The organism is Leuconostoc gelidum subsp. gelidum KCTC 3527 (assembly GCF_000166715.1).
Classification (GTDB): domain Bacteria; phylum Bacillota; class Bacilli; order Lactobacillales; family Lactobacillaceae; genus Leuconostoc; species Leuconostoc gelidum.
In genome coordinates this window covers 1-52,764 of record NZ_AEMI01000001.1, presented here as the reverse complement: position 1 = coordinate 52,764, position 52,764 = coordinate 1, and the positions used below count along the sequence as shown (strand labels likewise).

At 36.7% G+C, this 52,764-nt stretch carries 47 protein-coding genes, 1 tRNA gene and 1 riboswitch; of the genes, 34 read left to right on the top strand and 14 right to left on the bottom strand.

Annotated features, from left to right (window positions below):
- Positions 1-62 precede the first annotated feature (62 nt).
- From EUI_RS0100250 to EUI_RS0100240, 3 genes are all read right to left on the bottom strand, one after another.
- Positions 63-923, bottom strand: coding sequence for an aldo/keto reductase (locus tag EUI_RS0100250; protein ID WP_010015262.1), 861 nt, complete (start codon positions 921-923; stop codon positions 63-65).
- A 113-nt stretch (positions 924-1,036) separates the two neighbouring features.
- Positions 1,037-1,918: a metal ABC transporter solute-binding protein, Zn/Mn family gene (locus tag EUI_RS0100245; protein WP_010015260.1), complete on the bottom strand. Its 882-nt coding sequence runs from the start codon at positions 1,916-1,918 to the stop codon at positions 1,037-1,039.
- Positions 1,915-2,355 carry a MarR family winged helix-turn-helix transcriptional regulator gene (locus EUI_RS0100240; RefSeq protein WP_010015258.1) on the bottom strand — a complete coding sequence of 147 codons (441 nt, stop codon included), beginning with the start codon at positions 2,353-2,355 and terminating at the stop codon, positions 1,915-1,917. The genes EUI_RS0100245 and EUI_RS0100240 overlap by 4 nt, the downstream gene beginning before the upstream one ends.
- A 177-nt stretch (positions 2,356-2,532) precedes the next feature.
- Between EUI_RS0100240 and EUI_RS0100235 the strand changes: the two genes are divergently transcribed.
- The 12 genes from EUI_RS0100235 (at position 2,533) to EUI_RS0100180 (ending at position 16,283) form a co-directional block, all read left to right on the top strand.
- Positions 2,533-3,285, top strand: coding sequence for an ABC transporter ATP-binding protein (locus tag EUI_RS0100235; protein ID WP_010015257.1), 753 nt, complete (start codon positions 2,533-2,535; stop codon positions 3,283-3,285).
- 1 nt (position 3,286) lies between these two features.
- Positions 3,287-5,275 carry an FtsX-like permease family protein gene (locus EUI_RS0100230; protein ID WP_010015256.1) on the top strand — a complete coding sequence of 663 codons (1,989 nt, stop codon included), beginning with the start codon at positions 3,287-3,289 and terminating at the stop codon, positions 5,273-5,275.
- A 7-nt stretch (positions 5,276-5,282) separates the two neighbouring features.
- Complete coding sequence (locus EUI_RS0100225; RefSeq protein ID WP_010015255.1) at positions 5,283-5,936, top strand: response regulator transcription factor; 654 nt, start codon at positions 5,283-5,285, stop codon at positions 5,934-5,936.
- Positions 5,923-6,789, top strand: coding sequence for a sensor histidine kinase (locus EUI_RS0100220; protein ID WP_010015254.1), 867 nt, complete (start codon positions 5,923-5,925; stop codon positions 6,787-6,789). The genes EUI_RS0100225 and EUI_RS0100220 overlap by 14 nt, the downstream gene beginning before the upstream one ends.
- 105 nt (positions 6,790-6,894) lie before the next feature.
- The gene (locus EUI_RS0100215; RefSeq protein ID WP_010015253.1) at positions 6,895-7,650 is read left to right on the top strand and encodes a hypothetical protein; all 756 of its coding nucleotides are present in this window, start codon (positions 6,895-6,897) and stop codon (positions 7,648-7,650) included.
- A gap of 15 nt (positions 7,651-7,665) precedes the next feature.
- The gene (locus tag EUI_RS0100210) at positions 7,666-8,259 is read left to right on the top strand and encodes an ATP-binding cassette domain-containing protein (protein ID WP_010015251.1); all 594 of its coding nucleotides are present in this window, start codon (positions 7,666-7,668) and stop codon (positions 8,257-8,259) included.
- Positions 8,260-8,388: 129 nt separating this feature from the next.
- Positions 8,389-10,191 (top strand): glycerophosphoryl diester phosphodiesterase membrane domain-containing protein, encoded by a 1,803-nt coding sequence (locus EUI_RS0100205; RefSeq protein ID WP_010015250.1) that lies wholly within the window; start codon positions 8,389-8,391, stop codon positions 10,189-10,191.
- Positions 10,192-10,411: 220 nt separating this feature from the next.
- On the top strand, positions 10,412-11,407 hold the full coding sequence (locus EUI_RS0100200) for an ABC transporter ATP-binding protein (RefSeq protein ID WP_010015249.1): 996 nt from the start codon (positions 10,412-10,414) through the stop codon (positions 11,405-11,407).
- A gap of 15 nt (positions 11,408-11,422) precedes the next feature.
- Positions 11,423-12,412 carry an ATP-binding cassette domain-containing protein gene (locus tag EUI_RS0100195; protein WP_010015248.1) on the top strand — a complete coding sequence of 330 codons (990 nt, stop codon included), beginning with the start codon at positions 11,423-11,425 and terminating at the stop codon, positions 12,410-12,412.
- Positions 12,413-12,414: 2 nt separating this feature from the next.
- The gene (locus tag EUI_RS0100190) at positions 12,415-13,380 is read left to right on the top strand and encodes an ABC transporter permease (RefSeq protein WP_010015247.1); all 966 of its coding nucleotides are present in this window, start codon (positions 12,415-12,417) and stop codon (positions 13,378-13,380) included.
- A gap of 12 nt (positions 13,381-13,392) precedes the next feature.
- The gene (locus tag EUI_RS0100185; protein WP_010015246.1) at positions 13,393-14,283 is read left to right on the top strand and encodes an ABC transporter permease; all 891 of its coding nucleotides are present in this window, start codon (positions 13,393-13,395) and stop codon (positions 14,281-14,283) included.
- A 134-nt stretch (positions 14,284-14,417) separates the two neighbouring features.
- Positions 14,418-16,283 (top strand): ABC transporter substrate-binding protein, encoded by a 1,866-nt coding sequence (locus EUI_RS0100180; RefSeq protein ID WP_010015243.1) that lies wholly within the window; start codon positions 14,418-14,420, stop codon positions 16,281-16,283.
- A 149-nt stretch (positions 16,284-16,432) separates the two neighbouring features.
- On the opposite strand, the gene zwf is transcribed toward EUI_RS0100180, so the two are convergent.
- Positions 16,433-17,893 carry a glucose-6-phosphate dehydrogenase gene (gene zwf, locus EUI_RS0100175; RefSeq protein WP_010015242.1) on the bottom strand — a complete coding sequence of 487 codons (1,461 nt, stop codon included), beginning with the start codon at positions 17,891-17,893 and terminating at the stop codon, positions 16,433-16,435.
- Positions 17,894-17,997: 104 nt separating this feature from the next.
- Between zwf and EUI_RS0100170 the strand changes: the two genes are divergently transcribed.
- Entirely contained in the window at positions 17,998-18,321 is a 324-nt protein-coding gene (locus EUI_RS0100170; protein WP_010015241.1) for a hypothetical protein, read from the top strand.
- A 39-nt stretch (positions 18,322-18,360) separates the two neighbouring features.
- On the opposite strand, the gene EUI_RS0100165 is transcribed toward EUI_RS0100170, so the two are convergent.
- Genes EUI_RS0100165 through EUI_RS0100155 form a run of 3 tightly spaced genes read right to left on the bottom strand, consistent with a single transcriptional unit; the run spans position 18,361 to position 21,035 of the window.
- A complete protein-coding gene (locus EUI_RS0100165; RefSeq protein WP_010015240.1) occupies positions 18,361-19,248 on the bottom strand; it encodes an alpha/beta hydrolase in 888 nt (295 codons plus the stop codon).
- Positions 19,232-20,038, bottom strand: a complete 807-nt coding sequence (locus EUI_RS0100160) for an alpha/beta hydrolase (RefSeq protein ID WP_010015239.1) — start codon at positions 20,036-20,038, stop codon at positions 19,232-19,234. Before EUI_RS0100160 ends, EUI_RS0100165 begins: the two co-directional genes overlap by 17 nt.
- Positions 20,039-20,075: 37 nt before the next feature.
- Positions 20,076-21,035, bottom strand: a complete 960-nt coding sequence (locus EUI_RS0100155; RefSeq protein ID WP_010015238.1) for an alpha/beta hydrolase — start codon at positions 21,033-21,035, stop codon at positions 20,076-20,078.
- A 243-nt stretch (positions 21,036-21,278) separates the two neighbouring features.
- Between EUI_RS0100155 and EUI_RS0100150 the strand changes: the two genes are divergently transcribed.
- The 13 genes from EUI_RS0100150 (at position 21,279) to EUI_RS0100080 (ending at position 38,351) form a co-directional block, all read left to right on the top strand.
- Positions 21,279-22,643: a glycoside-pentoside-hexuronide (GPH):cation symporter gene (locus EUI_RS0100150; RefSeq protein ID WP_010015236.1), complete on the top strand. Its 1,365-nt coding sequence runs from the start codon at positions 21,279-21,281 to the stop codon at positions 22,641-22,643.
- On the top strand, positions 22,643-23,419 hold the full coding sequence (locus EUI_RS0100145) for an alpha/beta hydrolase (RefSeq protein ID WP_010015235.1): 777 nt from the start codon (positions 22,643-22,645) through the stop codon (positions 23,417-23,419). The genes EUI_RS0100150 and EUI_RS0100145 overlap by 1 nt, the downstream gene beginning before the upstream one ends.
- Positions 23,420-23,437: 18 nt before the next feature.
- Positions 23,438-24,430, top strand: coding sequence for a LacI family DNA-binding transcriptional regulator (locus EUI_RS0100140; protein ID WP_010015234.1), 993 nt, complete (start codon positions 23,438-23,440; stop codon positions 24,428-24,430).
- A 77-nt stretch (positions 24,431-24,507) separates the two neighbouring features.
- Positions 24,508-25,728 (top strand): MFS transporter, encoded by a 1,221-nt coding sequence (locus EUI_RS0100135; RefSeq protein WP_010015233.1) that lies wholly within the window; start codon positions 24,508-24,510, stop codon positions 25,726-25,728.
- Between the two features lie 282 nt (positions 25,729-26,010).
- On the top strand, positions 26,011-27,372 hold the full coding sequence (locus EUI_RS0100130; protein ID WP_010015232.1) for a Na+/H+ antiporter NhaC family protein: 1,362 nt from the start codon (positions 26,011-26,013) through the stop codon (positions 27,370-27,372).
- Between the two features lie 69 nt (positions 27,373-27,441).
- Positions 27,442-27,891 carry a hypothetical protein gene (locus EUI_RS0100125; protein WP_029508478.1) on the top strand — a complete coding sequence of 150 codons (450 nt, stop codon included), beginning with the start codon at positions 27,442-27,444 and terminating at the stop codon, positions 27,889-27,891.
- Positions 27,892-27,969: 78 nt separating this feature from the next.
- A complete protein-coding gene (gene recQ / locus EUI_RS0100120; protein WP_010015229.1) occupies positions 27,970-29,778 on the top strand; it encodes a DNA helicase RecQ in 1,809 nt (602 codons plus the stop codon).
- A gap of 317 nt (positions 29,779-30,095) precedes the next feature.
- A complete protein-coding gene (locus tag EUI_RS0100110; RefSeq protein WP_010015227.1) occupies positions 30,096-31,565 on the top strand; it encodes an MFS transporter in 1,470 nt (489 codons plus the stop codon).
- A gap of 33 nt (positions 31,566-31,598) precedes the next feature.
- On the top strand, positions 31,599-33,287 hold the full coding sequence (locus tag EUI_RS0100105) for a glycoside hydrolase family 43 protein (protein ID WP_010015226.1): 1,689 nt from the start codon (positions 31,599-31,601) through the stop codon (positions 33,285-33,287).
- Between the two features lie 470 nt (positions 33,288-33,757).
- Entirely contained in the window at positions 33,758-34,927 is a 1,170-nt protein-coding gene (locus EUI_RS0100100) for an ROK family protein (RefSeq protein WP_010015225.1), read from the top strand.
- Positions 34,928-35,105: 178 nt separating this feature from the next.
- Positions 35,106-36,452, top strand: coding sequence for a xylose isomerase (gene xylA, locus EUI_RS0100090; RefSeq protein ID WP_010015222.1), 1,347 nt, complete (start codon positions 35,106-35,108; stop codon positions 36,450-36,452).
- A gap of 205 nt (positions 36,453-36,657) precedes the next feature.
- Complete coding sequence (gene xylB, locus EUI_RS0100085; RefSeq protein WP_010015221.1) at positions 36,658-38,169, top strand: xylulokinase; 1,512 nt, start codon at positions 36,658-36,660, stop codon at positions 38,167-38,169.
- A 94-nt stretch (positions 38,170-38,263) separates the two neighbouring features.
- Positions 38,264-38,351: transfer RNA gene (locus tag EUI_RS0100080), tRNA-Ser, on the top strand.
- A 140-nt stretch (positions 38,352-38,491) separates the two neighbouring features.
- Here EUI_RS0100080 and EUI_RS10695 read toward each other — a convergent pair.
- From EUI_RS10695 to EUI_RS0100065, 3 genes are all read right to left on the bottom strand, one after another.
- Positions 38,492-38,680: a tyrosine-type recombinase/integrase gene (locus EUI_RS10695; RefSeq protein ID WP_224154653.1), complete on the bottom strand. Its 189-nt coding sequence runs from the start codon at positions 38,678-38,680 to the stop codon at positions 38,492-38,494.
- A 428-nt stretch (positions 38,681-39,108) separates the two neighbouring features.
- Complete coding sequence (locus EUI_RS0100070) at positions 39,109-39,822, bottom strand: potassium channel family protein (protein WP_010015217.1); 714 nt, start codon at positions 39,820-39,822, stop codon at positions 39,109-39,111.
- A 277-nt stretch (positions 39,823-40,099) separates the two neighbouring features.
- Positions 40,100-41,206, bottom strand: a complete 1,107-nt coding sequence (locus EUI_RS0100065) for an SLC13 family permease (RefSeq protein WP_010015216.1) — start codon at positions 41,204-41,206, stop codon at positions 40,100-40,102.
- A 225-nt stretch (positions 41,207-41,431) separates the two neighbouring features.
- On the opposite strand from EUI_RS0100065, the gene EUI_RS0100060 reads away from it, so the two are divergent.
- The 3 genes from EUI_RS0100060 to EUI_RS0100050 all read left to right on the top strand — a co-directional run bounded on the left by EUI_RS0100060 (position 41,432) and on the right by EUI_RS0100050 (position 44,969).
- On the top strand, positions 41,432-41,845 hold the full coding sequence (locus tag EUI_RS0100060) for an iron chaperone (protein ID WP_029508476.1): 414 nt from the start codon (positions 41,432-41,434) through the stop codon (positions 41,843-41,845).
- Positions 41,846-41,989: 144 nt separating this feature from the next.
- Entirely contained in the window at positions 41,990-42,955 is a 966-nt protein-coding gene (locus EUI_RS0100055) for a cation:proton antiporter (RefSeq protein ID WP_010015214.1), read from the top strand.
- A 388-nt stretch (positions 42,956-43,343) separates the two neighbouring features.
- Positions 43,344-44,969: a leucine-rich repeat protein gene (locus EUI_RS0100050; protein ID WP_010015213.1), complete on the top strand. Its 1,626-nt coding sequence runs from the start codon at positions 43,344-43,346 to the stop codon at positions 44,967-44,969.
- Between the two features lie 94 nt (positions 44,970-45,063).
- Here the strand turns inward: EUI_RS0100050 and EUI_RS0100045 are convergent, their stop codons facing one another.
- Positions 45,064-46,062, bottom strand: coding sequence for a YeiH family protein (locus EUI_RS0100045; protein WP_010015212.1), 999 nt, complete (start codon positions 46,060-46,062; stop codon positions 45,064-45,066).
- 119 nt (positions 46,063-46,181) lie between these two features.
- On the opposite strand from EUI_RS0100045, the gene EUI_RS0100040 reads away from it, so the two are divergent.
- Positions 46,182-47,012, top strand: a complete 831-nt coding sequence (locus tag EUI_RS0100040; protein ID WP_010015209.1) for a LysR family transcriptional regulator — start codon at positions 46,182-46,184, stop codon at positions 47,010-47,012.
- Here the strand turns inward: EUI_RS0100040 and EUI_RS0100035 are convergent.
- Positions 47,007-48,167 (bottom strand): MFS transporter, encoded by a 1,161-nt coding sequence (locus EUI_RS0100035; RefSeq protein WP_010015208.1) that lies wholly within the window; start codon positions 48,165-48,167, stop codon positions 47,007-47,009. The two genes, EUI_RS0100040 and EUI_RS0100035, sit on opposite strands and share 6 nt — an antisense overlap.
- 69 nt (positions 48,168-48,236) lie before the next feature.
- The gene (locus EUI_RS0100030) at positions 48,237-48,977 is read right to left on the bottom strand and encodes an NUDIX domain-containing protein (RefSeq protein WP_010015207.1); all 741 of its coding nucleotides are present in this window, start codon (positions 48,975-48,977) and stop codon (positions 48,237-48,239) included.
- Positions 48,978-49,100: 123 nt separating this feature from the next.
- A riboswitch (THF riboswitch) is annotated at positions 49,101-49,227 on the top strand.
- A gap of 41 nt (positions 49,228-49,268) precedes the next feature.
- Here EUI_RS0100030 and EUI_RS0100025 point away from each other — a divergent pair.
- Both EUI_RS0100025 and EUI_RS0100020 read left to right on the top strand, forming a co-directional pair.
- Complete coding sequence (locus EUI_RS0100025) at positions 49,269-49,847, top strand: folate family ECF transporter S component (protein WP_010015206.1); 579 nt, start codon at positions 49,269-49,271, stop codon at positions 49,845-49,847.
- A gap of 83 nt (positions 49,848-49,930) precedes the next feature.
- Positions 49,931-50,407: a DUF805 domain-containing protein gene (locus EUI_RS0100020; protein ID WP_010015204.1), complete on the top strand. Its 477-nt coding sequence runs from the start codon at positions 49,931-49,933 to the stop codon at positions 50,405-50,407.
- Between the two features lie 40 nt (positions 50,408-50,447).
- Here EUI_RS0100020 and EUI_RS0100015 read toward each other — a convergent pair whose 3' ends face one another.
- On the bottom strand, positions 50,448-51,128 hold the full coding sequence (locus EUI_RS0100015; protein WP_029508475.1) for a membrane protein: 681 nt from the start codon (positions 51,126-51,128) through the stop codon (positions 50,448-50,450).
- A 156-nt stretch (positions 51,129-51,284) separates the two neighbouring features.
- On the opposite strand from EUI_RS0100015, the gene EUI_RS0100010 reads away from it, so the two are divergent.
- Together EUI_RS0100010 and EUI_RS0100005 are read left to right on the top strand one after the other, a co-directional pair.
- Positions 51,285-52,055 carry a (S)-acetoin forming diacetyl reductase gene (locus EUI_RS0100010; protein ID WP_010015201.1) on the top strand — a complete coding sequence of 257 codons (771 nt, stop codon included), beginning with the start codon at positions 51,285-51,287 and terminating at the stop codon, positions 52,053-52,055.
- A gap of 68 nt (positions 52,056-52,123) precedes the next feature.
- The gene (locus tag EUI_RS0100005; RefSeq protein WP_010015198.1) at positions 52,124-52,669 is read left to right on the top strand and encodes a GtrA family protein; all 546 of its coding nucleotides are present in this window, start codon (positions 52,124-52,126) and stop codon (positions 52,667-52,669) included.
- Positions 52,670-52,764: the final 95 nt, after the last annotated feature.

The following is a 52,764-nucleotide window of genomic DNA, read 5'->3' as shown; positions in this document are numbered from 1 at the left end:
AGTTTAACTGACAAATAAAAAAACGTATTTGTTTCACGTAGAAACAATCGTTTTTTTTATGTTTAGAATGATACTTGATCAGCATTAGTATGCAAGCCACCAATTGCTTGTAACTGATCCAGAGATACAATGTCTTCAACTGTTAATACGAAATCGAACACATCTGCATTAGCTTGAATATATGATTCGTGGGTTGATTTGGGTAAAGGCAAAAATCCTTTATCTAATGACCATCGAATTAAAATTTGAGGGATAGATTTGTTGTATTTTTCCGCTAAAGAACTGACCTGTGGCAGGTCGATTAGTTTTCCAGTACCTAATGGTGAGTAAGCCTCATTTAGAATGTTGTGTGCATTATTGTAAGTAACAAGTTCTACTTGTTGATCAGAGGGATTAAGAAAGTTTTGATTCACCATGGGAGCTATGTTTTGCGTCTTAGTTAATTCCTCTAGGTGATGAATTTGGAAATTAGAAACGCCAATGGCTTTAACTTTACCCGATGTATAGGCATCTTCGAAAGCATGCCAGGTTTCAGCATTGGCAGACTGCCAAGCGTGTTCACCTTTAACTTGCACACCTGCTGGATTAGGCCAATGAATTAAATATAAGTCCAAGTAATCAAGGCCTAATTTATCGAGTGATACGTCAAGTGCTTTAGTTACTGTGTCATAGGTTCGTGCATCATTCCAAAGTTTAGATGTCACAAACAAAGATTCCCGTGGTATACCTGAATCTTTGATCGCCCGGCCAACCGATGCTTCATTACCATAAATTGCAGCTGTATCAATGTGTCGATAACCAGCATCGAGCGCCCATTTGACTGCTTGATAAGCAACATCACCATCGGCAGATTGCCAGGTACCAAAACCAAGAACTGGTATTTTAGTATCGTTTGCTAGTGTGTAAGTGTCTGTAAGAGACATAAATATTACCTCCATCATAAATTGCTAATTGATTATCTTGAAAAGTATCAGAAAATCCTGATACTTTTCAAGAGTAGTATAGCATATTTAAAATGATTGATGGTGTGGTAAGATTATTGCGTCTTTTTTTGAATTTGTTTTAACTCTGCTACTTTCCAACTGACATAATGTTCGTTACGTGGAATGGTTTCAGTAACATTAATAACAGGCACATTATTGTCCTTTGCAAGATTAACAAGGGTTGAAACAGTTGAACTTGTCGTTTGCTTATTATTTACCAAAAAGGCAATTTTGTGGTTTGTAATCGCTGCACGCAGGTTTGTTAGTGTCGCCGGTGAAGGATCGTTACCCTCTTCAATGGCTTCAGAAAAATCATTATCCATTACTTTGTATCCTAAAGCTGTTAACATATATTCAAAAACAGGTTCTGTTTGGGCAACAGATTGGTTATTAGCATGTTTTTTAAGTTGGCTAACAAGGTCTGTCACGGGTTTCAAACCGGTGATATATTTTTGAGCATTGGCTTGATATTCTTTTTTATGTGAGGGATCTTGCTTTGATAAATTATCAGCTAAATATTGTGCTGTTTTTATCATTGTTTCTGGATTATTCCAAAGATGGGGATTAACACCAGATTTTTCTTTTAAAACATTTTCACCAATGCGGATGAGTTGTGTATGTTTGGATGTTCGGGCCAATTTGTTAAGCCAAGAATCGTATCCTAAACCATTGGCAAGTGCGATGTCAGCCTCACTGACTTTTTTAGCTACTGCTGTGGTTGGTTCGTAATCTTCAGGTGAGACATTAGGATTGTTAATAATTGCTGTGGCAGTGCCATGGCTGCCAACAACTGTTTTGGCAAGCTCAGCATAGAAATCAGTTGATGCAACAATATTAATTTTGGTTGTATTTTGTTTTGGTGAATTGCCTTTAAATGCAGCAAAACCTACGATGGCAATGATGATAACTGCCATAACGGCGATTATTTTTTTCATGAGTGATTATCCTTTAAATGATTAATTTGTTCAAGAAATGTCATAATTGTTGCTTGTTGTTCGGGTGTGAAATTTGAAACGGTTGCACTAATATCATGATGCAAGTTCTGGTGTGATTGCTCATGCTGCCAAGCAAGTTTGACACCTTTAGGAGTTAAAGTATAATGGACACTACGTTTATCGGTGGCATCTTTGGTTGATATTACGTAGCCATGCGTGATCAAATTCTTAATAGCTTTGGTAATTGCTGGTTTCGTGAGCTTCATTGTGTCAGCAAGCACGGTATTGGTTGCGCTTTGTGAGTGCAATAGCATCAGTAAATGTGCCTGTGTAGCATTAATTTGCTGTACTGTGGTTGTGCGAATGAACTCAGAATTTGCCGCGTACGTGTGAACAAAAGTGTTGAGTTCTTGAATTATGTTGTCGGATTCTGACATGATTGGCCTCGATAGTTTACTGGTTAATTAACCAGTAAACTATAACAAAAATAGGAAGCGGTTGTCAAACTGAATGTTAAAAATTATTCTGACAGTTTTGTCAGGTTATATCACAAGGTGTAAGTGAGCACGGCATCAAAATATTAGATAATGAGTATATGAAATGGAGGAAGTATGATGTTATTAGAAGTTAATCATCTTGAAAAAATATTCAAAACACGGTTTTCAAAGGAAACAACAGCGGCATTGCGCGACATTGATTTTAGTGTTGAGAATGGTGAGTATATTGCTATTATGGGTGAGTCAGGCAGTGGTAAAACAACACTCCTCAATATTTTAGCGACATTAGAACATCCAACTAATGGTACGGTAGCATTGAATGGTAATAACATTACAAATATTAAAGCCAATGATTTAGCCAAATTTCGTCGTGAACATCTGGGATTTGTATTTCAGGACTTTAATTTGTTAGATACATTAAATGTGCGAGATAACATTTATTTGCCACTCGTGTTAAACCGAAAGCCAGTACAAATGATGAAAGAGCGTATTGGTACATTAGCACCGTTGCTTAATATTTCGGAATTATTAAATAAGCAACCTTTTGAATTATCTGGTGGACAAAAACAACGTGTGGCTATTGCGAGAGCTTTAATGACGCAACCTGACTTGATTTTAGGGGATGAACCAACCGCGGCATTAGACTCCAAAAATTCAGATCGCTTGTTAAATTTATTTGAACAGATCAACGATGAAGGACAAACTATTTTAATGGTGACACATTCAAGTGTTGTTGCCAGTCACGCTAAACGTGTGTTGTTTATTAAAGATGGTATGATTTATCACCAATTATATCGTGCTGAGCGTAGTACATCAGATTTTAACAAAGAAATTAACTTAGCCATGGGTAGTGTTTTAGGAGGTAATTGATATGTTTTATCTGAAATTAGCGCAACGTAATATTCGAAAATCATTCAAAAATTTTGCACCATTTTTACTGGCAACAATCATGATGTTTGTTTTAAATTTCATTTTAGCATCGATTGCTTTTTCACCACAGTTAGATAAGTTAGGGATCAAGTCAGTATCTGTCGTTCTAATTATTGGTCAAGTCATACTCATTCCTTTTTCAATTGGTATTGAAATTTATGCTTACCGTTTTTTGTTAAAGAAACGATCACGAGAGTTTGGTTTGTATGATATTTTGGGGCTTGGGAAAGCTCAAATTATAGTTGTTGCATTATTTGAACTGTTATTCTTGTTGCTGGCAACAGTGTTACTTGGTACAATTGCCGGCGTTATTTTATCAAAGTTCTTATTTTTAGTTTTTATCGCTTTAATTGGTGGCAACTATTTCAATTTAACGTTTTCGATGTTGGGTTTTGCTATGCCAACTATAGTTGCTTTAACTGCTTTTGTCTTGTTAGCGGTTATTAGTACCTGGACGATTCATCATCACTCTAGTTTGGCATTATTGCATTCGGAAAATCAGGGTGAACGTGAACCAAAATCGCGAGGATTCTTAGCGTTCTTAGGCGTTTTATTATTAGTTGTTGGTTATTATATGGCAATAACAGTTAAGATAGGACCGTCGCTTGTTACCACATTTGCTGGCGCGGTTTTGTTAGTTATTGTTGGGACTTATCTGTTTTATGTGGCGTTTACCATTTGGTATTTAAAACGCCAAAAGCGTGGTCGGCGCTATTATCAACCAGAAAAATTTATAACAACAAATGCCTTACTGTATCGCATGAAACAAAATGCAATCGGATTGGGAAACATTACGATCTTAGTTACAATGGCCATTGTCACATTAGTGACGACGGTCATGTTACAAACTGGATTAAAGCAAACCGTGATATCAAATATGCCATTTACGACTGAGCTTAGCGCTATGAATACAGGGGATACTCATGTTGGCAATGTGTCGGAGGAACAATTTAAAAGTATTTTGTCCCAGACTGAAAAAAAGTCACAAGTTAATTTAAAAAAAGGCATTCAATATGTTGATTATGGCACGCCAAGAATGATATTATCTAGTGGCAAACATGTGACTATTAATCATTTAACAGATAGTTATAATAAGGCAGGGGTAACCACTGTACAGGTTGTTTCTCGTGATACATTGATTAAGTTAGGCAACAAACTACCAAAATTGGCACCAAATGATGTATTAATTCATAATTATTCTGGTCATTTTAATGCAGAGACAATCAATTGGTTTGGTCAATTATTGTACGTTAAAGGGCAAACAACAAACGTCAAAAACTACCCAACGCAAAGTAGTATCGGGAACAGCATGATGATTGTGGCCCAAAATGATGCACAAGCAGAGCAGTTATATCAGCGTATTAAGTTTGATGCGAATAGTTACACGATTCCACGACGTACCTTAATAACTAATTTAAGCAAGAGAGGCAGCAAGAAGGTTGTTAAGGCATTTAAAGCAGAAGGTAAAAGTAGTGTATCACCAATATCAACATCCGCCGTTGATCGATTTGCGCTACTGCAAGAGGCACAAGTTTATACAGGTGGCTTCTTATTTATTGGTTTCACACTGGGACTCACATTTATAATCGGTGCAGCGTTAATCATTTACTATAAACAAATTGCTGAAGGTGAACAGGATAAGGAAGCGTTCCGTATACTACAGGAAGTCGGTTTATCTAAAAAAGAAGTATCGCAAACAATTAATAGTCAAATACGTTTGTTATTTTTCATGCCAATTGTGGTGGCTATCGTTCACTTTGCAGGTGCTTATATGATGGTTTCTAAAATTATTAATGCCTTTGGTATTACGAATAAAACATTGATGCTATCTGTTAGTGGTGGCGTTATTCTATTGATTGCAGTATTGTACTATATTATTTATAAAATTACTTCGCGTAGTTATGTTAACATCGTGCAACGTCACGTATAATAAAGTTATGCAAAAAATATTTATTGTCGAAGATGATACAAGTATCGTAGACAGCTTAAAAAAAGTATTATCATCAGAATTCAGCGTTGTTTCAACGCTGAATTTTCGTGCTGTCGTTCAAGAAATTACTGAAACGCACGCAGATCTTGTACTGATGGACATTACCTTACCTTACTTCAATGGTTTTTATTGGACAACAGAGTTACGTAAAATTAGCAAAGTGCCAATTATTTTTATTTCAAGCGCTAATGATGAAATGAACCAAGTCATGGCACTGAGTATGGGAGCTGACGATTTTGTTGCTAAACCATTTAATTTGGTGGTCTTGAGAGCAAAAGTGCAAGCATTGTTACGACGTAGCTATAATTTCAGTGCATCTGAATTGACGTTTGACGAATACCAGTTGGTAGATAATCAATTAATAGGTAACGCAGGAAAAGTTGAGCTAACCAGTACAGAAACTAAAATATTACAAATACTATTTGAATATGGCACAACTGTTGTGCCAAAAGATATTTTATTGACTAAATTGTGGGAAAATAACGATTTTATTGACGCGAATACTTTACATGTTAATATGACGCGATTGAGAAAAAAAGTAGGCATAATTAATTTTGATAAAATTCATACAGTGCGAGGTGTTGGGTATGTTTTGGGGTAAGTATTTAAAGCGGCGAGCTGGTTTGTTTTTGACGATTGCTATCGGCTTCACTTTATTTTTATTGACTTTTTCTCTGTGGCAGTTACCGATGATCCCATTGCTTAATGCGAGTTTATTATTTTTATTAATATTTAGTGTTTACACGATAATTGACTATCAAAAATTTTATAAATATCAGCAACAATTAACCAATTTAAAGATAGATAATGTGCAGTTAACAGCAAAATTATCAGCGCAATTACAGCGTGATAAAGATTTTATGGATATCATGCGCGTTTGGACGCATCAAATGAAAGTGCCATTGGCTAGTATGGACTTGGTTGCTCAGACACAATTACCAGAACTTCAAAAACAAACATTTGCGCTCGAAAATTATTTGACCATTTTACTCGAGTATCTCCGTGTTCAAAATACTGCTACCGACTTTCGTTTTGATGTTGTGAATGTGCGCGAATTAGTTAATACGGTTATTAAGAAATATGCGCCCCAATTTATTCATAAAGAATTGCAGGTAACAATTGTTGGTGAAGCGACTATTAAAACAGATCCCAAATGGTTAGCTGTAGCTATTGAACAAATTATTAATAACGCTGTGAAATATACAGAAACAGGTGGCGTGACGATTCAAGTAACAGATCAGCAATTAATGATTGTTGACAGTGGCATAGGAATTTTGGCATCAGATTTACCGCGACTATTTTCACACGGATTTACCGGGTACAATGGTCGTTTGGATAAAAAATCAAGTGGATTAGGGTTGTATTTAACGAAGTTAGTTTTAAATAAATTATCATTTGATATTTCAATAACATCCGAAATAGGGATTGGTACGAAGGTAGTAATTCATTTTTAAATCTTTAATAGGCAGGCTGTAATCATATGATTATTGTGTTATGATTATAAAAATGATGTTTTTATAATCGTTGATTTACAAATTGAATATATTGGGGAGAATGATATGAACGAGATAAAGGCATTATGCAAAGTCTATCTAGTCAACACGTTGAGTAATAAATTTGTTTTTTTATTTAATTTAGTATTACCAACTATCTACTTTTTATATAAAAACATCAGATATTTGTCTCAGCCAAAGGTAGCGTTTTCTCATCAAACCATGATGGTAGTTAGTTATTTTTGGGCTTACATTATTATGGTCACATTATTAAATAACGTGATTGTTGCAATTATTTCACAACGGGAAAATGGTTTTTATAAACAACTATTTTTTATAGTGGGTTCAAAGTGGAAAATATTAACAGCTAATTTTTTGGTACAATTAGTCATTTTAAATGTTGAACTGTTAATTTTTAATTTGGTGGTCATTGGCGTTACCCATAATTTTCATATCAGTTTGTTAATTGCAGGAATGATTGCAACCTTGTCGGTTGCGGTACCGGTTACTTTTATTAGTAGTTTACTATTTCTTTTGAAGGTTAAAATTGAATCGATTAACGTTTTAGTGACGATCTTATTATTTGTTTTATTCCTAACAATTAATTTACCTAAAAGTCATACGATGGGGGATTTATTGAGCTTGCTGAATCCAATAACTTATATTGTTGACACATCATATCAGTTATTATTGTTCTTTTTCAATCATGTAATTCAAGGTGCAGCGACAGTCAGATTAGGAATTGTGACCATAATTTACTTAGTAATTGGTTGGTTTGCTATCTCAAAATTAACTGTCCATTCAATTGCTGATCGTGTTTAGTTGAGGGGTTAGAGGATGCAAATAAAAAAATATTCTTTATGTTATGGTGATCGTATTTTAGCGCAAGATTTTGAAGCAGAATTTTTTAATCATGTGGTTAATGTGCTCACGGGTGCCAATGGTGCGGGTAAAACGACCTTATTAGATTTCATTGCAGGTGTGGGTCCTAAACAGGCCAAAGGACAGAAAATAAATGTGCCCAAGCAGCAAAACATTGCCTATCAGTTACAGCATATTCACTTTTTTACGACGCTGAGCGTCGGCCAAACGATAAATATGTACCGCCAAATTGGTAATTGTACCCTAGAGAAGAGTGGATCAACTTTCCAAACGATTAAACGACAAGCTTTAGACAAGATATGGTCCGTTAAAATGGGACAATTATCTGGTGGTGAAAGGCAGATGGTGCTGACTTACGGACAATGTCTGTTGGAAAAAGAACTGTATATTTTTGATGAACCAACCAGTGGGGTTGATGTTACGAATTCAAAAGTGATTCTAAAAATGATTGCATCTTTGGTTCAAGAGCGTGAAAAAATGGTCATTATGACGTCACATAATATAGAACAACTGACTGATTTGCCGGTTAAAATGATTAACATAGGCTAGACACAACACATCCTATGGTGTGTTGTTGTGATTTATTAAAAAAGCATGTTCTAAATTGTTTATGTGCAACAAAAAATTAGGTGGACTGTCTTTTAATTGTCATATATAATCAAATTTAGGAGAATTTTAATGCAATATATTCGCTTAAAGATTAAAGATTCTGTTGAATTTCTATGGCATAGTAAAAGTTATCTAAAGAGTGTGTTTGCTGTACACGCCTTGTTTATTTTTATATTGTTACCAATATTGGGGGAATCGAGTCAATTTATTTTAAAGATAAGTCAGATTAACTATTTATCGTTAAATAATTTGGGCACAATGATGCGGCAACAACCCCTCGTATTTCTGGCTTTGATTGGTATTTTTATTTTATCCATTTTATTATCGTTTTTTGAATTTGCTTTTTTGTTGATCAGTGTTTATTTTATTCAAACTAAACAACCTGTTAGTGTGCGTCAACTATTAGTGATTACCTTGAGACAACTTCGAAAAGTTGGCATCAGTACTGGCTTGTTTTTCTTGTTTTATCTTGTACTCATATTACCGTTAGGTGGGGTGAGTTATAGTTCGAATCTGCTATCAAAAGTAAAAATCCCGGCATTTCTGATGGATTACATTTTTGATCATCGCTTCATTGTTGTTGGCGCGTTTATTTTAGTATATATTTTACTAACCTATATTGGTGTACGACTAATATTCGTATTACCAAACCTTATATTAAATGATTTGTCGATAGGCGAGGCAATTAAAAGTAGTTTGACGATCACACGTAGAAAATTTGTGACGATACTTCTGAGATTGGCGGTTATTGGGTTTGGGATGCTCCTATTTTCTTCAGTAAGTATTGCTAGTTTAATTGGTATTCAAAAACTAGTGGAACAATATAGTCATTCATATACAGTAGTTAGTGCTGCAGTTATTATGACGCTATTACAAATCATAATCTTGATCAACATAGCAGTAACAACCGTAGGGATGTTTCTTGTTATTATTGATTTCATGTCAAAGAACAATGCTTTGTCCGCTATCAAAAAACCTGATAGTTTGTTTAGTAGCGTGTATCACAAAAATTTTGCAAACCGTTTAAGTGCACCACTTTATATTGTTTTGGGTATTATGAGTGCAGTGATTGTTGGTGGCTATAACTTTAATTATTTGAAATCAGTTGATATTTCTAAGCCAATAAGTGTGTCACATCGAGGTGTTTCTGAGAAAAATGGTGTTCAAAACAGCATTTCTGCAATGAATAGGACGGCACAATATCATCCTGATTACGTGGAGATGGATGTTCAATTAACCAAGGACAATCAATTTGTCGTTTTCCATGATTTTAATTTAAAACAATTAACTGGTGTGAATAATACACCAAAGAATATGAACTTAAGCGCGTTAACCAAACTTAAGGTGCATGAAAATAATCAGGTACAACCCATTGAATCATTCGATGATTACTTAAAAGCTGCAAAAGCAATCCATCAAAAGCTCTTAATTGAGTTGAAAACGCCAAATAAAGATAATACGCAACTAGTTGCAAGATTCATGCGAAAATATCAAAAAGATATTCAAGAAAATGATTATATGATTCAATCATTAAATTTTGAGTTAATAGAAGATGTTAAAAAGATTGCACCAACTGTTAAGGCAGGGTATATTTTACCGTTCAATCTCATCGGTCCGCCAATTTCACATTCCGATTTTTATACGGTCGAATTTAGTACCGTGAACAAGCATTTTATTCAAACAGCACACAATGAAAGAAAAAAAGTATTTGTTTGGACACCAAATGATAAAAAATCAATTTTACGTATGATGTATTTTGGTGCAGACGGTGTTATAACTGACAATATGCCGGCTGTGGGGCGAGCAATGACAGATGCTAACCATATCACATATTCTGATAAGTTACTTTATTATGTTGCAGGTTTAGGATGAAGCCTTATAGATAAGTTGGGCATGAATAGACGATTTTAGTTTCTGAAGCTGCGACTTCTTTAGAATTTACATTATAATATAGTTGTCAAAGGGGTTGATTCCATATTTCAAAGGAATCAACTCCTTTTTTACATCGTGCATATTATTTTTTTTACAATATAATTGGAAATATTAAAAACAAATGATATAATTTTATAATATAAGAAAAGAAGGTTATAAAATGGATGGTAAATTATTAGAAGCTAAGAATGTATCTGTCGATTTTAGAATAGATGGACAATATCAGACAGCGATTCATAAATTAAACATATCAATTAAACATGGTGAAGTGGTAGCTCTAGTTGGAGAGTCTGGTTCTGGTAAATCAACGTTTGCAATGAGCGTGATGGGATTACATAATTCAGATCAAACCCGAGTAACCGGATCTATTAAGTTAAATGATAATGAGTTGATTGGTTTGAGTGAAAGACAGTTTGATGCATATCGTGGTGTGTCTGTGGGCATGATTTTTCAAGATCCGTTGTCCAGTTTAAATCCTTTGATGAAAATTGGAGATCAAATAGCTGAAGCCATCACTGTTCATGATAAACAGTCAAAAAAAGTGAAACAACGTGTACAAAAATTAATTTCAGATGTTGGCATTGTTGATGTCCAGCGTGTTTCCCAACAATATCCACATGAGCTTTCAGGTGGTATGCGGCAACGTGTTATGATTGCAATTGCGTTAGCTAATGAACCAGATTTGATTATTGCTGATGAACCAACAACCGCTTTGGATGCAACAATTCAAGCGCAAATATTAGATCTAATCAAAGAAATTCAACAAAAAAAGAACGCAGGAATCTTATTAATTACACATGATTTAGGGGTTGTTGCTGAAATGGCTGATACGGTTACCGTCATGTATGCGGGACAAATTGTCGAGCAGGCTCGCGTGTCAGATCTTTTCAATCATCCAAAACATCCGTACACGCGGTCATTATTGCGTGCAGATCCATCAGAAGTGAATTCTGGGGACGAATTATATGCTATTCCTGGTACCGTTCCAGCTTTAAAAGATATGGATCATAGTAAAGACTTGTTTTTGAAGCGTGTACCTTGGTTAGACAAAGCTGAAGTCGAGGCAACTGTGGATGAAAAATTACAAAAAGTTAGTGATGGACATTATGTACGTGGCAATGCGTGGCAAAATTTTGAATTTTTGGAAGATCTTTAAGAAGAGGGTGCGGTAATGAGTGAGTTAGTCCGAATAGAAAATTTAAAAGTATATTATCCAATAAGAACAGGTTTTTTTAACCGTGTAACAGACAATATCAAAGCAGTAGACAATATTTCATTCACAATTGAATCAGGCCAAACCTATGGTCTTGTTGGTGAATCTGGTTCTGGTAAAACAACTATTGGGAAATCGCTAGTTGGACTTGAAGACCCTACTAGTGGAAAAATTTTATTCGAAGGTCATGAAGTGACAACGAATAAACAGAAAAAAGCTATAAATTATAACAAAGACGTACAGATGGTTTTCCAAGATAGCCAGTCAAGCTTGAACCCAAGGAAAACAATTGGTGAGATCATTGCTGAACCACTTAAAAATTTTGGCGTGCCCAATGTTATTGGCGCAGGCTATGATGGGGAAAGGTCATTTGATCAAACAAAAATTAATGAACGTGTTTTGGCGCTATTAAAAATTGTTGGGTTACCTGCTCAGACAGTAGCACAATACCCATTTCAGTTTTCGGGAGGGCAGCGACAACGTATAGGCGTTGCTCGTGCATTGGCAACAAATCCTCGGTTAATTGTTGCTGATGAACCTGTATCAGCATTAGATTTATCAGTTCAAGCACAAGTATTGAATTTTATGAAAAAAATCCAACGAGAATATGGCATTAGTTTCTTATTTATTTCTCATGATTTAGGTGTGGTGAAGTACATGACTGATAACATTGCAATTATGCATAATGGTCGTTTTGTCGAAATGGGCACGACAAATGACATTTTTAATGATGCGCAGCATATTTATACCAAACGATTATTATCTGCGATACCAAGTTTAGATGTCAGTAAACGTGACGAAAAGAGAGCTTATCGTAAACGGATTGAATCTGAATTTACACAAAATAAGGATGCTTATTACCAACAAGATGGTCTGAGAGATCGTGCATATGATTTAGAACCGATTACAAAAACTCACTACGTGGCACTTAAGAAAGAGGGAGCATAATTATGTGGCGAACAATTTTAAGGCGTGTGTTAATTATGATTCCACAGTTAATTTTGGTTTCTATTTTAATTTTTATGTTAGCGCAATTAATGCCTGGGGATCCATTTTATGGGAGCTTAAATCCTAATTCTGATCCCGCAACAATTGCAAGAATGCGTCACGCTGCTGGTCTGGATTTGCCATGGTATCAGCAATATGTTAAATGGGTTGGTAATGTAATACATGGGGATTTAGGCACCTCATATGTTGTTAATAAAGGTTGGACGGTGACACGTATTATTGGTCAACGCATATGGCCAACTCTGTCAATGGGAATCATTGCAGCCGTATTAACTTATGTTTTGTCAATTTCGCAAGCGTTATTAGCTGCACGTAACGAAAATAAAATCATTGATCGTATTCTAATTGTATGGAACACGATGACATCGGCTGTCCCATCGTTTGTTTTTTATTTTGTGATGATGGTTTTGTTTGTTTACATTATTCCAATATTTCCAAGTTCTGGGACAGGTATTGACGATACACAAAGTTTTACCACGAATTTTTTTAGTAATTTAAGATATGCCTTTTTGCCAGCTTTAACGATTGCTGTGTTTAGTACTAATAGCATTTTCCAATATTTACGTTCAAATTTATTGGATCAACAAGCGCAAGATTATGTGCGAACAGCGCGTGCTAAGGGTGTCCAAATAAAAGACGTCTTTAGAAAACACATCTTACGAAACGCTTTTTTGCCAATTGCTTCAGGCATTGGATACTCAATAACTGGTATTTTAGGTGGCGCAATTTTTGCTGAAACTGTTTTTGGTTATCCTGGATTAGGTGCATTGTTTGTTCAAGCGTTGAGTGGTCGTGATTATACTGTCATTACAGCGTTAATGCTACTTCAAGGTGTATTAGCATTATTAGGTGGCCTATTGTCGGATATTATCTCAGCGTGGGTTGATCCTCGCGTTCGAGTGAAGTAGGGGGACATGGACATGGAAATTAAGAAACAGCGATTTGGATCGAAATTTATTAAAAATTTTTGGCGTGAACTAGAGAAAGATAATTTAGCCTTATTAGCCACAATACTATTGATTGTGCTTTTTCTGTTTATTATTATTGGTCAAATTTTTGTACCAACTGATATTGGCACGATGAGTAATATTTTAAGTGCTAACTTACCACCATTAACTAATGGTCATATTCTTGGGACTACGAATTCGGGCGCTGACTTTGTTTTGACGTTAATTGCTTCAGCTAGCAATTCACTCATTATCGGCTTTGGCGTAGCAATCCTGATTACAATTATTTCAGTTACTTTTGGAATGATTATCGGATATTTTGGTGGCTGGATTGATTGGATTGCTATGCGGCTGATTGATTTTTGGTTGGTCATGCCGCTACTGATGATTTTGGCTATTATTTTTTCTACGGCAAAGGGCTTGTCAATTTGGAGTTTGATTTTAATTCTAGCGGTACTGAGTTGGCCACCAAATGTACGATTAATTCGTACGTTAACGTTATCTGAGGTCAATAGAGATTATGTTCAGGCAGCTAAAATTTCTGGTACACCTTGGTATAAAATTCTATTTACTGGTATTTTCCCAAATATCTCATCAACAGTTATTTCTGATTTTGCGTTAACCTTGGCAGGTTCAATTGGTATTGAGACTAGTTTGACGTATTTAGGATTTGGATTGAAGCATGGTACAAGTTCATTGGGTACAATGTTAACAGTTTTGAGTGGTAGTTCGGCATCATCAGTTTATACACAATGGTGGTTATGGATTCCGGTAACATTAGTATTAATTATTTTGACTTTTGGTATTGTAGTTCTTGGACAAGTTGCTCGTCGCGCAATAGATCAGAGACAATCTGTGTCTTGAATTTAAAACATTAGATTAAGATTAAAATTTAATGTTGACAAATAATTTTATAATGATATATTTATAATAGTTTATTTTTGAGAACTAGATTGATTGTATGTTTAATTTCATGATATATGAGGAGGCGTTTTTACATGGTTAGTACGGGAAAGAAAATAGGCTTTGGTGTTGGTGGCCTAGTCATAGTCGCTGGAGCTACTTGGGCATTAGTTGCGACAACATCAAATCACACATCAACAGCTAAAGCAGTTGATGTTGGATCGTTTAAAGGAGACTATAAAAACTCAAAATCAGCTATCAAAAATGGTAGTTTAACGGTTAGTTATCCTGGTAATGCATCTGATCCCGTGTCTTTTGCTGGTTATTCGGAATTGGCACAGTGGTCAGCTGCACAAGAGCAACTTGATCCTGCAGGGAAAAACACGCTTTTCTATGTTGATAAAGATGGTAAGCTGACAAACGATGGTCCAGCTAAAGTTACAGTTGATAAAGATGCAAAAACGGTGACAATTAAACTTCGTGATGATTTAAAATGGTCAGATGGTAAAGACGTTACAGCACAAGACGTATTGTTTTCATTGCAGACACTGGCAACAAATAAAGTCGCTTCTGGTAATTTTACACAAGCTTATACAGCTATTAAAGGTTTAAGTGATTATCAAAATGGTAAGGCAAAAGACATTTCTGGTGTGAAGTTGGACGATGGTAAAGCGGGTAAGCAATTAACTGTCTCATATACAACGCTACCAGCCGCAGTCGATTGGGGTGATGGGGTACCTGCTTATGCCTTACCATATCATGATTTGAAAGATGTCAAGTCTAAGGACTTGGCTACTTCTGAAAAAGTGACAAAGAATCCACTATCCTTTGGACCATTCAAAGTGGCATCAGTCTCGTCAGATTCAACAGTTAAATATGTTAAAAATTCTGACTATTGGGGTAAGAAACCTAAACTAAATACGATAACGTATTATGTTAACCAAGATCAAACAAAGCTTGAGAACGACTTATCAAAGCAGAAATTCGATATTGTGACAAAAGCGCCGGCTTCCCTTTGGAAAGATGGGACTAATAATCCTGTATTATCGAAATACAATAATGATAAAGGTTACGCGTCAACAGGATATTATGATAGCGGTTATTGGGAACTTTACTTTAATTTGGGACATCTCAACTCAAAAACTAGTGAAAACGTACAGGATCGCCAAACACCTTTGCAAGATGTTAATGTTCGTAAAGCCGTTGGTTATGCAGAGAATGTTGGAGATGTGGTTAAAAAATATGGGAATGGTTTGAGTGTAACCGCTGATACTCTTGTTTCAAAGAATGAATCTAAAAAGATGTTCTATAATAACAATGTTCAAGGATATCAGCAAAAATCATCTGGTGATATCAAGAAAGCTGGTAGCTTACTTGAAAAATCAGGTTATAAAAAAGATTCAGCTGGGTATTATGCTAAAGATGGTAAGCGCCTAAGTCTAGTTTACTTAGCACGTTCAGGAAACACAACATCTGAAGCCTCAACTAAAGCTTACATCGAAGCATGGAAAAAAGCAGGTATTGAAGTTAAATTGTACCAAGATAAATTGGTAGATCCCTCTACTTGGCAATCAATTGTAGTAGATGGCAATAATAACAATTGGGATATTACTGATGGTGGTTGGTCAGAGGGAACTGTGCCAACATTTGATCAGTTATGGAGCAAGTCTGCACCTTATAACTTCGGTCATGTTGTTTCAAAGGAGTTAACTCAGAATTTATCTGATACACAAACAGCCACATCAGAGGCAAGTCTTGTTAAGAATATCAAGCAATTCCAGAAGTTAGTTGTTGACGAACAGGCTTATACGATTCCAACAACTACTAATATTAAGGTACAATTAGTGAATGGACGCGTTACTGGATGGACAACTAACTTTGCAGCGCAACAAAATGACTTATACGCGCAGTTGGGTGTATCACAAAGTAAACCTGTTACATCAGGTAATCCACGTAAGTAAATAATATGCTCATCGTGCAATTGGCGTATTGATACAATAATAACTATCCTCCCAGATAAAGAAACTTGTATGAGACGGCCATTGCACAAAAAACGCTTAAAGAGTTGTTCAACTCTTTAAGCGTTTTTCTTATTTTATTAATGATGAAATTAACCCTTAAATACCCAAGTATCACCGTTATCGGCTAGCAACTTATCAGATGCTTCTGGTCCCATTGAACCTGACTTATATGTTTCAAGAGGTGCTTTGTCAGCAGTATAAACCGCTGAAATAGCATCAACGAATTTCCAGGCAATAGCTACGCCATTCCAGTCGGCAAAGTTTGATCCATCACCATTCATTGTGTCATGAATCATACGTTCATATGGTTCAGGTGTATTTTGCTTATCTTTATCTGAGATTGTCCAACCAAGATCAATTGTACGTGTGTTGAATGAATCTTCAACAGACTTTGAATTAATCTTAAATTCTATGCCACCCTTAGGATCAATTAGAATTGACAAAACAGACTCTTGCGCTTCTTGTGCTGTACCAAAGTCAAATGTTCCAGCCTTGAAGACAATATCAACACGTGTTTGTTTAGCAGCCAAACGCTTACCTGAACGAACATAGAAAGGGACACCTTCCCAACGAGGTAGGTCAAATTGTAATTCGCCGGCAATAAACGTGTTGTTCTTTGAATCAGCAGGGACATCAAGTTCTTCAAGGTATGGTTTGAAATCAGATGAATCACCGGCACCGTATTGTGCGCGAACGAAGTATTTGTTAACTTCTTCTTCATTATAAATTTTCAAGGCATTGAAAGCAGCATTTTTAGCAGCACGAATGTCCTTGTCATTAAATGAATCAGGCTTCTCCATAGCTAACCAACCAACAATTTGCATGGTGTGGTTTTGAATCATGTCTAGCAATGCACCAGTAGTATCGTAGTAACCAGCGCGTTCTTCAACACCCAAAACTTCGGCTAGTGTCACTTGCACATTTTTAATATAGTCTTTGTTCCAAGCAGCATCAAAGATTGGGTTACCAAAACGTAACGCAGCAATGTTTTGTACCATTTCCTTACCGAGATAGTGATCAATACGGAATAACTGGTCGTCGGAAAAAGCATTTTCCAAATCATTTTGCAATTCTTCGGCTGTGGTATATGATGTACCAAAGGGCTTTTCAATCATCAAACGATTGAAACCTGTTGATGCCAGCAATGCTTCAGACTTCAAGTATTTGGCAATTGTGCCAAAGAAGCGAGGGGCAACTGACATGTAAAAAATACGGTTGCCATCAATATCAAATTTAATAGCAGCTTCTTCAATGGCTTCTTTTAAGATAGCATATGAAGCAGCATCTGTGACATCATGTGCACGGTATGAGAAATGGGCAATAAATGCCTCGGCTTGATCTTGATCTTCTGTAAAGTCCGCAATAGATTCGCGAACTAACTGCTTAAATTCTTCGTCTGTTAGGCCTTGACGTGCCGTGCCAACAATGGCAAAGTGTTCTTGTAGGTAGCCTTTCTTATAAAGGTTGAAAACTGATGGGTAAAGTTTGCGCTTTGCCAAATCACCAGTACCGCCAAAAAATGTTACCAATGTCTTGATTTCTGAAACCATAATGTTCCCCTTAATATTAGAATTGAATTCAACTATTATTATAACGCAAATTGGTTAGAAAGTATGCGTTTTCACAATCATATCAATCGCTTAGCAAGGAAAAAATGTTAATTAACGATTTTACCCCAAAACAACAACAAATTTTACGACAATTAGACATTGGTCAGTATGCTGGTCAAACGCTGATTGCTCACGCGCCAACTAAAAAAGATAGTAAAAATTATTATGTGATTCATGTTGACTTAAAAACCAATCATTGGCGCTATCAACCTGATGAGCCAATTAAACCAGTTGAAGTAGCGGAGTTGCTAAAAGCCGGTGGTTTAAGGACGACAACCGTCCGGCATCAATATGTTTTGAATTCTGCTGTCTTTAGCAAGCCAATAAGGCGCTTGTTTAAAAAAATTTTAGTAGATAAAAACGACTAATAAAGATGAATTGACGTATTATATGGCTTTTTATCGGTATTAGGATAAAATGTCATGTACGAAATCTTCAAACGATTTTTGTCCCATGTCTGTGTTAACAACTGTAAATCCATGATGAGAATTGGGATAACGTTCAATTGTGACACGGACATAGGCTGATACAAGATGTTGTGCAAATAATTCGGCCTCGTCCCGTAAACTGTCGAATTCTGCTGTGTGAATAATTGTTGGTGGGAAGCCAATTAAATCGTTTTTTGATGCCAAAATCGGTGAAATTAAGGGATTATTTTGTGTTTTTTGCGTGTCATCATGTAGATAAAATGCATTCATGAGACGAGATTCATCAATTGCGATACCTTGATCATTAGGATAATGTTTTTCGCTGGGGTCAGTATCTAAATCAAGTACAGGAAAGTCCAATAAAATTTTGTCAGCCAATTTAATTCCTTGTTGTTTAGCCTGTAGTTGTGTGGTAACAGCTAGATTACCGCCAGCACTGTGCCCCATGACAATAAATGGGCTACGGATACCAAGCGCTACAAATGTTGCAAAGTGTTTTTGTAAATAGACATATACGCTAAAAGCGGCGTTAACTGCTGCAGGAAATGGATGCTCTGGCGCTACGGGATAATCGACATCGACAACGGTGTAGTTTGTGGCAAAAACAAGTGACTTAGCGAATGCAAAATCACTAGGCGTCCATGGATACATAAATCCCGAACCACGTAAATTAAGAATAACGCCTTGACTGGGCAAGTATGCAGGTTCATAGATGAATATTTTAACTGATTCTTGACCATCAACATCGATATGTTGCTCAGATTGCTTTAAACCAGAATACTGTGATTTAGGTATTTGTACATCGTAGGATTGGCTGTGTTTGCGAAGCATGAGGGCTTGATGCACTAATTCATCTTTTGTCATCATGTTCACTACTTTCAGTTTGTGTTAACCAAACGAACGCATCTTGCAATTGTTGATCCCAAAAATTCCAGTCATGTATGCCAGGCTTTGAGGTCCAGAAATAGGCGGATCCTAGTTTATCAGATAATTGTTGGCTAAATACCATATTTTGTTCATAAAGCGGATCTTGTTCACCACAAGATGTGTAAATAGATAATGGCCATTTCGTGTTGTCATAGTTTGTAAGGACATCAGATAATGCCAGTGGTTGTGTATTAATATCTTGACCGTCAAATACGAGATCAAAATCAGGCATTGAGAAAATATCACGTTTTTGATAAAAATCGGATAAATCAACGACACCAGACAACGCAACGATGCGACTAAAGTATTGTGGCTGATTTAACCCCCATTTTAGCGCTCCGTAGCCACCCATTGAATTGCCAATAACGATATTATCATTACGGTCTGCACTCAGAGGGAATAGATAGCGCATACGTTGTGGTAGTTCTTGTGTGATAAAGTCCCAGTAGGGTCGACCATAGGTCATGTTATTATAAAAACTGCGATCGACATCTGGCATGATTATCGCATAACCACTTTCGGTGGCATATCGTTCGAGCCCAGTCATACGATACCAATCAGTCGCATCTCCAGATAAACCATGTAATAGCCAAACTGTTTTTAAGGGATTGGCATGTAATTCTTGGTAATTGACAGTTCCGTCGTTTCCTCGTTTTTCAGGAATAATAACGTTAACTTCGGTCATTTTATTTAAAATGTTTGAAAAGTAATGTAAGTTGATAAAAGCCATGATGGTCCTCCAGTTGATAGGTTGTGTAAAAATAGTTCTAGATAGGCAGTGATATTGGGGCTGCTTTTTTAGTGTGATTTTCCAAAAAATTAAGCACAATTTTTTTTGATTCAGGTGACCAGAAAGCATCGGTTCCGTGATTACTACCCTTTATTGTGACAAACTGATTAGAGATACCAACGGCATCAAGGGCGTTTTTAAATGCTACGCTTTGTTGAAACGGCACAATCATGTCCATCGTGCCATGAAAAATTAGAAAAGGTGGCATGTTAGGGTGAAGATGTGTTTTAGGATCGGCTTGGTGCATGATGGTAGAGTCTGCATTGATTGCTTGATGATTGAAATAAGCACCAAGCCAACTTTCAGCAGATCGATGTTCTTGAATAGAAGGTGAAATATCTAAGTCTTGTAACATCGTCGGGCCATAAAAGTCAATGACACCATTAAATTGGCGTTTTTTTGCGGATTCGTTAAAAAAGAAATCTTCGTGCTGCGTAGCGGCTGTCATAATGGCGGTGTAGGCACCCGATGACTCACCCCAAAGAATAATTTCTTCAGGATTGATGTGGTAAGTTTTAGCATGTGCAGTCAGAAAATCGAGTGCAGCATTTACATCACGAATGGTTGAAGGAAAGTTTCCGCCTTTATCGCTGCCTTGATATGCCACAGAAGCAATAACGTATCCTTTTTGAGCAATGTCTGTTAAATGTGGCATATGCAGGCCGATTTCTTGTGTCATGAAAGCAGAGCCTTGTATCCATAGAATCAAAGGGAATTGTCTTTGATCATTAATACCTGTTTCTGGTATATACACAGGTGGGACAAGAATGTCCATTAGCAACTCTGAATGATGTTTATCGTATGCAATATTTGTGAAATACATCGGAATTTTAGGTGTGTCATCACCTTGTAAAATGATACCATGAGGGACGACAGTCTGATCCTCAGGGAAATCATTAACCGAAAATGGGTCTAAATATTTGTCTTGAATATGCAATTTAAATTTCCTCCAAATTATAGTTCTGGCATCATTTGTAATACGCCTTCATAGTAAACACATTTGCACAATATGTCAAGCGGAAACCATATAATTTATGACATTTCAGTTTATTAATCAGCATATTAAAAATTAATATTTTTATTTGTGACGTTCGCTTGACACAATAAAACTAACGGATTATAATAAATTTGGTTAAAAAATGTAAGCGCTTTCGTTGTTTTTATTGAGGAGGATACTCAAATGGAAAATAAGTTAACCATCGCTAATAAAGTTGCGTATGGATTCAGTGACTTTGGTAATAATTTGGTGTTTGTTGCTGCAACAAATTACCTCATGTTTTACTATACAGATGTTGCTGGTCTGAGTCTGGCTGCAACAGGTATTTTGTTCTTGGTCGTACGCATTTTTGATGCGTTTGCTGGACCGATGTTTGGTATTTTGGTGGATAAAACGCAAACGCGTTTTGGAAAAGTACGTCCTTGGTTTTTGTGGATGTCAATTCCTTATGCAATTTCAGCAGTTTTGCTCTTCTCTATTGCGTTCTTTCCAGCCAGTGCACGATTATCACTAGCATATGGAACATACGCTATTTTCACAGTCTGTTTTGCTGGATTGGGAACAGCAATTAATGCAATTTTGCCAAGTTTGTCAGCCGATTCCAATGAACGTGCGTCAGCTAACATGTTTCGTAATGTCTTAGGACAAACAGGTGGTTTAATTTCAGGGTTGGCCATTCTACCATTAGTATCAGTATTTGGTGGTTTGAACAAATCAAAGGGATTCGCAATTTCAATGAGTCTCTTTGCTATTATTTTGGTTTTGTCAGAAATATTTACATTTATTAATGTGCGAGAAAATATTTCACCTGAACAAGAAAAGCCAGTACCGTTGCATCAAAGCATTAGAGCCTTGATACCAAATGGGCCATGGTGGACAATTATTATCACAAATATCATCATTTTTATTGGTGTTGTTGTTAAAAATTCATCAACAGTTTACTTCTTTAAGTATGTGTTGCGTAATGAAGGTATGTCAGCTATCGCAAACTCGGTGAGTTCATTGGCGATGATTGCTGGTGCAATTACTATTCCATTTTTAATTAAAAAATACCCAATGCGGTCGGTTGTGATTGTTAATTTAGGTATTGCTATTATAGGACAAGGTGTTTTGTGGTTATCGGCACAAAATGCCTCAATTGGCGCTGCAATTTTAGGTGTTGCTATTTCGGCCTTTGGACTTGGTGCCGCACAAAGTTTGATGTTTGTTATGACGGCTGAAACGGTGGATTATGGTGAATGGCGTTTTGGTGTTCGCGCTCAAGGTTTATTGACGTCTGTTTCAGCTATTGGGGCAAGTATTGGGGCTGGTTTAGCTGGGGTTATTAATAGTGAAATATTATCACGATTCCACTTCGTGCCCAATGCGACGCAAACAGCTTCGGGTCTTATGGGTATTAATGTTTGTTTTATTTATGGGCCAGCATTGATTGATGCAATCTGTGTCATCAGTATCTTGTTCTACGGCCTAGATAAGATGAGTTCCAGAATGCATAGTGATCTGAAGATAAAACGTCAAGATGAATTTAACGAAGGAGTAAGTAATTAATGATTAGTTATATTAACACAACAATTAATGGTTTAACATTGCGTGGCACAGCACATATCCCAGATAATATTTCAGGAAAAGTACCAGCGGTATTACTTTTTCACGGTTTTGGTGCTGTAAGAGATGAATATTTTTGTTCATTTGTGCAAATTAGTAGATTATTAGCAAAAAAAAATATCGCGGCAATTGCTTTTGATTTCTCTGGACATGGAGAGAGTGATGGCGACTTTATGAACTATACTTTCAGCAATGAAGTGTTTGAAGGCACGCAACTTGTATCATTTGTCAAAACACTAGATTTCGTCGATGAAACGCGCGTGTCTTTGCTGGGGATGAGTTTGGGAAGTGTGGCTGCTAGTATGGTAGCTGGTTTAGTTGGTGATCAGATCGTTGGGCTATGCATGTGGTCTCCGGCAGCGGTGTTTCAAGATGAAATTTTGGAACAACATACACTACAGGGAAAACCAATATCGGAGGTAGCTGAAAAAGGTTACTTTGACTTTAATTCAATGAAATTAGGACCAAAATTCTTTGATGATTTACAAAAAGTTGCTATTTATCCAACTGCCATAAAGTATGGGGGACCGGTTAAAATTATTCATGGTCAAGCCGATACAATTGCGCCGGTGGCTTATGCACAAAAATATGTTGACACATATGAACAATCAGCTGACTTAACCGTTGTTACTGGTGCGGATCATAGCTGGGGTGATGTGCCAACAAGAGAGTTATTATTTAACGCAACACTTGATTTTTTTGATAAACTATATAGATAAGAGTAATTTGAACCGAGGATGGATAAATTGAGCTATACATTAAAAGATGTTGCTGAGCGAGCTGGTGTTTCATTAACAACCGTGTCACGTGTGATTAATAAACGTGGTTATTTTTCTGAAAAAACTAAGTCTCGTATTTATGCAACAATGCAGCAAATGAATTATCATCCAAATTCGGTTGCTCGATCACTTTCGGGCAAAAAAACGAAACTCATTGGTGTCATTTTAACCAATACACACAACCCTTTTAATGCGGAGTTGTTGGAGAAAATTGAATTAGAGTTATTCAATCGCGAATATAAGGTTATTATTGCAAATAGTTCGGATAATCCTCAAAAGGAGCGAGCATATATTAGCTTATTACAATCTAATCAAGTAGACGGACTAATTACTGCATCGCATAATACTATTATTGACGACTATCATGAACTTACTTTACCGGTCGTTTCTTTAGATCGGTATTTTGGACCACGTATTCCAACAATCAGTTCTGATAATTTTTCGGGTGGTCAAACGGCGGCGCAAATTTTAATAGATGGTGGTGCACGTCGATTGTTAGTTTTTTCTGGCGAAATTAATGATACAAATCCAACAATGGATCGAACAAATGGTTTTATTGATATTAGCAAAAAGCACAATATGATACCGATTGTTCAAGTAATGCCTAGTGATGCGACCGTCAATTTTAGAAAAATGTTGATTCGTCAAGAAATATTAAAACAAAAGCCAGATGGTATCATGGCGACGGATGATACAACAGCACTACTTGTATTGGAAGAATTACGCATAATGCACTTGCAGGTTCCTCATGATGTACAAGTAATTGGTTATGATGGCAGTGATTTTGTATTACAAAGTTTTCCAGAATTATCTACAATTGTGCAACCAATTTCAGATTTGGCTAAGACACTTGTTGATACGTTAATTAAAAAAATTGAGCAGCCAGATATATTACAGGAGCGACAATATACATTTCCGATTACTCTTCATCGTGGCGCGTCAACTAATTAGTCTGAATAATAAGCAAAATAATGGTTAATTTTTCAGTGATTTTCATGCTACAATAAATATATTAATTCGGAGGATTTATGCAAACTGATATAATTAATAAACCAGGATTGCTTAATGAAAAGTGGTTACTGATTAGTACACTGCTGTCTAGTACTGGTAACTCAATGATTTGGCCTGTTATGACACTCTATATGACAGGTGTACTTCATCAAAGTTTTACAACAGCTGGTTTTGTTTTGATGATAGGGGCTATCATTAGCATGATTGGTTCCTATATTGGCGGCAAACTATTTGATCGATGGCATCCGTATCAAGCGATGGTGATGACTAGCATCATAACTTTTCTGGCGGTTTTTAGTCTAATTATTTGGCATGATTGGCCCGTTTTTGCCTGTTTCATTTGGGCAGCTAACTTAAGTATGGGTATTGAACAGACGTTGATAAACGCTTTTGCAACAACAGTGTCTGGCAATCATACACGTATTATTTTTAATAATATGTATATTGTTTTAAATATTGGCGTTGTTTTAGGCACGTTAGCTGTTGGTTACTTATTTGATTATGGTTTTGCATTATTAATGATGATTTCGGCGACCATCTATGCGATTTTGTCGGTGATTATTATCACCAAATTCCATGTAGCCAATGAGTCAGCCGACATAAACACCGGGCATCAATTACCCAAAGAAGCTGTTGTTTCAACAGCCTCAATGACATACGAAAAATTCAAATTAACGCCGGTTCTAATTGCTATTGGGGCACTCCTATTTATTACGTATTTGTCTTATATGCTCTGGGAAACAGTGATGGCACCACATATGAAAACATTGGGGATGCCAACGCGTAACTATGCCGACTTGTGGATGATTAATGGAATCACAATTATTGTGTTGCAGAAATTTGTTTCTAATTGGGCCAACAAACATCCGTATCATGTGTCCGTTATTTTAGGCAGTGTCATTTTCGCTTTAAGTTTCTTTTTTTTGATTTTTGTGAATACATTTTGGCAAATTGTGCTAGTTTTTGAACTATTAACGATTGGTGAAATGCTACAAAGTCCACAAGTACCAGCATGGGTTGCTCAAATCACTCCTAAAGAAGTTGCTGGACAAGCGCAAGGTTTTGTATCAATGATGATTAGTTCAGGTCGTGTTGTTGGCCCAATATATTCGGGTGTTATGATGGATCATGGATGGACAACTACGTTATTCTTATCTGTATTTATTGTTATGATAATAATTACTGGCTTGCTAGCATTGACATTGTCGCGACGTGTTGACAAAAATTCAGTGACATAGTAGACTAAAACTACTTGAAATTAGCAATTATTGAGTAGAATAAACATTCGGCGTTAAGAGAAGCAGTGGTTGGTGAAAACTGCACAGGTGTTGATATTCGAAATACAGCTATCGATTTAAGCATGGCAGCACCATGTTATCAAATGTCAAAGTGATGCGCTTTTTAGCGCGTAAGCTGGGTGGTACCACGGATTTTTAAATGTCAATTCGTCCCTGTTGTCAATGTGACAGCGGGGACTTTTTTTATTGTTGCTATATAAAAAAATTGGCAGGAGAAATAGGATGAACAATAAATTAAACACAGGAACTTCAGTATTACTGGTAGTGGCTACTATCATTATTTTGGCAATCGGTGTGATTGGTTTTGGTTTAGCACCAATTGCGCCAATTTTACTCGCAATTGGTATGATTATGATTGTTGCACGTTTTAGTGGTGTTTCTTGGCAAGACAGCCAAAAAGCACTAATTAAAGGCGTTGAATCAGGTTTGACACCTTTATTTTTATTCTTATTAATTGGCGCACTCATTGCATTGTGGCTAGCTACTGGTGTGATTCCAACGATGATTTGGGTTGGCTTTAAAGTGTTAACACCTGTTTTTTTCTTGCCAACAGCATTCGTAACAACGTCAATTATTGGGACTTTAATCGGGAGTGCGTTTACAACGATTTCGACAGTTGGGGTTGCGCTGATGGGCGTTGGAACGTTAATGGGTATCAATCCTGCTTTGGTTGCTGGTATTATTTTATCAGGCGCAATTTTTGGTGATAAAAATTCGCCGTTATCAGACTCAACTAATTTAGCAAGTGCCATTTCTGAAACTGATTTATTTGCACATATTAAAAATCTGATGTGGACTACTGTGCCAGCTTGGATTTTGACATTTATCGTGACAATTTTATTGGGTTTTGGTCATCATGCTGACGCAGCAGCCACACATCAGATTACGGCTTTACTACCGCAGTTGCAACCAACATGGTGGACAATTGTACCACTTGGTCTATTAGTTGTGACAGCATGGTTTAAAATGCCTGCTATTCCAGCACTCATGATTAATGTATTAGTATCAAGTGTCATGTTCTTAACGCAGCACACTATTACAACTTGGGCGAAACTATTAGTTGATGGTTTTCAGACGACAAGTACGAATCCAACACTGATGGCATTACTTAATCGCGGAGGAATGTCTGCGATGATGACAACTATTATGATGGTTATGCTGGCGTTAGCTCTAGGTGGTTTACTCAGTGGTTTAGGTATTTTAAATCGTGTTATGGCACCAATTGTCGGCCACTTACAAACCCAGCGTTCGATTGTTTTGGCAACGTTAGTAACTGGTATTGGTGCTAATTTTTTGGTTGGTGAACAGTATTTAGCAACAATTTTACCAGGTCAGTTGTTTAAAGAAAGTTTCAAAAAATCTAAGTTATCACCATTAGCACTGGGCCGAACGATTGAAGATTCAGGGACAGTAATCAATTATTTGGTACCTTGGGGTGTTGCGGGTGGTTTTGCTGCGCAAACATTAGGCGTGCCAGTCCTTGAGTTTGCACCATTTACGTTATTTGCTTTATTGTCACCGATCATGTCATTTTTGTCAGCAATAACGGGTATTGGGTTGAAACAAGATAACCCTGACGTATAAACTTAGTAGTGATATAATATTTTTAAAATAGATACTGGGTTTTACGTAGACATCTGATATGGAGCAAAAATGTTAATTAGAGATATGGTACGAGCAAAGCCGGTTAGTTGGTTATTGTTTATTATTGGATCAGATATTATGATGACCTATGGTTTATTGCTTTATCACGACGTGTCACATTTTTCTCCCGCGCGTGATTATTTATCGATCGTGAAGTTTGTGTCGTTTGACTTGATTAGTTTTGTATTCATCATGTTATTTTTTGATTGGGTACATGTTAAATTCCTAAGTGAAGGTCCGGAAAACGTGATTGATAAAATATTACGAATTGGGGGGGACACAATGGCGGCCTATTTCGGTTGGTTTACGCTTGGTTTTATTGTTTTACAGATGACAACTAATTTTCAGCGGCAACAATTCTGGCTGTTAGCTATTGTCACAGGCATAGTTGCCATCTTGAATTGGTTACTACGTCGTACGTCACCAATTAAGTTCCAGCTCAATCCCTTAATAAAATAATCGTTACTATTCAGAAATCGATGGTCGAAAGTGTACCATCGATTTTTGAATGTCACGACTCATGATATAATAGAAAGTATGCAGAATTTGACACCTCAAACAATTTTAAAAGAAAAATTTGGCTATGATAATTTTCGTACAGGACAATTAGATGTGATTGAAAAAGTGTTAGCGCATAAGCATGCGTTAGCCATTATGCCAACTGGTGGTGGTAAATCGATTACTTATCAACTACCAGCTATGTTATTTGACGGCATTACGCTAGTGATTTCACCACTTATATCGTTGATGAAAGATCAAGTCGATGGCCTTGATGCGATGGGAATTGATGCAACATTTCTCAACTCAACATTGAGTGGTCAAGTACAAGCACAGCGTATGTCGGATTTACGATCAGGCTATTATAAAATGCTATATGTATCGCCCGAACGTTTAGAGATTTCAAGTTTTTTTGATTTTATACAACAATTACCCATTGAATTGGTGGCTATTGATGAGGCGCATGTCATGTCACAGTGGGGACATGATTTTCGTCCAAGTTATCTTAATATTTTACCTTTGCTGGCTAAAATCCCTGGAAATCCTGCCGTTTTAGGATTAACAGCAACAGCCACTGATCGTGTACGTCAAAACTTACAGCAACTACTTGGTGTGGCAGATGAAGATACTATTTTAACTGGTTTTGCGCGTGATAATTTGGCGCTGAAAATTGCCCACAATGTTGATAAGCGACAGTATGTGCAAGAGTATTTACGTGAGAATAAGGACCAAAGTGGTATTATTTATGCAGCCACACGTAAACAAGTTGATGAATTATATGAATTTTTAAATAAAAAAGGTGTTAAGGCCGGACATTATCATGCAGGTTTGCCTGAACGTGAACGACAAGCGATGCAAGAATCTTTTTTGTTTGACGAAGTCCAAGTTATGGTAGCCACAAATGCTTTTGGAATGGGTATTAACAAACCAAATGTGCGGTTTGTTATTCATTACTCAGTACCGGGAAACATTGAGGCATATTATCAAGAGATTGGTCGAGCTGGCCGTGACGGCTTGCCGGCAGAAGCAGTGTTATTGTATGCACCACAAGATATTCATTTACAAGAATTTTTCGTACAAAAATCAGAAGGTACAGAAGAACATAAGCAAAATGAATATAACAAAATTCGCGAAATGAACGCATTTGCAAATACGCAAAGTTGTTTGCCGCGCTATCTACTAGGTTATTTTGGTGAAATCGTTGATCATGATTGTGGGCATTGTTCGAATTGTTTAGATTCTCGTGAAATGGTTGACGTTACTACTGATTCACAGCGTGTTTTGGCCAATGTTGTGCGTATGAACCAAAGTTTTGGGAAAGCAATGGTTGCTAAAGTTTTGAAGGGTTCACAAGATGCAACTGTGAAGAAGTATGATTATTTGATGAAGTTACCCACATACGGTTTGATGAAAGATCGGACACTTAAGGATTTAAGTAGTTTTATTGATTATTTAACGGCTGATGGCTACCTTAGAATTGAAGGGGGCGAGTTTCCAGTATTAAAAGTTACTGAGATTGGTGCACGGGTTCTAAAAGGACAATTAGTTGTGGAAAAACGTGTCAATCGACGTGTGATTGTGCAACAAAAAGTCACATCAGCAGCTAAAGGACTTAAATTGTCCGAGAGTGATAATAAATTATTTGCTGAATTAAAATCTAAGCGCTTAGAACTAGCGCGCGAAGCAGGGATTCCACCATTCCTAATTTTCTCAGACAAAACATTAATGAATATGGCTATTCTACGCCCCCAAACTGATGAAGAATTTTTAGCAATATCAGGTGTTGGTGAGAAAAAGTTTGATATTTATCATAAAGAGTTCGCTGATGTGATTGTTAAGCAACATTAATTAGTGAGATGTGTTAAAAGATAGCGTAAGCTATCTTTTTTTGCGGTCCACAAATAGTACAACAGTCAATGATTAAAAGACGTATCCATTAAACTTGTATGTGAAAAATGCTGTGATAGCAACTTTTTTCATTTTAATAAATAAAAATATTTTAAAAAAATATAAATGAGTTGGTTGCTCGAACAAACTAACTGTGATATAGTAGTCTTTGTAAAAAGAAATGTTACCGCTTTCAAAAATCTGAAAGACGTTCCAGTGACTGGAAAAGTGGTAGCAGGTAAACCTAATAATCTGTTAAAACCAGAAGGAGAATAATTATGGACGTAAGAGTTCAGAAGAATGATGAGTTTGCTAAGCTCTCAACATGGGATCGTGTGAGTTATGGCTTCGGCGATTTTGCTCAAAACTTAGTATTTGGAACTGTTGGTGGATTTTTGCTATTCTATCTAACAAATATTAATGGGATTTCAGCTGGTGTTGGGGCGACAATATTTCTTGTTGTACGTTGGATTAACGTTATCTGGGACCCATGGGTTGGGACAGTTGTTGATAAAGCTAAAATCACAAAAAATGGCAAGTATCGGCCATTTTTGATTAACTTTGGTATCCCATTAGTAATTTTAGCAGCATTGCTGTTTTTACCAGTAGCTAAAGTACTTGGTGCTGGTACACTTGCAACGACGATTTATGCGACCGTATCCTATATGGCGACAGCCCTAGTGTATTCCTTCGTCAATATTCCTTATGGCTCATTAAATGCTTCATTGACCCGTGACGAAACAGAAATTGGCAAGTTAACGTCAACACGAATGATGCTTGCAAACATTGGTAACTTGTTGGTGTATACACTATTCCCATTATTTGTACAATTAGCCTCTCCAAACGCTAAGTTAACTGACACAGGTTTGTTTGGTTTGAAACTAAAATTGGGTAATTATGCAGCCCCATCAGCTGCTGGTGCGTGGTTTAAAGTTTATGGCGTGTACATGATATTAGGCGCAGTGTTATTGTTTTTGACATATCGTAATACAAAAGAGCGCGTACTTGCTTCAGAAGAGGCAACAGACCAAGTAAAATATACGGATTTGTTTGCTGAATTAAAGCGTAATAAAGCCCTACAAATTCTTGGATTGTTCTTTTTAGTAGGCTTTACACTCATGTTCTTTGGTAATACAGTGTGGCCATACTTTATGCAATATAATTTTGGTGTTGAAGGTGGGAAATCAGCCTTGATGGCATCCATTGGTTTGATTGGTTCAATTCCTGGTATTTTCTTGGTCGTCATTTGGCCAAGATTGCGTGCAACTTTAGGTAAAAAAGGCTTCTTCTACACATTCCTTGGCATTTTTGTTGTTGGCCAATTGTTGCTTTTTGCTTGGTCAAAGAATCCATCAGCTGATTGGCTTGGTTTTACTGGACGCTTTTTCCAACAATGGGGGTTAACTTCGGCTACAGGATTTATGTGGGCATTAGTGCCTGAAGTTGTATCAAATGGTGAGTATATTTCAGGCAAGCGTGTGGCGGGTATTATCAACGCGATTATGGGTCTTTTCTTCAAAATTGGCTTGGCTTTGGGTGGTATCATTCCTGGTTATTTATTACAATTCATGAATTTTAAGTCAGGCGCATTGACACAATCAGCATCTGCACAAACAGGTATTGAGTGGTCAATGATTTGGTTGCCAATGATTATGGCATTCTTAGCAATGTTTGTTATTAGCCGCTATCCTCTGTCTGATGCATATGTTGATAAAATGAATCACACGTTAAAAGAAAAAAATAGCTAATCTTGCATAAATTTAATTGATAGGAGAAAAATAATGCAAATTCAAAACCCTGTATTACCTGGTTTCAATTCAGATCCTTCAATCATCCGTGTTGAGGATACGTATTACATTGCGACATCAACATTTGAATGGTTTCCTGGTGTGCGTATCCATGCGTCAAAAGACTTGGTTCATTGGAATCTTGTTAAAAACGTGTTGGACACCACGACAATGCTTGACATGAAGGGCAACCCATCATCTGGTGGTATCTGGGCGCCTGATTTATCATATGCTGATGGTAAATTCTGGCTAATTTTCACAGATGTTAAAATCACTGATGGTAACTTCAAAGACATGAAGAACTACTTGACGACTGCTGAAACAATCGAAGGCCCTTGGTCAGAACCAATATTTGTGAACGGTGTTGGTTTTGATGCGTCATTGTTCCACGATGAAGACGGCCGCAAGTACCTTGTACAACAAACTTGGGATCATCGTGAATACCATCACCCATTTGATGGCATTACTTTGACAGAATTTGACACCAATACCATGAAGTTGAAGCCTGAAACTGCCCGCACAATTTTTTCAGGTACGGCTGTGAAGTTGGTTGAAGGGCCACACTTATACAAAATTAACGGTGAATATTTCTTGTTTGCGGCTGAAGGTGGTACAATTTTCACTCATCAAGAAGTGGTAGCGCGCTCAAAGTCATTGAATAGCATGTCATTTGTCGTTGAACCTGATGGCCCATTCATCACAAATTTTGACACACCAAACTCATACCTGCAAAAGCAAGGGCACGGTGCTTTGGTTTCAACACCAGGTGGCGAATGGTACTATGCTTCATTGACAGCTCGGCCATGGAACCACGATAACGAAAGTGCGACTGATCCACGTGGTTGGTCAAATTTGGGTCGTGAAACATCAATCCAAAAAGTTGAGTGGGATGATGCTGGTTGGCCACGCGTTGTTGGCGGCCATGGCGGACAAACATTTGTCGAAGCACCTCAGGATGCCATTTTAACAGATGCGCCTGTTGACCACTCACAACACGATGAATTTAACGATACCATATTAGACATCAACTGGAATACATTACGTGTACCATTTACTGAAAAGATGGGGTCAACTGGTACTGGCAAGTTGACTTTAGTTGGTCAAGGATCATTATCAAACACATTTGATTTGTCATTGATCGCCCGTCGTTGGCAAGCATTCTACTTCGATGCTGAGACAAAGGTTAAGTTCAACCCTTATTCATATCAATCAATGGCTGGTCTAACAAATTATTACAACCACTCACACTGGTCATGGATTTTCATCACAAAGAATGATGATGGTCAAAACGTCATTGAAGTGGGTGAAAATAAGGGTGGTTTGCGGAATGGTTCTTATACGTCATATTTGCGTGACAATGCGCCTGTGATTCCAGAAGGCATCGAATATGTTTACTTCAAATCAGAAAATCGTAAGGAATCATACACCTATTACTACTCATTTGACAGTGAAAACTGGCTTTCAACTGGTGTGACATTAGATGCCGCAGTTTTGTCAGATGACTATGTTGTTCGCGAATACGGTGGTTTTTTCACTGGTGCCTACATTGGTTTGGCAGCGGTTGACTATTCAGGTTATGATTCAACAGCCGAATTTGATTACTTCGATTATAAAGAATTGGGTGATCATAAAGACATTAATGGTACAATATCATGGCAGAAATCAGAATCGCGTTTTTACTAAATAAATATTAAAAAATAAACGAACCTTAATCAAAGGTTCGCTTATTTTTTAATAATGATACAAAGAGGCATATCGTGAAATCAAGCATTATAGCATTTTGTCGGTATGCTAGATAAAAACCGATTAATATCCTAACAAATCAGCATAGAATGCGTTTAAACACGTTCTATGCTGATTTTTGGCATTAACATGTGAAAAATTTAATCGCCAACTTGAAGGATACGGCCAGTTCGCGTACAATAGAAATAATGTCGAACAAAAATTGACTTGTTGTTCTGACAGTTAAGTTAATGACGCTAGGACATGCCAAATAATAGGTGGCAGTGGTCTTAGAACCACAAACCTTACCAAACAGTGATAATATACCTGATTTGTAGGATGTGACACTAAAATCAAACATGCCACGTCAGAAAGTTATTATCTATCAATATCATCAGTCATTCTAATTGGAGCGTCGATAAAAAGAAAAAATGAATAAATCAGATCAAATTACAATGAGAGATCATAATCAACGTTTAGTGTTACAAGCGCTATTTAACGCGAAAGAAACATCGCGAGCGAAGTTAGCTGTCGATTTAAATCTACATAAATCTACTATTAGTTCAATCTACCGTGACTTAGATGAATTGGAATTCATTGAAGATCTGGGTGAAGGCGTGACCACAGAAACTGGCGGACGCAAAGCTAAAATGATTCGTTTTAACCGTAATTATGGTTACGTCATGAGTTTTGATATGGGACGGCATCATTTGCGAGTGGCATTAGTACGCTTGAGCGGTGAGGTCATACTTGAAAGTTCGGAAGCTGTTGATGATATGTCTGTTGCAGATGTTATTGCATTAATGGGTCAACATATTAAAGACAATAAGCACAAAAAACATGGTACAAAAGAAGGTCTCATGGGCATTGCTGTTGGTATTCATGGCGTTGTGGATAACAATCATGTTGTCTACTCACCATTTTTTGATTATAGCCAAGTTGATGTGGCTGCACAGCTTGAAGAAGTGAGTGGGGTACATGTGACACTGGAAAACGAAGCCAATTCGGCTGCTGTTTATATTCGAGACTATCATGATTACTTGAGTACTGATCAATATGATAGTTTAGTTGCCTTAAATATCCATTATGGTATAGGTGCTGGAATTATTATTCAGGGTCAGCTTTATCGCGGCATGCAAGGGCGTGCTGGCGAAGTTGGTCGAAGCATTGTAGCCATGGCAGATCAAGAGCCTGTTCGTGTTGAAGATTTATATTCTGAAGACGCGATGCTTGAAAGGCTGGCGGCGTTAACTGGTCAACCAGTTGCCAATCGTGACGCGTTTGTGACATTTGCGAATCAAAAAAGCGCAGTTGTCACACAATTATTAGATGACTGGGTGATGGGGGTTGCGCAAGTGGCCTATAATATCATCCAAATCGCAGCACCACAAGTGCTCTTTATTCATTCGCGCTTTATAGCTGAAATGCCAGAATTACTCGGTCGCGTTGTTGTAGCTTATCAGCAAATGAATCCGACAAATGAGAGCGAAATTTTATTTGCTAATCGTTCGGTTTATGAAGCAACATTACTTGGTGGCGCTGCCAGCGTCACACGTCAAATCCTTGATTTAGATAATCTAGATTTGAAATTCAAACACTAAAAAAGAACCCTAATGGGTTCTTTTTTAGTGTCATGATTTAAAATGGCACATTTTTGTACAAAAAGGGTTGCACTATTGAATGAAACCGTATACAATAATAAATGTAAGTTGGTTGTCCAAACCAACCAACACAAATAAAACGTGAGTAGGACGCAAAAGTCCAGAAGGAGTATCTAACATGTCTGAATTATTCTCATTTCCAAAAGTGGCATTCGTAGGGAACCAATCCTTACAAGCTGGTGATGGGTATCATTACTACAATGCTGATGAAGTTGTTGCAGGCAAGAAAATGAGCGAATGGCTCAAATTCTCAGTGGCTTATTGGCATACAATGGATCAACGTTTGACGGATCCATTTGGTGAAGGGACAGCTACGCGCCCATGGGACATAGAAGGCGATCCTAACACAATGGCAGCAGCGTTGGCCAAGGTGGATTACTTATTTGAATTTTTGGACAAAACAGGTATTGAATACTTCGCTTTCCACGATCGTGATTTGGCACCAGAAGGCAAGACATTAGCCGAAACAAATGCTAATTTAGATCAAGTCATTGACAAAATTGAACAAAAGATGCAAGAAACTGGTAAGAAGTTGTTGTGGAATACTTCATCATTGTTCACCAACAGGCGTTTCTTAGCTGGTGGCGCAACGACACCATTTGCGGAAGTTTTTGCTTATGCTGCAGGCCAAATCAAGCACTCACTTGACATTGCTAAGCGTTTGGGTTCAGAATCATATGTGTTCTGGGGCGGACGTGAAGGATATGACTTCTTGGTAAACACAGATACGAAACGTGAATTAGACCACATTGCGGCCTTCTTTAAATTAGCGAAAAATTATGCGGATGAAATTGGTTACACGGGTCAATTCTTGATTGAACCAAAGCCAAAGGAACCAACACAACATCAATATGACTTTGATGCACAAACAACCATTGCTTTCTTGAAGACATATGGTTTGGAAGACACATTCAAGTTGAACTTGGAAGGTAACCATGCCTATTTGGGTGGTCACACATATGAACATGAAGTGCGTTTCGCTCGTGAAGCTGGTTTGTTGGGCTCATTGGATGCCAACATGGGTGACAAGTTGACAGGTTGGGATATTGATGAATTCCCAAATGATGTTTACGAAGCAACTTTGGTCATGTACGAATTCTTGAAGAATGGCGGTTTACCAACCGGTGGATTGAATTTTGATTCAAAGCCACGCCGCCAAAGTTTCGAATTCGAAGATTTGTTTTATGCTCATGTTGCTGGAATGGACACTTATGCTGCTGGTTTGAAGGTAGCAAATAAGTTGATTGAAGATCAAGTGATCGAAAATATCTTGAAAGATCGTTACGCATCATTTGATTCAGGTATCGGTGCTGACTTTGAAGCTGGCAAGGTGACTTTGAAGGACTTAGCTGCCTACGCAGAAAACAAGACAGATGACGAAATTAACGCCACATTACAGTCAGGTCGTCAAGAACAAATTAAGTCAACTTTGAATAATTATATTTTCTCAGTACTTGGCCGCTAATCTTTCAATGCTCACAGTCATCATACCAATCCTCTGAAACTTAATATCATATATCATTTAATCTATGCCGTGTTTTACCCCTCCCTCTAAAAATTACACGGCAAAAAGGGCCGCTACAATTGATGTGCCGGCCCTTTGTACATAGCACACTCGCAACATCTGCCATGTGTGCAAATATTTTATCAAACCACATTGGAGAAAAAGCATGACACAAGTTGTATTGGGTGTCGATTTAGGCACATCATCTGTTAAAGTTTCTGCTGTTGATCGTCAGGGACAAATTGTTGCACAACAAAGTTTCGACTATCCATTGACGCAACCACATCCTGGTTGGTCAGAACAAAACCCTGAAGATTGGGTGAATGGGACAACTGTTGCAATTGTTAACTTAATTTTGAAAGATGGCTTAAATCCTGCGGACATCGCTGGTATATCATATTCTGGCCAAATGCATGGCTTAGTGCTATTGGACGATAACAATCAAGTATTGCGCCCAGCAATTTTGTGGAATGATACGCGAACGACATCACAGACACAAGAAATCGCTGAAAAAATGTCAGAAGAGTTTGTGGCAATTACACGAAATCACGCATTAGAAGGCTTCACCTTACCTAAAATTCTGTGGGTGAAAGAAAATGAACCAGAAATTTTCAAGCAGGCCAAAATGTTCTTGCTGCCAAAGGATTATTTGCGCTACCGAATGACAGGCAATTTAGCCATGGATTATTCAGACGCGGCAGGGACTGTGGCATTAGATGTGGTGCATAAAACTTGGTCTAAAGCTGTACAAGAAGCTTTTGATTTGCCTGCATCCTTCTTTCCAGAATTAATCGAATCGATTGATTTTGCAGGGTATATTTCAGAGTCGTATGCGACATTTTCCGGTTTGCACACATCAACAAAAGTCTTTGGTGGTGCCGCAGATAATGCAGCCGGTGCTGTAGGTGCCGGTCTGCTCAGCGCTAACATGGTGATGTCTTCAATTGGCACATCGGGCGTTGTGGCCAAATTTGAAGATCAGGCGGACGTTGATTATAAGGGTGATATTCATTTCTTTAATCATGCGATACCGAATAAATTTTATTCAATGGGCGTCACTTTAGCTGCTGGGGATGCCAATGCTTGGTTTAAGTCAGTATTTGGAGAAGACATCCCTTTTGAAGATTGGGTAAACGAAGCTGCGCAGTCGTTAGTCGGCGCCAACGGTTTGATTTTTACACCTTATATTTCCGGTGAACGTACACCTTATCCAGATGCGGATATTCGCGCTAGCTTTACTGGAATTGATCGGACACATCAGCGCGCCGATTTTATTCGCGCCGTTTTGGAAGGTATCATTTTTAGTTTTAAGGACATTATGACGATTTATGACCGTGAAGGCGCTGATTTCGACACTGTCGTGGCCATCGGTGGTGGGGCTAAAAGTCCGCTTTGGTTACAAATTCAAGCAGATATATTTAACAAAAAAGTGACCACTTTGGTTAACGAACAAGGGCCCGGGCTTGGTGCGGCGATGTTAGCTGCCACTGGGTTGGGTTGGTACGACAGTGTTCAAGATGCAGCAAATAAAATTATTAAATTTGGTACAACCTATTATCCTAATCCTGAAGCAGTTGCAAATTATGATCAAGTTTATGCGATTTATCAAACTATTTATGCAGCAACCAAAGAAATCTCACATGAATTGTTGACATATCGCCGCCAATTAAAACATTAATCGCATCAGAGCGCCAACCATTTGCTTTGTACGAACCAAACATACGAAAATGCTTGCTACTATCGTCTATAGCTGGTATAATAATATTTGTTATGGAGAAGTACTCAAGCGGCTGAAGAGGCGCCCTTGCTAAGGGTGTAGACGTGTTAAAGCGTGCGAGGGTTCGAATCCCTTCTTCTCCATATTAGCTGTCACACTGCAATTGTTGGTGTGACAGCTTTTTTATTTGTAATCGTTGGTATGACGATGTTTTCAGTGTTTAATAAGGTTCATTTATGTTCAACTAGAAACAACATTTTAACAAGTTAGTGCTACAATAATGCTACAGTTTATTTAATTCAGTCAATGCTTTTGAAGTTTCAATATTTCTTTTTTTATCAAGTAAGTGCGCGTACACGCTTAATGTGATATTGACATCGGCGTGGCCCAATCGTTCACTAACATACTGAATAGCGATATCTTTAGATAATAAGAAACTAGCATGTGTATGTCTCAATTCGTGAAATGTAATTAACTTACTGTCATCTTTTTAGAGATAACGTCTTAATTGCTTGTTTGCTGCATTATTAGTTGTTGTACTTTCAAACGCAAAGCGCTCGCCTAGCGTCTAATTTTTGGCTAATTGCATAATATCTTCGGGCATATCTATCATACGGTTCCAACTTTTTGTTTTCGTTGTTTTAAATGATCGATCGTCTGCCTGCCATAATCATGTATTAATTCCTGAAGCAACTTTGAGTTGATTCCAAATTTTAGCACACCGACCGTCTGCTCTGACATGGCGCGCTTGTTTCTTTGTTATCTGTACGAGTTATAATAAGCAGCCAAACTATATGATCAATAGTCCAATAATATGAGTAACGGTAACAGCCAATATTAACCAAGGGATTAGTTTCCACAAACCCACTAAAGTAAACTAAAAGAACATTATGATACCAATTAAGAACGTGACGAATTTCCTTTCTTTATTTCGTCATGCAACAACTGTAATTCTAATTTTATATCTTGCAATTCTTGCTTCAACTGATCATTCTCTTTATCAGACTTTTCATCAACAAAGAATGCAGTTATAGTGCTAGTGACACTACCAATTAGACCAATACCTAATACCATCAAGATAACAGCTACAAATCGACCGACTTCAGTATGTGGGGAGATGTCGCCATATCCAACAGTTGTCATAGTAGCTATTGCCCACCATAACGAGTTCATATAATCGACACTCTCTGCTACAGAGTATATTTCGGCGCCAATCACAATTAATATTATAGTCATAATTACTAAGTATATAAATCCATTAGTGCCAAAAAATCGTTTGATACTTTTTTGTATTTTTCCAGTAAAACCAACTATTCTAATTAATCGCAATAATTTAATGACACGCAGCACTCGAAAAGCCCTAAAGAAATAGAAAATTGAATCAAATGGTATAATGGCCAATAGGTCAAATATATTAGATTTGAAGAACTGCTTTTTATTGTTTGCGAATGTAAATCTTGTGATATAGTCTATCCAGAAAAAAACAAGAATTCCTTTATCTAGGTAACTGTAAGGCGGTGAACCGGCGCTGATAACGTTAGAAATGTCTAATAGTGCCAATAGGATAGAAAGTAAAGAAAGGATGAGCACAACAGAATAATATATTTTTTTCACGATAAAAATAGAGCCTTTTTATTATTCACCAATGGTGTAACTTTATTCTACTACATTAAAATTATTATATGTACGCGCAAATCTTTTTCTAAGTCTGGTTTTTTACCAAACTTGTAAAACCAAAATTTAAGGAAAATCTTGCACTATTTTTACCAATCTAGTTATCTAAATTTACATTAAAGTATTTGTATATAAGCTAAAAACTACGGACTTAATCATCTGCAGTTGTTTTAGTTTGATATTTTAATGCTTCAAAAAATTATCACTTTCTTTTTAATTATAAAAATAATAGCAACAATCCAATCAATACAAAAACAGATAAAAATAAAATATTCAGAAATGTAAATATTTTAAAAAACTTAAAATTAGTGTGATTTTGAGAATATGCAGAATATTGTCTTAGGGCTAATAGATTTGCGAGAGAAGCTATTAATGTCCCAAGTCCACCGACAGATACGCCTAAAAATAAGGGATAGACGTTATCCGTAAACTTGGACAGTAATACGGCAGTAGGAACGTTACTTATGAATTGACTCGTTATACATGCTGAAATAAAAGTAGATATCGAATTTTGAGTAGTAATAGTGACTAAGTGATGAACAAGACCAATTTTGCTAACTGCGCCAACAATTATAAAAAAATTAACGAACGTCAGTATAATTGCATAGTCAACGTGTAAAAATACTTTTTTACTCAAGAATATTCCGCTTAATATACTTATTATTAATGAAAAGTATATAGGAATAACTGACAATACACCTAGTAAAACAACTAGACTTGAAGCAATCAATAGGGTAGCTTTTTTGCGATCTATTACTTGGTTGTTATCAAGATTTGTATTCACTTTTTCATTATCTATAAATAAACAACTTATAAATAGTGTCACGAGAGCTATTGAACCGAGAATAAGTGACATGCCTAAAAATTGAGAAATGCTGAGTTTATAAAATGAAACAATATAAATGTTTTGAGGATTACCAAAAGGTGTGATGGAACTACCAAGATTTGCGTATACTGCTAATAAGCTGATAGTAGCTATACTGGGTAAATTGATATATTTTTTAATATTAAAAAATATAGGAACGAGAGTTAAAATAGCGACGTCATTTGTAAATAACATTGATCCGACAAACGAACATAATAATAGTACTAAAAATACACTACGAGAAGAATGGCATTTTGAAACAATATAATTGGCGATATATTTTAGAATGCCTAAGTCTTGATAAATTGATACTATGATTAGTAAGGAAGCTAACGAATAGATTGTTTTGAAATCAATATCTGTTATTCTGACATTACCGGCCAGTATGGAAATAATAGATAAAATGAAAGTTACTAAAAATGTTTTGTCGACCAGAATTTTTTTTATTAAGTTTGGCATATGATTTATATACTTTCTATGGCACTATATATTTGAAGCGCCTGCTTATTTTTTAAGTCTAGCTTTTTGATCAAGTTATTTATAGTTCCAAAAGTTAGTATAACAAAAACGATTAAAGACATATAGATGTTTTGTATCATATCAAGAAATAAATTTTTCTTAAAGTCGATGTGGTCACATCTAGTAATGGTAAACTAAGAAATAAAAGTCTAAAGGAGAGAAACCATGATGGATAAAAATACCTTTTCTGATTTTGAACGTGAGGCAATGAGAGAGCGGGCAGAGGAACTAAGAAAAACCAAGAACACAGAAGCCGACGTGTTAGATAAAATTTCAGAGATGACAGATAATGAAGCACAAATTGCCATTGCGGTTCATAATCTTGTTAAAAAAATAGCACCAGAATTAAAACCAAAAACTTGGTATTCAATGCCAGCCTATGCCAATCAAAGTGGTAAAGTTGTTCTATTTTTCCAACCTGCGACCAAATTCAAAGCAAGATATTCAACTTTAGGTTTCAATGATGCTGCAACATTGGATGAAGGGGATTTTTGGCCAGTAACCTTTGCAATAAAGCAAATCACACCGGCTATTCGTCAGCAGATTAGTCTTTTAATTGAGAAAAGTATTCAAAAATAAAAATACCTTCTGTTTGATATGGCATAATAAATAATGGTATGATTGTTACAGTTAAATAAATTACGGTTGGGCGAGAGCTTCAAGAAATTAATTGGTCGGGGAACCAATGTGTTTTTGAAGCTTTTTCTATTGAGGAGATAAACTATGTCATATATAACTATTGCATTATTGATTGTTGTTACCATTATTTTTGGAAAAATAGCAACAAAACTTGGGTTTTCAGAGGTTGTGGGACAACTTCTATCAGGTATAATACTCGGATCTAGTGTACTAAACATTGTGCATCCGACGAGTCTGATTCATTTATTATCAGAGATTGGTATTTTTATACTCATGTTAAATTCCGGTATGGAATCTGATATTAAAGAGATGAGAAAATATATAAAAGCATCTACGTTAATTGCAATTATGGGCGTTATTGTGCCTGCCGTATCATTTCCAATAGCTTTCATGTTACTGGGTTATACACTAAAAGTTTCATTATTTGCTGGTGTTGTCTTTTCAGCCACATCTATATCAATTACTTTGGCTGTATTAGCAGAACAAAAGAAATTAGCAACGCCTATGGGTGCTATCATTTTATCTGCGGCCGTGCTTGATGATATTATCGCATTAATTGCAGTGACACTGTTTTCTGTATTTATTGGTGGTGGGGCACTAGGTGTTGGCAGTCTGTTACCTTTGATTGCTTTTGCAATGGGCATTTTGTTAAGAAAAATATCATTTTCTGAGCAATTAGCACAAGGACTTAACTGGATGGGCAGTTGGTTGTTTTATCCTATCTTTTTTGGATCCATTGGTTTAGGCATAGCACTTCAAGATCTGAATAATAAGTTATTGCCAATCATGATATTTAGCATTTTAGCCATCATTACTAAGTTTTTCGGATCACTCATTGGTGCAAAGTTATCAGGTTTAAATAAAACTGTTGCTCAGGCAATTGGCGCCGGCATGATTTCAAGAGGTGAAATGGCGTTAGTGATAACACAAATCGGAATTTCCTCTCATCTTATTGGTGATGCGGCATCAGCGGAGTTTATTGTTGCTATCATTATTTCAACTATTGTTGCGCCGATATTGATGAAACCGCTATTTAGTAAAGTGGATTAAATAGATGGTTTTCAAATTAAAACCCGGTTTTTGAGGCCACTTATTTTGTTTAAAAAATGAACTTATTTAACATAATCAGGCAAAGGTTAACAATTGATTGTTGAATTTTTAGTGTAAATTAAAATTTTTATATCTGTAAACATCACCAATAATTTAAACAATTGATATGTATTTTAGAAAGTTCATTTCAAGTGGGCTTTTTGATGTTGCATTTCTAATAGGAATTGGGCTACATAACAAAAATATGTTAAACTAAAAGGAATTATTGATACCTTATTCACATGACAGATCAGGCAATGGTTTTCTGGTCAGTATCTAAAATTTGAATAAGGTTACAATTATGAGGGGCGTGCGGACAGCAAGCCAGAATAACTGGGGGAAATTGAATATGAAGTTTAATAGTAGGACAATAAGTATCAGGTACTTTTTTGGGAAAGTACGAACAAACGGGGCTTTTTTAAAAACAATAGGCGCCGTGTTTTTAGCAACATTCATGATTAATTTTAATCATGTAATAGCGCATGCTGATACAATAGCACAACCACCTTTAAACGTTAAAGATGGTGTGCTATATGGCTTTTCAGATGATCGAACACAACATATAGGCGCGACAGTTGTCGTTCCAAACAATGTGACAAGCATTGCCAATACAGCTTTTTATAATCAAGGTATTGGTCGAGTTGATTTTAGTGCGGCAACTAAATTAACATCTATTGGTGATTTTGCCTTTGCTAAAAACCATTTAAGCACCGTTAACTATCCTAATCTTAACGATAATAATTTAGGGTGGTATATATTTTACGATAATGACATTAATTTGGTGACATTTGCTGACGGTGTGACGCATATTAATGATGGTGCTTTTTCTAAAAATCCTAATCTAACAGCAGTCAACTTACCATCAACCATCACGGCAATAGGCGATTGGTCTTTTGCCGGTGATCGTTTAAATACAATTGATTTAACAACGATCAAGCATACGAATGATTTAAATGTTGGATCGGGGGCATTCTATGGTAATCAAGCATCACATATTGCTGTGTTACCAAATAACGAATTGAACAATAGTGGCAATCATCCCATTCGTTGGTATGGCTATGAAGCGTTTGGTCAAAATACTGGTCAAGCCAATCTCATCGCCAATCAATATGCCTTAAAGCACCAGAATTATGCTACTGGTACACCAGGTAACATCAATTCAGCGGACAGTTTTATCTATGATTCCCAGAATTCATCAACGATTACAGGTGTCAAATCAGGGGTTACAACGCTTGGTAAAACTATTGTTATACCAGATAATATCACGAAAATCGCTGACAATGCATTTAAATCATTAGGTATCGTAGCAGTTGATTTTTCAAAAGCAGCAGGGCTCAAGCAAATCGGAAATTTTGCGTTCTATGATAATCAAATTTCAAATACATTAACACTTCCTGATTGTTTAAATTCTGATATATCAGGTATTGGCTGGTATGCTTTTGCTTCAAACAATATTTCAAAGATTAACTGGCCAAATAATGGTACAACAGCGTTAAATGATTTTGTTTTTTCTAGTAATAAGCTAGCAAACATTAATTTACCAAATACTTTACAGTCAATTGGGGATGGCACCTTTTTAGACAATCAAATTAAAGATGTGACACTCCCATCAAGTTTGCAACGCCTAGGTTCTGGCTGTTTTGCCAGTAATGCAATTGATCAACAACGATCAATCGCATTAACTAATGCGGTTAATCAAATGGATTCGGAAAAGAATTTGTCTGCTGTTTTGTATCCTTTTGGTGTCATGATAGCTCAGTCAAATAGCCAAATCAAAAATCGATTTATGAAAATGCCAAACGGTGAATGGCAATACTTGGACAGCAGTGGTCTACCTCTAACAGGTCAGCAGATTGTTGATGGTCATAGGTATTACTTTAATACAGATGGGACACAAGTTAAAGGTTATTCAGTTACTTTTAAAGACGGTAGTGTGCATCAGTTTGACGCTAACAGTGGTGACGAATTAAACTAAAACATAGTAGTCATTGTGATGAGAGAAAAGGGTGGCCAATAAGGTGAGATATTATCTCACCTTATTGGCCACCCTTTTTTTGGTTTAAAAATAATTAATTAAATAGAAGATGAATTAGAATAACTGCTAGAATGACCTGTACAGCACCGGTCACTAGTCCGTACGTTAAGAACTTACCACCAGATTTTTTAATTGTAGCAACTTTAAGATTTAGACCAATTCCCGCCAAGTTAACGACACCAGTAAAACTAGAAATTGTTTTTGCACTATTGTTAATGAGATGAGGTAATGAAATGACGCTGTTAACGCAGAGTAAAATAACAAAGGCAATAATGAACCAAGGGATTTTAACGCCCTTACTAGGGGTCGTAATCTGATTATTAGTATCGTCTTTTTGAGCCATCTTTGCAAATATTAATACAACGACAGTGAGTAAAATGATGCGTAACATTTTAAATAAGGTTGCATAAGTGACAACAGTCGGATTAATCAAAGCAGCAGTACCAACAACTTGACCAACTGACTGTACGACACCACCAACTAATGCACCGAGCAATAAATTATTGTTACCAACTAAGTAAGGACCAATGACAGGTATAACAAGAAGTAGTACCACACCAGTTAGACTAACAGTTGCCACGGTAGTTCGGCGTTGATCGTCAGTTGCGCCAATTGCAGGTGACACTGATGCAATAGCACTTGACCCACAAACAGCGTTACCAGCACCCATTAACATGGCAGACTGTTTTGATACCTTAAATATACGGCCACCTAACCAGAGGACAATAACAATTGTTAGGGTCATTTGAATTAAGATGAATAATAGACCATTAATACCTAACTTTTCTATTGTTCGTAATGTCACTGTTAGGCCCATCAAGGCAATGCCAATTTCGATGGGAAACTTTTCAGCCCATTTTATTCCTGGTGCCCATGTTGCACCAGTTAGAACGGTGTTTCCAAGTAATATGCCGAGTAACATGGCAATGGCTTCAGCCCCTAAAAACGGTAACCATATCGCTAAAATTTTAGCGATGATTGATAAAATGACGGTAGCAATAATACCGTTTAACATGTTAGCTTTTATTCTCACAACTATTCTCCTAAACTACCCAATATGTTTTTCGTTAATTCTTATGCTACGCGTTTATTTGCTATTTGTAAAATAAATGTTTATAATATATTCAATTAATAAACGTAATGGATAGGGCGATGCTTAAACTAATAAAAACATTTATTGCTGTTTATGAAACAAGATCTTTTTCAAAAGCAGCAGATCAACTTTTTATCTCGCAACCAACAGTTAGCGTGCATATTAAGCAGTTAGAAGAACAATTAAATGTCAAATTATTTGACCGTAATGGGCGTATGTTTTTATCACCAACATTAAATGCGCGTCGATTTTATCAACATGCGACGCAATTACTCGATGACTGGCAAGAGGCAACAGCGAGTTTAGATTTGACAACAGAAAATACGCGTACAAGCATTAGTATTGGCGCTTCACAAACGACAGCGACCGTCTTATTGCCAAAAATCATAGCACAATTATCAAAATCAACGCTTAATAGTATGAATTTAAAAGTCGAAATGCATAATTCTGAAGAAATTTTGGCTGGGGTATTGAATAAGCAATTTGATTTAGGCTTCATTGAAAAACCTATCACGAATGATTTTATTGTACGTCATACATTGGCTAAAGATCAGTTGGTATTAGCGGGGAATCTTGACTCCGATATGTGGCTAGTGAGAGAAAAAGGGTCAGGCGTTTATCATTATATGCAGCAATATTTCAAACAACAAAATATTGTACCAGAACATTTTTTAACTATTACAAATAATGATATTATTGTCAAAATGCTGTCAGAAAATATTGGTAAATCCATTGTTAGTAGTCAAACATTGCCAAAAAATATGTCCTTTAAAAAACTACCAGATAGTTTTAATCGTAATTTTTATTTAATTAATCACCAACATAATAATCGTCCTGAGATTCAGGATTTTATTGGGACTGTAGAAAAAATCGCTAAAATTTTATTATGAGGCCTGTTCGTTGATACCAAAATTAATGATGATGACAGCAATAAGCAATAGTACAACAAATAGGCTAAAGATAAATGCAATACCTGTTTTCATGTCCAACAACCAGCCAACAAGAAAAGGTCCGATGGTAGCACCAAATCTACCAATGGATTGAGCTGTGCCCATAGCTGTACCACGAATACTTGTTTGAAATAAACTGGGGGTCAGAGCAATCAAAATTCCCCAAGCACCAAGATCAAAGAAAGACAGAAAGGCTCCAGAGATTAAGACCATTGGTAAACTGGTTGACAGGATGAAAACCAAACTTGAGGCAATTGTGCCAAGAAGATAAGTGATTAGTAATTTTTTTGGACTAATCTTGGATAAAAGATGAGCTGCTAAATAGTAACCAGGTAATTGCGCAATACTCATGATCAATGTATAGCCTATTGAGTTGACAATTGGAAAACCACGTAGAACCAACACGCTGGGAAGCCAAAGGAATATCCCATAATAGGTTAGCATGACAATCAACCAAACAATACTGATCATGATGAATGGCCGTTTGTTTTTAGGGAATAGTAGTTCTTGAAATGGCTGTGTTGTGTGCTTGGTTTTGACTAAGGGATCTGGTGGTAAATGTTTTCTTAAAACGAGTGCATAGCTAGCAAAAATTACCGTTAGCATGACAGCGACACGCCAACCAAAATGAGGGATGACAAAAAACGCGATTAATGATGCTAGAATCCAACCATAAGCCCAAAAACTGTCACTCAACACTAACATTTGTGAACGTTTTTTACCGGTATAGCGGTCAGCAATAATGGTTGCCGCAACAGGTAATTCGCCTCCAAGACCAATACCTGTGACAAAACGAATGATTATAAACCAAGTGACATTTGGGGCAAAAACAAGTGCCAAATTACTGAGTGAAAATAAGATGAGTGTACCTATTAAGACCTTTTTACGGCCAAACATATCGGAAAGTCTACCACACAAGAGGGCACCGACCATCATACCAGCAGAAGTAATAGCCGCAACAACACCTAATTGGGTTGCATTGAGTGCCCACTCTGTTTTTAATAAGGGCATAATAAATGATAATAGTGCCACATCAAGGGCATCAATCATCCAAGCTGTACCAATAATTAATAAGAACCGTTTAGAGTTATCCATCATAAATTCTCCTAATGTTAATAAAAGTTTTTTTTACTTTTATTGGTTAAAGAGAATTATACATGAAATTTAATTAATAAGCAACCGATATTGTTTTGCAGGACGTCCAGGTTTATTTTGACTGATCGCACCAAGAGGTTGTAACAAGTCTTGATGGTTTCGTAGGAAATTTGAGTTGTCAGGTTCAGTTTTTCCAAAAATGCCAAATACATGACGGGCCATTTTTAAAGTGAAAGATGGTCCGAGAATTAAGAGAATAGTTGGTTGATAATTCAATTTATTCATAATTCTTTTTGTGGCAACAGTTAAAATCCAATTGTGATCAAAAGCTAAATGTTTATCGGCTACTTGATTCTGATGATTGATGTAATCGTCATCGGCTAACGTCGTAAAAACAAAATCAAGGTTTTTGAAACGAAAAAGACCTGATTTTTGTTTTTGGAGTGTGAACCATTGTGCGTCGGTTGCACCAGGACCAGGGTTAAGCAAAGGTTGCTGAGGCAAAAAAGTCATATAACTTAAAGATAGCGCACGTTCTTCTGGTGAACGTGATGGATCTGTAAAAGTTGCTAACTGTTCGGCATGAACATCTGGTAAGTCTAGACCGAGTTTTTCTTTAACTAGTCGCAAAGTCGCGTCATGAGCACTTTCATTGATGCGTAGCCAAGTTTCAGGCAAGGCCCAAAAATCTTTAAAGGGATTGTCAGAACGTTTAATTAATAAAAGTTTGATATCATGTGTTTGAGCATCAAAACTCCAAATGACATTGGTAATTGTGATGAAAGGTTTTTCTACTAAATTGTGTGTCATGTTTATCCGCCTTGAAACGTCATTATTGATATTCCTATATGTCATTATTTTAACATGTTTATTATTTTTGTATTGTTCGGATAGAAAGATGCTACAATGGGTGAGTCAATATGACAAATAAAAAAAGGGGTAGATATCTGCGCGTTAAGTGTGAGGGAAACGGAATGTGAGCCTTCAACGAAATAAAAAATATCATGTGGTAGAACCACGTTGTCATTTTTTGTGCGATGCAGATATCACATTCACCAATATATGTTTTGCGGTGAGCGCTCCACTCGGAGGTTCAGAACTATGGCAGTTCAAAACACAACGCCTGTTAAAGGCACTTGGTCACTACCCAAATTAGACGTGAGTCAATTTGTGGTACTCGCTTTACTAGTAGGACTTGATATAGTCTTAGGTAAGCTAACTGTTGGTACAAACGTTCTCAAAATTAGTTTTGTGTTTGTGGCAATGTCGCTGATTGCTAAATGGTATGGTCCAGTATGGACCATGATGATTGCAACTATCCTAGATGTTGTTGGTGCAACAATTATTAATCCAAGCGGTACATTTTTTCTAGGATTCACATTATCAGCGATTACTGCTGGGCTAATATATGCCTTGTTTTATTACAATCAAGTACATGTCAGTTGGCTTAGAATTTTAGGGGCAGTTGGCTTAGTAACGTTTGTTGTTAATGCTGGTATGAATACATTATGGCTATTCATCATGTATTCTCAGGTGCATACATGGGATTCGTTTGTCACGTTGCTCATGCCACGCTTGATTAAGTCGATTATGATGTATCCAATACAAGTTATTGTAACATATGCTTTTTTGAATAATGCTGCGGTCAAACAAGCAACTAAAAAAATTTTTAATAAATAATAGTTAAACAGCCTCGGCTGTTTTTTATTGCCATTAAAAGAGGATAATGGTAAACTTGAAAAAATAATATAGGGGATATTTATATGACAGCTTGGGGCGCATTAATAGATTTTTTTAAACAATATAAGCGATTTATTGGTACAAGCTCAAGAAGTGCATTTAATTGGATGACTTGGTTTTGGAATATTATCTACTGGATTATCGCCATATTGATAGTTTTTGTTGCTGGCCTAGGTGCTTTTTTTGGTAAGCACGGGACGTCTATGACTGATGCAACACCATTGTTTGGGACAATAATTTTAGTTGCTGTTATTTCTGTCGTATTATCAATCATTATTATTATCCCTAATTTAGCGTTATATGCTCGACGTTTACATGATATGGGTTATTCAGGTTGGTGGCAGCTTATAGTGATTATTGTTAATGTTATACTGATAGTTGGCGCTATGTATTCAGGCATAAATGAGGATATATTGTATGGGATTCAAACTGTTATTAGCCTAGGATTTAATCTCTGGCTGTCATTTGGACAAACAAAATTCAATACTCAATACAGTTAAAAAGTGCTGATAATTCTTAACATAAGATTATCAGCACTTTTTAATTACCTCTCACATCGCCATGGACAAGATGCTTGAAGATATATTTATCTGACCAGGCAATATTTCGACCTTGAAAGAAAAAAGATAAGACCGTACCAATTCCCAGTGCGACAAATTGATGGCTAAAAATAAAGGCAAATATGGACAGGCCAATTGCAGCAGCAAAGTTGCTCATTTGTGCTGTTGAGGCATTACCATGAAAATAGTCGAAACGTAAAATATTTGTGAGATCATCTAGGGGATGCAAAATCCAATTGACCCGTTGGTAAATAGAAATTGCGACACCAATAGTCCATATACCAAAGAAATCAATCGGTATACGTAACCACCAAGCAAGTGAGTGGATACCAATGCTGACGAAATAATTAGCAAAAAAGCTCACTAAGAAGCTAAATGACAAACCAAAAATAATATTGCCAATGAGGCGGGTCCAGTTGAAATTCATGGCGAGAAACATGTTTAAAAAGGCTACTGAAATGGCGACTAATGCTAAAAAAATGCCAATTGGTAAACCGCTGGCATTGGATAAATTTGCAGCGCTGGCTGTCCAAGGAGCGGAACCCATACTAGATGCGACACTTAAACCATTGCCAAATGAATTGACAATAAGTGAAATAACGAAAAAACTAATTTTTTGTTTTAAACCAAGTTGATAAAATTGACCATCGATATAGTACATGCAATTCTCCCAGGAATCATAATATTGTTATTATAACAATACCAGGGCGCGATAACCATTTTTTATCAAATTGATTAAATTAATTAGTTTACTTATTCACAAACTAGGCGTATATTATGAACTATAAAGTCAGATGACTAAGAAAGGAATTTAATCATGAGTAAAGTAGCATTAGTAACAGGCGCAGGTCAGGGCATTGGCGAGGCAATTGCACATCGTTTAGTGAAAGATGGATTCCAGGTGTCCCTAATTGGCCGACATTTGGAAAAAGTTCAAAGAGTAGCAAATGACATTAACGCCAATGGTGGAGAAGCCATTGCGATTCGTGCTGATGTTGCTAAACGTGATGAGGTTTTTGCAGCAGTCAAAGCCACAAAAGAAGCCTTTGGTGATCTGAATGTCATTGTTAACAACGCCGGTGTTGCACCAACGACACCAATAATGGCTGTTACAGAAGATGACATGAATTGGACATGGGGTATTAATGTTAATGGCGTTGTGTGGGGAACACAGGCCGCAACAGAAGCGTTTAAGGAATTGGGCCATGGCGGTAAAATTATTAATGCGACATCACAAGCTGGCGTTGAAGGGAATGAAAACTTAACTGTATACGGGTCGACAAAATTTGCTATTCGCGGTATTACACAAACAACAGCCAAGGAGTTGGCACAATTTGGAATTACGGTTAATGCGTTTGCACCAGGTATTGTGAAAACCCCTATGATGTGGGATATAGCACACGAAGTCGGTCAAAATGCGGGAAAAGATGATGAATGGGGTATGGCGCAATTCTCAGATGGCATCGCTCTAGGTCGTTTGAGTGAACCTGAAGAAATTGCTAGTGTTGTTAGTTTCTTATCTAGTGATGATTCAAATTATGTGACAGGTCAAACAATTATTGTTGATGGTGGCATGGTTTTCCATTGATTACTTGACTAACATACTATATTTGTGTTGTAATAAAAGAAATTGTTTTCATTGGCGTAAAAATCGGGATGGACATTAATGTTCATCCCGATTTTTTAATTAGAAAAGCATTTAAAGGGCATATGGCAGAACGTTATTTAAAATCCGAGAAAATAAAATACCTGTTTTGGGGTGTCATTACCACACTAGTTTATTTTTTGGTGAGATTTGTAGCAATGGCGCTATTACATCAGGCCATGCTGCCTGCACTGCTTGCACAAGTTGTGACGGTTTTATTTGCTTTCGTGGTAAATAAGTTTTTCGTATTTGCGGATAATCAAAGTCGGCATGTTGTCGTGCAGTTGATGAGATTTAGCGCTGGTAGGTTATTTGTTGCCGGAATTGATTTTTTATTAACATATATTATGATTGAACGCTATAGTGACCTATTTATTCGTTTGTTACGACTGAATATAATTAATTTTCAAACGTTTCCCTTTGGATTATCTTGGTCATGGCTACACGGGTGGGTTTATGATAGTAAATCATTCAATGCTGTCATTGCAGTTTTTGTAATCCAAGTGATTGCAATTGTGGTTAATTATTTCATTTCTAAATTTATGATTTTTGACTGATCTCTAGACTTGAATTAAAAACATAGCAAAGTAGTCTAAGCACTTCAAGTTATTATAACGTCAAAAAAACGCCCAATAAGTTAGGTTTATCTAAC

Bases quoted from the DNA above. Each gene is read 5' to 3' on its own strand.
- EUI_RS0100245 (WP_010015260.1), bottom strand. From the start codon at position 1,918: ATGAAAAAAATAATCGCCGTTATGGCAGTTATCATCATTGCCATCGTA.
- recQ (WP_010015229.1), top strand. From the start codon at position 27,970: ATGCAGAATTTGACACCTCAAACAATTTTAAAAGAAAAATTTGGCTAT.
- EUI_RS0100040 (WP_010015209.1), top strand. From the start codon at position 46,182: ATGCTTAAACTAATAAAAACATTTATTGCTGTTTATGAAACAAGATCT.
- EUI_RS0100035 (WP_010015208.1), bottom strand. From the start codon at position 48,167: ATGGATAACTCTAAACGGTTCTTATTAATTATTGGTACAGCTTGGATG.
- EUI_RS0100010 (WP_010015201.1), top strand. From the start codon at position 51,285: ATGAGTAAAGTAGCATTAGTAACAGGCGCAGGTCAGGGCATTGGCGAG.
- EUI_RS0100205 (WP_010015250.1), top strand. From the start codon at position 8,389: ATGCAATATATTCGCTTAAAGATTAAAGATTCTGTTGAATTTCTATGG.
- EUI_RS0100050 (WP_010015213.1), top strand. From the start codon at position 43,344: ATGAAGTTTAATAGTAGGACAATAAGTATCAGGTACTTTTTTGGGAAA.
- EUI_RS0100145 (WP_010015235.1), top strand. From the start codon at position 22,643: ATGATTAGTTATATTAACACAACAATTAATGGTTTAACATTGCGTGGC.
- EUI_RS0100200 (WP_010015249.1), top strand. From the start codon at position 10,412: ATGGATGGTAAATTATTAGAAGCTAAGAATGTATCTGTCGATTTTAGA.
- xylA (WP_010015222.1), top strand. From the start codon at position 35,106: ATGTCTGAATTATTCTCATTTCCAAAAGTGGCATTCGTAGGGAACCAA.
- EUI_RS0100215 (WP_010015253.1), top strand. From the start codon at position 6,895: ATGAACGAGATAAAGGCATTATGCAAAGTCTATCTAGTCAACACGTTG.
- EUI_RS0100135 (WP_010015233.1), top strand. From the start codon at position 24,508: ATGCAAACTGATATAATTAATAAACCAGGATTGCTTAATGAAAAGTGG.
- EUI_RS0100125 (WP_029508478.1), top strand. From the start codon at position 27,442: ATGTTAATTAGAGATATGGTACGAGCAAAGCCGGTTAGTTGGTTATTG.
- zwf (WP_010015242.1), bottom strand. From the start codon at position 17,893: ATGGTTTCAGAAATCAAGACATTGGTAACATTTTTTGGCGGTACTGGT.
- EUI_RS0100195 (WP_010015248.1), top strand. From the start codon at position 11,423: ATGAGTGAGTTAGTCCGAATAGAAAATTTAAAAGTATATTATCCAATA.
- EUI_RS0100230 (WP_010015256.1), top strand. From the start codon at position 3,287: ATGTTTTATCTGAAATTAGCGCAACGTAATATTCGAAAATCATTCAAA.
- EUI_RS0100165 (WP_010015240.1), bottom strand. From the start codon at position 19,248: ATGATGACAAAAGATGAATTAGTGCATCAAGCCCTCATGCTTCGCAAA.
- EUI_RS0100030 (WP_010015207.1), bottom strand. From the start codon at position 48,977: ATGACACACAATTTAGTAGAAAAACCTTTCATCACAATTACCAATGTC.
- EUI_RS0100100 (WP_010015225.1), top strand. From the start codon at position 33,758: ATGAATAAATCAGATCAAATTACAATGAGAGATCATAATCAACGTTTA.
- EUI_RS0100185 (WP_010015246.1), top strand. From the start codon at position 13,393: ATGGAAATTAAGAAACAGCGATTTGGATCGAAATTTATTAAAAATTTT.
- EUI_RS0100130 (WP_010015232.1), top strand. From the start codon at position 26,011: ATGAACAATAAATTAAACACAGGAACTTCAGTATTACTGGTAGTGGCT.
- xylB (WP_010015221.1), top strand. From the start codon at position 36,658: ATGACACAAGTTGTATTGGGTGTCGATTTAGGCACATCATCTGTTAAA.
- EUI_RS0100210 (WP_010015251.1), top strand. From the start codon at position 7,666: ATGCAAATAAAAAAATATTCTTTATGTTATGGTGATCGTATTTTAGCG.
- EUI_RS0100235 (WP_010015257.1), top strand. From the start codon at position 2,533: ATGTTATTAGAAGTTAATCATCTTGAAAAAATATTCAAAACACGGTTT.
- EUI_RS0100250 (WP_010015262.1), bottom strand. From the start codon at position 923: ATGTCTCTTACAGACACTTACACACTAGCAAACGATACTAAAATACCA.
- EUI_RS0100140 (WP_010015234.1), top strand. From the start codon at position 23,438: ATGGATAAATTGAGCTATACATTAAAAGATGTTGCTGAGCGAGCTGGT.
- EUI_RS0100110 (WP_010015227.1), top strand. From the start codon at position 30,096: ATGGACGTAAGAGTTCAGAAGAATGATGAGTTTGCTAAGCTCTCAACA.
- EUI_RS0100055 (WP_010015214.1), top strand. From the start codon at position 41,990: ATGTCATATATAACTATTGCATTATTGATTGTTGTTACCATTATTTTT.
- EUI_RS0100190 (WP_010015247.1), top strand. From the start codon at position 12,415: ATGTGGCGAACAATTTTAAGGCGTGTGTTAATTATGATTCCACAGTTA.
- EUI_RS0100020 (WP_010015204.1), top strand. From the start codon at position 49,931: ATGACAGCTTGGGGCGCATTAATAGATTTTTTTAAACAATATAAGCGA.
- EUI_RS0100025 (WP_010015206.1), top strand. From the start codon at position 49,269: ATGGCAGTTCAAAACACAACGCCTGTTAAAGGCACTTGGTCACTACCC.
- EUI_RS0100160 (WP_010015239.1), bottom strand. From the start codon at position 20,038: ATGGCTTTTATCAACTTACATTACTTTTCAAACATTTTAAATAAAATG.
- EUI_RS0100105 (WP_010015226.1), top strand. From the start codon at position 31,599: ATGCAAATTCAAAACCCTGTATTACCTGGTTTCAATTCAGATCCTTCA.
- EUI_RS0100005 (WP_010015198.1), top strand. From the start codon at position 52,124: ATGGACATTAATGTTCATCCCGATTTTTTAATTAGAAAAGCATTTAAA.
- EUI_RS0100015 (WP_029508475.1), bottom strand. From the start codon at position 51,128: ATGTACTATATCGATGGTCAATTTTATCAACTTGGTTTAAAACAAAAA.
- EUI_RS0100180 (WP_010015243.1), top strand. From the start codon at position 14,418: ATGGTTAGTACGGGAAAGAAAATAGGCTTTGGTGTTGGTGGCCTAGTC.
- EUI_RS0100220 (WP_010015254.1), top strand. From the start codon at position 5,923: ATGTTTTGGGGTAAGTATTTAAAGCGGCGAGCTGGTTTGTTTTTGACG.
- EUI_RS0100170 (WP_010015241.1), top strand. From the start codon at position 17,998: ATGTTAATTAACGATTTTACCCCAAAACAACAACAAATTTTACGACAA.
- EUI_RS0100060 (WP_029508476.1), top strand. From the start codon at position 41,432: ATGATGGATAAAAATACCTTTTCTGATTTTGAACGTGAGGCAATGAGA.
- EUI_RS0100065 (WP_010015216.1), bottom strand. From the start codon at position 41,206: ATGCCAAACTTAATAAAAAAAATTCTGGTCGACAAAACATTTTTAGTA.
- EUI_RS0100225 (WP_010015255.1), top strand. From the start codon at position 5,283: ATGCAAAAAATATTTATTGTCGAAGATGATACAAGTATCGTAGACAGC.
- EUI_RS0100150 (WP_010015236.1), top strand. From the start codon at position 21,279: ATGGAAAATAAGTTAACCATCGCTAATAAAGTTGCGTATGGATTCAGT.
- EUI_RS0100240 (WP_010015258.1), bottom strand. From the start codon at position 2,355: ATGTCAGAATCCGACAACATAATTCAAGAACTCAACACTTTTGTTCAC.